Source organism: Mycobacterium sp. VKM Ac-1816D (genome assembly GCF_000416385.1).
GTDB lineage: Bacteria > Actinomycetota > Actinomycetes > Mycobacteriales > Mycobacteriaceae > Mycobacterium > Mycobacterium neoaurum_A.
Map to the genome: position 1 here is coordinate 1 of NZ_AOHQ01000109.1, position 57,671 is coordinate 57,671.

Below are 57,671 nucleotides of genomic sequence, written 5' to 3' on the forward strand. Positions count from 1 at the left end.
GCACCGTGACCCGCATCGCCGTCACCGGCACCGCCCAAGTCGAAGGCGGCGACCTCCTGGTCGTGGTGGGTTCGACGGGTAAGGGTGAAGCGACCGGGGGCTCGCGCTGACACGGATCATCGCCGGAGCCTACGGCGGACGCCGAATCTCGGTGCCCGCCAGTGGAACTCGGCCGACCACCGACCGGGTGCGCGAATCGTTGTTCAGCGTGCTCACAGCTCGGCTGGATTTCGACGGTATCGGGGTGCTGGACCTCTACGCCGGTTCCGGAGCCCTGGGCCTGGAGGCGCTGTCCCGCGGTGCGTCCTCGGCGCTGTTCGTCGAGTCGGATCGGCGGGCCGCCGCGGTGATCGAAGCGAATATCGACGCGCTCGGCGCCCACGGGGCCGTGGTGCGCCGCGCCCCGGTGGACAAGGTCGTCCAATCCTGCGGCCGGCCTGTCGATCTGGTGTTCGCCGACCCGCCCTACGAGGTGAGCACCGCCGCCGTCGAGAAGGTGCTGAGCGCCCTGCACGCCAACGGCTGGGTGCGTGCAGGTGCCGTCGCGGTGATCGAACGGCCCACCGGTGCGGCGGCACTGACCTGGCCGAGCGATTGGGAAGCCGATGACGAGCGTCGCTACGGAGACACCCGGCTGGAGTTCGGCGTCATCGCGTAGCGTCTCGGGTCATGAGTGGCGCCGTATGTCCTGGATCCTTCGACCCCGTCACCCTCGGCCACGTCGACATCTTCGAACGGGCGGCCGCCCAGTTCGACGAGGTCGTGGTGGCGGTGCTGGTGAACCCGAACAAGAAGGGGATGTTCACCGCCGCCGAGCGCATCGAGCTGATCGAAGCGTCCACGACGCACCTGCCCAACCTGCGTGTCGAATCCGGGTCCGGATTGGTGGTCGATTTCGTCAAGGAGCGTGGGCTGACGGCCATCGTCAAGGGACTGCGCTCGAGCACCGACTTCGAATACGAGTTGCAGATGGCGCAGATGAACAAGCACGTCGCCGGGGTCGACACGTTCTTCATCGCGACCACTCCTGCGTACGCCTTCGTATCGTCCTCGCTGGCCAAGGAGGTCGCCGCGCTCGGCGGTGACGTCAGCGACCTGTTGCCCGAACCGGTCAACGTCCGGCTGCGGGACAAGCTCAAGAAGTAGCGTTCCGCGACACACCGGTCGCAAAGCCGAGTCACACGAGTAACACCAGGCACACTGGTCACTAACAACGACGCCTGGAGGGTGCTGCCGTGTACCGAGTTTTTGAGGCCCTTGACGAGCTGAGCGCGATCGTCGAAGAAGCGCGTGGTGTGCCGATGACGGCCGGGTGCATGGTGCCGCGCGGCGACGTGCTGGAACTGCTCGACGACATCAAGGACGCGATCCCCGGCGAGCTCGACGACGCCCAGGATGTGCTCGACGCCCGCGACGGGATGCTCAACGAGGCCCGTGAGCACTCCCAGTCGATGGTCGCCACCGCGACGGCCGAGGCAGACTCGCTGGTCAACCACGCCCGCGGTGAGGCCGACCGACTGCTGGCCGATGCCAAGGCCCAGGCCGACCGGATGGTCGCCGAGGCACGTGCGCACAGCGAGCGGATGGTCGGCGAGGCGCGCGAGGAGGCCGTGCGCATCGCCGCGACCGCCAAACGTGAATACGAGGCCACCACCGGCCGCGCCAAGTCCGAGGCCGACCGCCTGATCGAGAACGGCAACCTGTCCTACGAGAAGGCCGTCCAAGAGGGCATCAAGGAGCAGCAGCGCTTGGTGTCGCAGACCGAGATCGTGCAGACCGCGACCGCCGAGGCGACCCGACTGGTCGACACTGCACATGCCGAGGCCGACCGGCTGCGCGGCGAATGCGATATCTACGTCGACAGCAAGCTGGCCGAGTTCGAGGACTACCTCAACGGCACGCTGCGCTCGGTGAGCCGCGGCCGCCATCAGCTGCGTACCGCGGCCGGTACCCACGACTACGCCACCCGGTAGCCACCCGGTAGCCACCCGCCGAAGGGTGTGTCAGAGCTGCCCGTGCCGGGGTGGCTTGGTGCCCGACAGGGTGTAGCGGCCGATGTGCTGCACCTTCCAACGCGTCGCATCGTGCAGGGTGTGGGTACGTGCATCGCGCCAGTAGCGGGCCAGGTTGGCCGCACCGGACGCGCTGCGGGTCCCGCCGAGTTCGAACAGCGTGCTCGACGCGTCGAGTGACGCACGGGTGGCTGCCACCTTCGCGATCGCGACGGCTACCGAGGCAGTCGCGGAGCTGTCCTCGTCGAGATCGGTAGACGCCGCATCCACCGCGCGAGCGGCCTCGGCCAGCAGCGCCTGAGCGCCACGCACCGTCACGGTCAGCTCACCGGCGATCTGCACGACCGTCGGGTCATCGGCCGCGCTGTCCACCCCGGCCTCGAAATGCGGTCGGGCCTTGGCGGCTTGCCGAACGCCCTCGGCGAGGGCCGCGGTGGCGATGCCGACATCGAGCGCGGCGTGCAGCAACTGTGCGCGCGCACCATAGGTGGCGGGCCGGGAGAAGATCGGGGTGAACGGCACCACCTGCGATGCCGGCACGCGCACCTCGTCGAGGGTGACGGTGCCCGATGCGGTGGTGCGCTGGCCCATCCCATCCCAGTCGTCGACGACCTGCAGGCCCTCGGTGTCGGCGGCGATGAACGCCAACGCCTTCGGCGTGGACGAGGTCGGCGTCTGGCCGGGACTGTCGGGCAATGACGCCCGCACGATCACCCAATCGGCGAACAGCGCGCCGGTCGAGTAGTACTTGCGGCCACTGAGCACATAATCGTCTCCATCGAGGATCAGGGTGGTCGCGTCCACGTCGATCGGATGTGGACCCCTTTCGGACTGGGCGTTGGCGAAAAGCGCTCCAGCGAGCACCTTCTCGTAGAAGAACGCACGCTGGGTATCGCTGCCCTGCAAGCGCAACGCCTCAAGGAAGGTGAAATGCGAGTGCGGGATCTGGGCCAGCGACGGGTCGCCGTGGGCCAACAGCCGGAACACCTCGGCGAGCACCGTGGCCGGGGCGGCGATCCCGCCGTACTCGACCGGCACCGACAACGCCAACAGGCCGGAGTCCTTGAGAGCCTGCACCTGAGCGTGCGGCAACTCCCGGTGAGCGTCCCGGGCCGCGGCCCCCTCGGCGAACGATGCGGACAGTTCGGCGGCCACGGTCAGCGCATGGGCCGGGTCGGTGATGCGGGTGGCCGGTGCGCCGACAATCGAGTGAAGACGTGGAGTCACCACGGGATCATGCCCGCCGCAGCGGTCCGGTGCACCCGTTCGGCTCAGCCGGATTCTAGCGTTGCAGGAAGCGAGCCAGGCTGTCGTCGACCCGGAAGCGTTCGATCATGCTGTCCGGCAACGCGATCAGGGCGCGAAGGATCGGTAGCCGACGTAGAAGGCCAGGGCGCGATCGGGGGTGGAGAACAGGATCCGCGAGCCCTTGGGAAAGAAGATGGCGTCCTTGGGGCCGGCGATCTGCACCTGGCCGGTATCCGGGTTCTCCAGTCGGAATTCGCCCTCCAAGACGACCTTCATCTCGTCGTAGGCGTAGTAATAGTCCAGTGGCGCATCGGTATTGCGTAGTTCGAAGTATCCCGAGCACATCGGCACGCCATCGGGATTGGCGTAGACGTCGTCGATGAATCCTTCGGTTCCGGGGTACTGCTCGTCCGGCATCTGCGGAAGTGTCTGCCAGAAGCCGGACGTCACCTGGAAGATGGGTGGGGCGGTGCTCGTCACTGGACCTCCATCGTGATCTCTCTCATGAAACTCGGTCTGATGAGAGGAAACCACCGGAGGATTGCGGCGAGATTACGCCGACGTTAGGGCTCCCGAACCATGTCTTTCACCGCGCGCCGACAAACGGAATCGCCACACTGGGTGCCTCGTGGGAGCCGGAATTGAACAACCCCCGCCGACGCAGGATCGGCACCACGCCCTCACCGAACCAGAACAGTTCCTCCAGATGCGGGTAGCCGGAGAAGATGAATTCGTCGATGCCGATGGCGGCGTACTCGGCGATGCGCTCGGCCACCTCGGTGTGGCTGCCCACCAGTGCCGTTCCGGCCCCGCCGCGGACCAGGCCCACACCCGACCACAGGTTCGGTGCGATCTCCAGACTCCTTGCATCACTCCAGGTTCCGTTGAACCGATTGCTTTCATGCAAGGCCAGCATCCGCTTCTGGCCCTCGGACTGGCTACGGGCCAAACCGGCCTGCGCGGCCGCCACCGTCTCCTCGTCGAGCGCGGCGATCAGTTTGTCGGCCTGAGCCCACGCCTCCGCGGAGGTGTCGCGGGAGATGGTGTGCAACCGGATGCCGAAGCGAAGCTTGCGGCCCTCCTTCTCGGCCTCGGCGCGAATCCAGGCGATCTTCTCGGCCACCGCGGCCGGTGGCTCACCCCAGGTGAGGTACACATCGGCATGACGCGCGGCGACCGGCCCGGCGGCCTGAGAGCTGCCGCCGAAGTACAACGGCGGGATCGGATTCGGCGGCAGCGCCAGGGCCGCCTCCTCGACATCGATATGGGTGCCCTTGCGGGTGACGGTCTCGCCGGCCCATAGCCGGCGCACCACATCGAGGAACTCGTCGGCCCGGTGGTAGCGCGCGTCCTTGTCCAGGTGGTCGCCGAAGGAACGCTGCTCATGCGCCTCGCCGCCCACCACGACATTGAGCAGAATCCGTCCCGGGGCATGCCGGGCGAAGGTGGCCGCCATCTGAGCCGACAAGGTCGGGCTGACCAAGCCGGGCCGGAACGCGACCAGAAAGGCCAGTGATGTCGTCTCACGGGCCAGTAAAGCGGCGGTGATGAACGCGTCCTCGCACCATGCCCCGGTCGGGATGAGCGCGCCGGTGAAGTCGAAGCGCTCGGCTGCCCGCACGATCGAGGCCAGGTAGTCGATCGAGGCATCTCGATCACCGCTCGCGGACCCGGCCGGGGTGCCATGGCCACCCCCGACGATCAGACGGCTGTCGCCGTAGGTGGGCAGAAACCAGTGCAACTTCACGGTCACAAAATCAGTCCTTACGCAGCCGAGGATCTCGTGCCGTCGAGTATCGACGCCGGGTCGGGGAACCGCGGGCACTCACGCTGTGGTGCGTGGCCGCGCGACCGATCTCACCGGGCACGGCGCGGCCCGAGACATAAAAATCTCGGTGATCCGGGATCGGCCCCCGGTCAGCGGTATGGGCCCCCACGTAGAATCTAGAGCCATGTCCGCCAAGAGTCCGCTCGCGATCGACATCTCGCGCCTGGGTCGTCGACCGGGCTCGCTCATGGAGGTCCACGAGACGGTGCCCGCGCCGTCCCGTATCGGTCTGGACCTGATCCGGATCGAGCAGGGCGCCCCGCTGGAGCTCGATCTACGCATCGAGTCGGTATCCGAAGGTGCCTTGGTGACCGGTACGGCCTCCGCGCCCACCGAGGGTGAATGCGTCCGCTGCCTGGAGCCCGTCACCGGCGATGTGAGCATCGACCTGACCGAACTATTCGCCTACCCGGGCAGCGCGACCGAGGAGACCACCGAGGAAGACGAGGTGGGGCGCGTCGTCGACGACCGGGTGGACATCGAGCAGGCGATCGTCGACGCCGTCGGACTGGTGCTGCCGTTCACCCCGCTGTGCCGTGAGGACTGCGCGGGGCTGTGCCCGGACTGCGGCATCGTGCTCGCCTCGGCTGAGCCCGGACACCAGCACGAGAAGATCGATCCGCGCTGGGCCAAACTCGCCGCACTGCGCGACGAGGCCGGAGACAGCAGTGACAGCTGAGCACGAGGCGCTGAGCGAGGCGCTGGGCGTGCAGCTGCCTGCCGATCTGCTCACCATCGCGCTCACCCATCGCAGCTACTCCTACGAGAACGGCGGCCTGCCCACCAATGAGCGTCTGGAGTTTCTCGGCGACGCGGTGCTCGGCCTGACCATCACCGAAGAGCTCTACCATCGCCATCCCGACCGGCCCGAGGGCGACCTGGCCAAGCTGCGCGCCAGCATCGTCAACACCCAGGCGCTGGCCGATGTGGGACGCAAGCTCGGTCTGGGTGGGCATCTGCTGCTCGGTAAGGGCGAAGAGAGCTCGGGCGGGGCGGACAAGTCAAGCATTCTGGCCGACGGGGTCGAATCACTCTTGGGCGCAATCTATCTCGAATTCGGCACCGTCACCGCGCGCGAGGTGATCCTGCGGTTGTTCAACGAATTGCTCGACACCGCGCCCACGCTGGGCGCGGGCCTGGACTGGAAGTCCAGCCTGCAGGAACTCACGGTGGCGCGCGGTCTCGGACCGCCCACCTACACCGTCACGGCGCAGGGACCCGACCACGACAAGGAATTCACCGCGGTGGTGACCGTGGCCGAGCGCGAGTACGGCCGGGGCATCGGCCGGACGAAGAAGGAAGCCGAGCTCAAAGCGGCGGCTGCGGCATGGAGCACGCTGGACGCCGCGGGAAGCGACGAGACCGACGGTGCCGGAACTTCCTGAGGTCGAGGTGGTGCGGCGCGGACTTGACGCGCACGTGCTGGGCCGGACCATCGCCGACGTTCAGGTGCTGCACCCGCGTGCCGCCCGACGGCATCTTGCCGGGTCTCTCGACCTGACCGCGCGGCTGCGCGGCACGCAGATCACCGGAACCGGACGCCGGGGCAAGTACCTGTGGTTGACGGTGAGCAGTGGTGAGGCCATCGTCGTGCACCTGGGGATGAGCGGGCAGATGCTGATCGGTGCGGTGCCCAACCCCACCCACCTGCGCATCGCCACCACATTCGCCGATGGCAGCTCGATGAACTTCGTCGACCAGCGCACCTTCGGTGGCTGGATGCTGGCCGACCTGGTGACCATCGACGGTAGCGAGATCCCCGAACCCGTCGCGCACATCGCCAGGGATCCGCTGGACCCGGCCTTCGACCGCGATGGCGTCGTGACGGTGTTGCGGCGCAAGCATTCCGAGATCAAGCGCCAGCTGCTCGACCAGACGGTGGTGTCCGGGATCGGCAACATCTACGCCGATGAGGCGCTGTGGCGGGCCAAGGTCAACGGCGCCCGGTTGTCCTCGGCGCTGACGCGCCGGCAGCTCGCCGAGATCCTGGATGCGGCCACCGAGGTGATGACCGGAGCCCTCGGCCAGGGCGGCACGTCGTTCGATTCGTTGTATGTCAACGTCAACGGTGAATCCGGGTACTTCGACCGATCACTGGAGGCCTACGGTCGGGTAGACGAACCGTGCCGGCGCTGCGGTGCGCCGATGCAGCGGGACAAGTTCATGAACCGCTCGTCGTTCTATTGCCCGAAATGCCAACCGCGGCCGCGGGTCCGGCGTACCGCTAGCGCTGGTTGAACTCCACCGCCGCGGACATGCACACCTTCCACTGGCCGTTCTCCTTGCGGAAGTAGGCGGTATCGAACGAGCCGCCGGGCTCCACCGTCGCCGATGCGACGTCACCCTTGACCTTGATGTTGGTTGCCTTCATATCGGTGGTCGGCGCGGTCTGCGGGATCTCGATGCCCTCCAGGATCTGACCGAGCTCGCCGAGAGCGCCGAACATCGCCGCTTCGTTGGCGCAGAAGTACTGTCCCAACTCCGAGAATTTCCCGGTGTTGCCTGCCGCGCTGAAATCCTCGACCAGCTGCGTGATCTCGGCTTCGTCGCTGGAGACCAGGATGTCGCCACCGCCGCGCACCAGGAACACCCCGCCGATCACCAATGCGGCAACCAGCGCGACGCTCAGGACACCGCCGGCAATCCACCATGCGGTCTTGTTCTTCGCACGCGGCAGTGGGGGAGGCGGAGGATAGGGAGACGGGTAGCCCTGCGGCGGAAGGCCATACCCGTAGGGCTGCCCACCGTAGCCCGGATACTCCGGATATTCGAAGGTCGGCGGCTGGGTGTTCGGCGGCCCCGGTGGGCCCCACGGGCCGGGCGGCCCCGGCTGCGGCGGGGGGTATTGCGTCACTGCGATGGCTCCTCAGCTGGTGTCTTTCAACACTAACTCCCCTGGCAACCATGTCGGCGTCCGTACACTCGCCGGCGGATACCAGTCGGATACGAGGAGATCAGGTAGACGATGACCGAATTGTGGGTTGAGCGGACCGGCGTTCGCCGTTACACGGGACGGAGCAGTCGCGGGGCCGAGGTGCTGGTGGGCTCCGAGGACGTCGAGGGTGTGTTCACCCCCGGCGAGTTGCTCAAGATCGCGCTGGCCGCCTGCAGCGGTATGAGCAGTGATCATCCGCTGCGTACCCGCCTCGGTGACGACTATCAGGCCACCATAAAGGTCTCCGGTGCCGCCGACCGTGAGCGTGAGGTCTACCCGCACCTGGAGGAACGCCTCGAAGTCGACCTCTCCAGCCTGACCGAGGACGAACGCGCTCGACTGCTGACGATCGTGCGGCGCTCCATCGACAAGGTGTGCACCGTCGGGAACACCCTGAAGGCGGGCACCGAGGTGACGCTGGCGGTGACCGATGTCGGCCAGTCCTGACGTCCGACTCAACGCCTGGGTGCACGGTCACGTGCAGGGCGTCGGTTTCCGGTGGTGGACGCGCGCGCGGGCACTCGAGCTGGGGTTGACCGGGTACGCGTCCAACCGCCCCGACGGGCGGGTGCACGTGGTCGCCCAGGGCACCCGGGAGGACTGTCAGCGCCTGCTGGACCTGCTGCAGTCCGGCGGCACGCCGGGAACCGTCGACAATGTGGTGGCCGACTGGGCCGAGGTGGGCGACCCGATCACGGGCTTCAGCGAACGTTGATCGCCCCGCCGGTAGGGTAACTCGGCATGCATCTCAAGAGTCTGACGCTGAAGGGTTTCAAGTCCTTCGCTGCGTCGACGACTCTTCGCTTCGAACCGGGCATCACCTGCGTGGTCGGCCCCAACGGCTCGGGTAAATCCAATGTCGTCGACGCCCTGACCTGGGTGATGGGCGAGCAGGGCGCCAAAACGCTGCGCGGCGGCAAGATGGAGGACGTCATCTTCGCCGGGACCTCCTCGCGGGCGCCGCTGGGCCGCGCCGAGGTGACGCTGACCATCGACAACGCCGATAACGCGCTGCCCATCGAATACTCCGAGGTCTCGATCACCCGTCGGATGTTCCGCGACGGCGCCGGCGAGTATGAGATCAACGGCAGTCGCTGCCGGCTCGCCGACGTGCAGGAATTGCTCTCCGACTCCGGTATCGGCCGCGAAATGCACGTCATCGTCGGCCAGGGCAAGCTCTCGGAGATCCTGGAATCGCGGCCGGAGGATCGGCGCGCGTTCATCGAGGAAGCCGCCGGGGTGCTCAAGCACCGCAAACGCAAAGAGAAGGCCGTCCGCAAGCTCGACTCGATGCAGGCCAACCTGGCCCGATTGACCGACCTGACCACCGAGCTCCGCCGCCAACTGAAGCCGCTGGGGCGCCAGGCCGAGATGGCGCGCCGGGCCCAGACCATCCAGGCCGATCTGCGCGACGCCCGGCTGCGACTGGCCGCCGATGACCTGCTGCGCCGCCAGACCGAGTTCAACGACACCAACCAAGCCGAGACCACGCTGCGTCGCGAGCACAACGAGGTGACGTCGCGTCTTGAGGTGGCGACCGTCGAACTGACTGCCCACGAGAGTGCCGTGGCCGAGCTGACCGAGCGGGCCGAGGCTGCCCAGCAGACCTGGTTCCGGTTGTCGGCGCTGGCCGAGCGGGTCAGCGCCACGGTGCGTATTGCCACCGAGCGCACCCAGTTGCTCGACGCCGAGCCCGAGGTCGACTCCGGCCGGGACCCCGATGCGCTGGAGGCCGAGGCCGATCAGATCGCCGAGATGGAGCAGGAGCTGCTGGCCGAGCTGGAAGCGGCGCGGGAGACCCTGGAGTACGCCCGCGCCGAACTCTCCGAGCGGGAGAACCTGGCGGCCGAGGCCGAACGTGCGCATCGGGCGGCGGCGCGCGCCGAGGCCGACCGCCGCGAGGGGCTGGCCCGGCTGGCCGGACAGGTCGACACACTGCGTGCCCGGGTCGAGTCGACCGATGAGACGATCGCGACGTTGGTCGCCCGCATCGAAGAAGCCGCGGCACGCGTGCAGAAGGCGCAGGCCGAGTTCGAGACGGTCCAGGCCCGCGTCGGTGAGCTCGACGAGGGTGAGGTGGGGCTCGACGATCAGCATGATCGGTCGGTCTCCGCGTTGCGTGTTGCCGACGAGCGGGTGGCCGAACTGCAGGCGGCCGAACGCAGTGCCGAGCGTTCCGCAGTGTCGCTGCAGGCCCGCATCGATGCCCTGTCGGTGGGCTTGGAGCGCAAGGACGGCGCGGCCTGGCTGCTCGAAAACCACTCGGATGCAGGCCTGTTCGGTTCGGTCGCGAAGTTGCTTCGGGTACGTGCGGGCTATGAGGTCGCGGTGGCCACGGTGCTGGGCCCTGCCGCGGATGCGCTGGCCGCCGACAACGTCGGCACCGCCCGCGCCGCGGTTGCCGCGCTGAAGGAGGCCGACGGCGGGCGCGCGGCAATCCTGTTGGGAGACTGGCAGGCACACGGCAGCCGAGCTGACGAGGAGCTTCCGGCCGGTGCGCAGTGGGCGCTCGATCTGGTCGAGGCACCGGAACGGTTGCGGGGCGCCACCGCAGCGCTGTTGTCCGGCGTGGTCGTGGTCGACGAGCTTTCCGCGGCACTGGATCTGGTGGCGTCCCGGCCGCACCTGCAGGCGGTCACCCGCGAGGGAGACCTGGTCGGCGCCGGCTGGGTCAGCGGCGGTTCCGATCGCAAGGTGTCCACACTGGAGATCGCCTCCGAGATCGAAAAGGCACGCACCGAACTGGAAGCGGCCGAGCGCCAGGCCGGCGAGCTTGCGGCCGCCCTGGCCGGCGCCAAGGAAGAGCAGGCGGCCCGCCAGGACGCCGCCGAACAGGCACTGGCCGCGCTCAACGAGTCGGATGCGGCGATCTCGTCGGTATATGAGCAGCTGGGCCGCCTGGGGCAGGAATCGCGCAACGCCGACGCCGAGTGGCAGCGGCTGCTCAAGCAACGCGATGAGTTGGAGACCGGTCGCGCCGCCACCGTCGAGGAGCTCACCGAGCTGGAATCCCGACTGCACAACGCGCAGCAGACGCCGATGTTCGAGGTCGACGATTCCGACGAGCGCCAGGAGTTCACCATGGCGGCCGAGGCCGCCCGCGCGACCGAGGTGGAGGCGCGGCTTGCCGTGCGCACCGCCGAGGAACGCGCCAATGCAGTCCGGGGCCGGGCGGATTCGTTGCGTCGATCTGCTGCCGCCGAGCGCGAGTCCCGGTTGCGCGCGGCGCGGGCCAGGGAGGCGCGCGAGCACGCGGCGACGGTGGCCGCGGCTGTCGCCGATGCCGGTCGTACGGTGGCCGCTCGGCTGGCGTCTGCGGTGGCGTTGGCGTCGCGGACCCGCGACCAGCTTGCCGTCGAACGGAGTGCACAGGCCGAGGCGTTGAGCCGGGTGCGCACCGAGGTCACCGAATTGGGCGCGCGGCTGACCGCACTGACCGATTCGCTGCACCGCGATGAGGTCGCCAAGGCCCAAGCGGCGCTGCGCATCGAGCAGCTCGAACAGCAGGCGCTCGAGCAGTTCGGTTTGGCCGCAGCGGATTTGATCGCCGAGTACGGGCCGGATGTGCCCCTGCCGCCGACCGAGCTGGAGATGGCCGAGTACGAGCAGGCACGCGAGCGTGGGGAGCAGGTCACCGCGCCGGCGCCGATGCCGTTCGACCGGCCCACCCAGGAGCGCCGGGCGAAGAAGGCCGAGCGGGAGCTCTCGGAGCTGGGCCGGGTGAATCCGCTTGCGCTGGAGGAGTTCGCGGCGCTGGAAGAGCGCTACAACTTCCTCTCGACGCAGTTGGAGGATGTGAAGGCGGCCCGCAAGGATCTGATGGATGTCATCGCCGATGTCGATGAGCGCATCTTGACGGTGTTCGCCGATGCCTATGCCGATGTGGAGCGTGAGTTCACCCAGGTGTTCGCCTCGCTGTTCCCCGGTGGCGAGGGGCGGCTGCTGCTGACCAACCCCGACGACCTGTTGACCACCGGTATCGAGGTGGAGGCTCGTCCGCCCGGTAAGAAGGTCAAGCGGTTGTCACTGTTGTCCGGTGGTGAGAAGTCGCTGACCGCGGTGGCGATGCTGGTCGCGATCTTCCGGGCCAGGCCGTCGCCGTTCTACATCATGGACGAGGTCGAGGCTGCCCTCGACGATGTGAACCTGCGGCGGTTGCTTGGCCTGTTCGAGCAATTGCGGGAAAAGTCGCAGCTGATCGTGATCACGCATCAGAAGCCGACCATGGAGATCGCCGACGCGCTCTACGGGGTCACCATGCAGGGCGACGGCATAACCCAGGTGATCTCGCAGCGGATGCGTGGTCAGGACCTGGTGGGGACCGGCTGATTTTGGTGTGCGTTTGGGGTCGGGGGCTCCGGTAGGGTTTTTGGGGTTGGAGGTGGCCCGATGGATCTGAAAGTTGACGCCGAACTGCTGAACGCTGCCGGTGAGCGGCTGCTCGCCGCGGCGCAGAGTTTGCCGGATGCGCCCGAGCGGTTCACTCCCTCATTGGGGTCCGATGCACTTTCCCAGGCGTTGGCCGCCGATATCCCGAAGGCCGAAGGGCCCATCATCGAGGGATTGCCCCCGCTGAAGACGGCGGCGACCGGAACGGCCGAGTCGGTGATCGAGGCGGCCCGCCGGTACGGCCAAGGCGATGCGCACCTCAAGAGCAAGATCGAAGAGGCGATCACGCCATCTGCCGGTGCTGCGGGTGCCGGTGGGGCCTCTGGAGCCGGCGCCGGCGGGCAGCTCGGCGGCATGCTCGGAATGCCCATACAGATGGCCCAGCAGGCCGCGCAGATTCCTCAGCAGGTCGGTGGGATGGTGGCGTCGTTGCCTCAGTCGGCCATGCAGGGTGCCCAGCAGGTGGGGGAGCAGGTTCAGCAGATCGTCGAGCAGTTCTCCGACAAGGAATCAAAGGACGGCGAGTCGAAGCCCGAGGAGCGTTCGGAAGCGGGCGAGCGCGGTGAGCGTGCTCCAGTCGACAAGCCGTCGCGTTCGGCTGAAAACAACGCGGCGATCAATCTTTAGGGCGTGCTGTCGTCTGGCTCGGTGACAATGCCTCCGCAAACGTAGTAATACCCGTAGTACTGGTCCTGCCTGTAGTACTACGGGGGTTCAGCTGACCATTGCCGGTAGGGCGTCGGTGGTGAGCACGCTGATGTGTTGCCAGTAGATCCAGTCGGTGATGGCGGCGCGTTGGAGTTCGGGGTCGAGCGCTGTTTGGGCTTTATGCAGGGCGACGGCTTGCAGATGGTCGGCGTAGGTGATCATCGCTTTGAGGTGGGCGCCGGCGCGGTCGGGGTTGGCGCTCAGTAGCGGCTTGCACACTTCGAGCAGCAGGTTGATCCGGTTGTCTGGTGGTGGGGTGGCGTCGGCGGGGGTGGGCGGAAGGAGTTCGGCCAGCCCGGCTGGTCCCACCGTGGCGAGTTTGGTGGCCACGGCTGGGGCGATGACTTCAAGTCGGCTGCGGCCCTGCATCTTCCCGCTTTCTGGCATGTCCTCCGGGGTGAGGATGTCGCGGGCGGCGCCGAGGTCGAAGCCTTTGAGGTTTGCTTCGGTGCCGATGACGGCCTGCAGGGTGACGTTGTGGTGGCGTACCCATTCCTGCAGGGCGAGCAGGGGATAGGTGGCCCAGGTGCCTCGGGTGGAGGCGGGGATGGATTCGTCGGCGGAGACCATCTTGACCTGTGGCGGCAGTTGGACGTGCTCGGGGATGTAGGCGAGCCCGTAGTTGTTGGCGACCAGGATCTGACCGTCACCGGTGACGCCGGCGATCCAGAACAGGCTGGGGTCGGTGATGTCGACGTTGAGCGCGGCGGCGATGTGCCGGGCCAGTTGGCGTGGATTGTTTCCCTTGCGGCGCAGGGCTCCTGCGGTCGCTGCGGCGGCAATGGCATCGCGTTCGGCGCGCGCGGCGGAGATGGGGACCGGCGCGGCCGCGGCGCCCGCGGCGCCTTGGCTGGTCGAGGTCGGTGCGATGGCGGGGCCGGCGGTTCCGGCCGTGGGTGCGACCGGTGCGGCAGGAGCCGGTGTCGACGGGGGTGCCAGTGGCATGGGCGGGGCGCCGGCCGGTGGCGCGGCGGGCGCCGCGGGTGCGGGAGCGCTGGGTGTGACGGGTCCGCTGGTGTGGTTGACTGCGGCGGCCGGCGAGGTGGCACTCGACGTGTCGGGCGGTTGGTAGACCGCGGGTGCCGGTGTTGCCGGTGCCGGGGACGGCTGTCCTAGCGGTGCTTGGGTCAGCGGAGGTTGCGTTGAGCCGGCGGCCTTGGTGATGTCGTTGAAGCCCTTTTGGAAGTCCTGCTGGGGCGTATTGACCGGTGCGGCAACGGATCCCGCGGCATTGCCAGCCGAGGCTGCGGGGGATTGGGATGTTCCGCCGGAAGCTCCACCACCGCCTGAACTGCTCCCGCTGCCCAAGCCGCCGCCTCCGGAAGATGAACCGCCGCCCAGGCCGGGTGATGGTGCCGAGGTCCCCGTTGAGTTGAAGTTCGTCGTCGGTGCGGGATGAGGGCTCGAGCCCACAGCCGCCCCAACTGGCGTTTGCGGACGACCGACTCCTGGCCCGCTCAATGGCGGAGGAGTAGGTGCCGCTCTCGGCTGCTCATCTAGTTTCACCACCGGTGCTGCTGGGGGCGGGGTGTTATCGGAAACAGGGGTACCGGGAGGCGAGACCGGCTCTGGTTCCATATCTAGGTTGAGAGTCGGCGCGGCAGGCGGCGGCGCCTTGCTCTCCCCTGATGCCAGTGTGTCGGGATCGGGGGCACCACTGGTCACATCCCTGCGACCATTGACGAAGTGGACTGGTTCCGGGTCGGGCCTCCCGTTCGGCTGGCTGGTTGGTGCGGGCACGGTGTCGCCGGACCTCGGATCTTCTGGAAACACCATCTCGGGTGGAGTACGCAGGATCCGGTCTAGCGAAGTCTGTAGCTGACCTTCGCTTGGTTGCCACCGATCCAGCCGCGTGGAGATTGCTGTGTTCTCGACGTCGGCCACGTTAGCTTCTCTTGTCAATCGGACTAACTCATCTATACGCTTCTGCCTCACATCGGGCTTAAGGCTTGACGATTCAAGCTCGCTGATCTCGGCCGTGGCCTGGATTACTCTGTTGAAAATCGAAATTTTCGTATTTAAAACTTGTGTGAACGTATTCGTGTACCACGATATCGTGCGCACAAGACTCAGCTGCTGATTTCTCATAGAAGCAACACTCTTCGATGTGGCTTCGGTCGCCGAGTTAGCGCCTGGCCCCGACCAGATGGCCCCCGAGGTGAGCTCAGTGTGCTCGCGTAGCCAATTTTCAGAAGCCTGCGTGAGGCTCCGGAGTGTGTTTATAAGTGCCTGCGCCTTTGCCGCTATTGCTTGTTCATCAACATCGGGCCACCCGCCTGGAGTGATCATTTCATCGGCGTATTTACCTGACGGTTTCGAAAACCCCATAAAATCTAACTTTCAGCGTATTCACATGCATAGTAGATCGCGAAGTTTGCATAATTCGCCACAGAAGATAAATAACTGTCAGCGCTATTATAGCTGTCGATAGAGGCGGCAAATGCGTCCCAATACACCGATGATAAGGACGACAAATCAAAAAGGGTTGGGTTGCCACTCCGCTTGCCAAGTGCAAGTAGGTCTACTGCGTACTTCCGCATAATGTCTGCTGACTGATCCATCACGCGGCGTTGTTCCGCGGTCCACTGACCTGCCGTTAAGTTCGGATCGATGGCTTGCCATTGAGTGACGTCCGAATCAAACTTCCGCGAAACGTCTTTCCAATCCTTGCACACAGCATTTCCGGTGTCGCCAATGAATATTGATGGAGAGTTCACGTCGATTGGTCGATGTTCGACATCGGGAGGACTTGGAGTCGAAACAAAGGGAACTCGCGCTGCGGCAGATCCGTAATCGATCGCCGCGCAAATGGAGACGATAGCTCCAGCCAAGTCTGTGGTCACCACCGCGAGCGCATTGTCGCGCTCGGTATACGTAGGAAGGGAGTCGGCATATGCCCGCCAAAAGGCAATTGCTTGCAAGTACAACTCGCGCATTGCGCGGTGAGGTGTGGCCTTGGCTAGTTCCACGGTTTGGTCGGCAGCTCGCCGCATTGCGTCCGCAACATCTTGGTAAACCGAACGCTGGCTGTCGGTCCACTCTGAGGCCGGGATTGTTATGTCGCGTTCGGTCCAGCCCATTTTTTGCCGCTGCGATAATGAACTGATAATCGGTCGGGAGGGTTCGCACGTAGGGTCTTCTGTGATGACAGACACCGGCCCCGTATCGTTCGCGCTTGCAACGTCGGACTCTGAAGGAGTCGACGAGGTTGCTTGAGTTGTATCGCCACTCCGTGTGAAGAGAAGGGTAGCCCCCACGGATATAGCAACCACAAGCAAGACAGCAATGCCAATTAGCAGCCACTTGATGCTGTTTTTCGGTGGCGGAGGAGGCGGCGCCCAGCTAACTTGCTGTAACTGTCCGTGTCCGTATTGGGGTTTCGGGGGATCATCCTGATGCTGCGAACTCGGCTGTAGCGGATCCCAACCCGGCGGAGGCAGGTTGGTCATCGCAGCCTCCTTTCACTTCCGTGCGCAGTCACCGATCCACCTCAATCTTCGACCATCATCATCGGCGGATGCTATCCACCCTTGACCTACCCGCCACTTTAGTTGATGGAAGAGAGTGCGTGGAGCGCAAGTTTCGCGGTGAAGCTTGCGTACGTGAGCTGTGTTCATCGCGCTGCGGAGAATCCGAGAAAAAGAGTCTTAGGAGTACGGTGTCGGTGAGGTTACGGCCCGATCGGGTTGCGCGCTAAACGATCCGTGGTGTGTGGGGATACTCAGTATTGACGAGCCTCAGTTCCGCTGGGCCGGTGACGTGTCCTGACCATCCCTGGGCGACCTGGAGCGATCTATGGCGAGCGTCTAAAGGCAGGGAGGAGTCAGTTGTTTCATAGTGGAGTGATGATGTCTGGCTGCTCAATGTTCGGGATGATGCCCGTTGGAGCGTGCCGCTGAATCCCCTGGGTCATGTATTTCATGTCGAATCAGCACGTATTTCAAGTCACTTGCCTTTATATCCTTGTGAAGTAGCGGCCACGTTTTCTGAACAAGTGCATCTTGGCTGTTCGGTACGTGCCTACTCAGGCCACCCTGGTTCTGCTGGCTCCACAGGTGGGGGGCTACGAAGTGCGGTACTTGCCGACCTCAACCGCTGTGCTGCGCTAGCTGGGTATCGGTCAAGGCAACGTTGGCGCATCGACTCCTCTACACCACGGGCTTCCGACTCGAGCGTCTTAATCTCTTGGCTGTCAGGCGCAAGGTCCCGGTGATCACTATCAACCCAGGATTTCACGGATTGGAATCCGGTAACAAACCACGGGCCGAACACATCGCCTGTTGGTGCTGGAAGTGGACCTCTTTGTGGCTGCGTAGGAGATTTCGGAGCCCTAGCCGTTGTCGGACCTTCGGTCGAAAACTCGATCCTCCAAACATCCATGTTGGCATTGTCGGCCTTTTGTGCCGTGCTGGACAGTTCAGCTTTAAGCGGGATGAACGATTCGTTGTCGGGCATCTTTCGATAGGCTGAAAATGTTGCATCACAGACGAATGACCTAAAACCATTTGGTATCGGGTCAATCTGTAGAACGTGAAGGTCTTCGTGTCCATACATCTGCTGCTGGTCTTGCTCTGGTCCACCTAAGAACGCGTGTGTCATCCGATTTGCCTGAGGTAGTGCGAGCCATTCGGGCGTCCATGGCTCCACGTATGCGGGCGTGGCACGGTCGTAGCCTGGGTAGCCAGATTTTTGGTTGTTGGTGTAAGAGATGGCCAGCCACGACTCTAGGTACGCACGCAATGGAACAGATTCGCCAGTTGTTAGATCGATCCCAGGCTCGGATGTCCAGCGAAAGCGGAAGTTGTCCATTCGCTCAGGCCAGTTCGGTGTAGTGAGATCCTCTTTTGGCCCTTCTTGTGACGGTGACGTACCGCATGAAGTCAATACAGACACAGCAATGATGGCTGCGAGCGCGGCCTTGCGGGGCGGCTTAAGAACCGGCATTTTTCAGCTCCTCCAGCTCGTCGTCGGAAATTGTGAGTCCTGTTTCGTATGCCGAGGTGTAGAGATTGAATCCCATGTCGTTTCCTTTGGCCAGTTCCGACAGGTACGTGGTCATGGCTGTTGTGGCGCTGGCGTTGTTGTTGAACGGATCGAGGGCCCCGTCACTCATGTATTGGTCGAGTATTGCTAGATCGCCTGCGCCTTTTGCTGCTGCGTATGCGGTCGCAAGGTGTATCACTTCATTGATGTTCTTCGCGGGCAGGTTCGGGTAATCCTCTTTTGGTGGAGCGCCAACGAAAAAATCACGCAATGGATCGCCCGGCAAGGCGTCGTACACGGAGATTACGTCGCCAGCTTTTGGAAATAGACTGACACCGTCGTGAATGGTGTCGTACCAAAGGGCTCGGGACTGCTGTGCTGCGGTCGCTGCGGCCTGCTTGTCTCCGGTCTGATCGTACTGATTCAAGAATTCGCCTTGGTCCATCATTCGTTGTAGATAGCCTGCAGCTTGCAGCGCTCCGGCATCGGGTGCTTGCCCGTTGACGAGAGAGTCGGAGTACTGGCTCACGTAGCCCTTCCACAGGTCTGTTGCCGCGCCGTTGAAGTCCTTGTTAGCGACTGGATCTGAATCGATGACTGCAAATAGTCCCCGCGTCACATCCATGTTGGCATTACCGCCCGGCTTGTTGAGTCCATCAAGTGACTCAAAGCCTTTGGTGTCGTTCACATTCGCATTGAACATGTCGTCGATATACGGGATGTTGGCTTGCGCGAGTGCCTGCGTCAGTGCGGGATTGATCTGGCCGAGCGATTGCTTGTCGTGGATATTAAGTAGCTCTTGGTAGTTCTGACCTGTGTATATGTCGACAGCGTGCATAACTTGGCCTGCGCGCTCGGATGTATCGGCGGCATCGGGGAACAGTGTTCCAGCCGCCAGGCCATCATCGGCCCAGTCGTGTTTAAGTAGGTCGCCAATGAACTCATTGTTGGGAGAGGTGCCTCCCGCTCCGGCAAGCGCCTCATGGACGGCAATTGGATCATGGGAGGCAGCCGATAACATGTCCTGTAGTGCGGGATCCAAGTTCTCATGAGCCCAACCCGTGCTGCCGAAGGTAGGCCAGTCTTTGCTCTCGAAGTTTTCGAGGAGCTCGCGGGACTCGGCGAGCAGCCCGTCGTTTAGAGCGCTTCCCCGTTGTAAACTAGGGTCGCCGTACTCGGCGATGGCGGCAATGTCTCGATATTCATCGAGGTAGTTATAGGGCTTATTTGGGTCGAAAGTGTCGATGACGATGCGTCCGTCAGGAAGCGTCTTTTGTTCGGGCAGTTGCGAATCGATCAAGGGCGCATCAAAGATGCTCTGGATGCTCTGTGGTAGGTTATCTTTTCCGCCGTTCAGCGGAACGTAACCGTGTTCGCCAGGCTTGAGCGTAGTGCTGGCGCCTTCAGTATGCACCTTGTCGCTGCCGACGATATGCAGCGCGTTCGATACTGCTTGCGCTTCGCTGGGCGGAAGTTTTGCGAGTATTGATTTGATCTCAGCTGGGGATTTTCCGTCGAGCGAACTCGACAGTCCATTCAGGTATGCCATCTGATGTGGCGGAATGGTCAAACTACCGTTGTTGAGGTCAGCTTTCTCATCGGCTGAGAGCGAGGCAGCATCTTTGAGGCGCTCTGACTCCTCAGGTGTGAGTTGGCCATCGGCCAGCGATGCTCCGTCGCTGCTGCCTAAGTTGGTGCCTTCGTCGATCTCGCGTTTGAGTCGATCGTTGGCGTTCTCCTCGGTCGCGCCGTCCCCTTCAAGCGCCTCTTCGTTGCTCACCAGCTGCACTTCATCGTCCCGCTGCTCGGGCTTGTCCTCCTTGCCCGCGCCACCGAACTTCTGATCCTGCAACGCATCCCATTCGGTGCCCAGCTTGGTGATGTCACCGGCCACCCGGTTCAATTCGGAATTGGATGTGCTGACGATCCCGGACAGCTCGCCGAGGCCCTTCTGCACGATCGGCAGTATCAACTGCTCGCGATTCTTCCCGGGTGGCACCGATGCCGCGGCGTCGACCACCCACTGGCGCAGATTGTCGAGGTTCTGCCGGCCGGTGGCGACGACGTTGGCCGACTCGTTGACGTGGCTGGCCAACCGCTTGTCCAGTACGGCCAGCTCGCCCAGCACCCGGGCGTGTTCCTTGTTCACCTCGCCGTAGGCGTTGGCGGCCGTGCCTGACCAGGCTGACCCCGGTGCGGCGGTCTGCACCGTGGACTGCAGCTGCTGCAGTTGTGCGCTCTGGTCGAACTGCTCACCGGTCTGGGGGACCCCCGCCCCGAACGTCCGGCGAGCCTTGTCCCACGTCGACAAGAATCCCTCGAGCGCACCCACCTGATCTCCGTCCCCCGATCCAGCCCTTTGAGTCTATTTGCCGGACGATGCCAGAAAGTGCACCTCTTTGGGAGAGGCTTGCCGAACCGTAAAACGGCAAAAGTGACAAAACCGGGACCGCTCCCTCGGTACCCTGCCGCTGTGGAGCTGACCCTGCAACGCATCGGCGCCTGGTGCGGAACCGTCATGATCCTGCTCTACGGCGCCAGCTTTTCCGGTATAGCCCAACTGTTCCCGCCGCTGTCACCGGCCGCGTCCGCCGACCAGATCGCCGCCTTCTTCGTCGACCACAAGCTCTGGATCCGGTTCGGTGTGTCGGGCGCTCTGCTCAGCGCCGTAGTGGCGCTGCCGTTTCTGGCCGCCATCATCTTGCGGATCCGACGCGCTGAGGGCGGCTGGGGGATGCTGTCGATGACCCAGCTGATGGCCGCAACCGTCTTCGTGCCGGCCCTGCTGTTCCCGCAGTTCTTCCTCGGTGTCGCCGCCTTCCGGCCCGAGGAACGGTCCGCCGAACTCACCCAAGCCCTCAACGATGTGTTCTGGCTGTGGTTCATCGGCATCGTCGGCACCATCATCGTCCAGAACCTCACGCTGGCCGCTGCCGCATTCATCGACAAGGGTGACCCGCCGACCTTTCCGCGCTGGTACGGCTACCTCAACCTCTGGGTTGCCACGCTCTCACTACCCGGTTGCGTGGTGGTCGTCTTCAACGATGGCCCGCTGGCCTGGGACGGTGTCTTCGCCTTCTACATTCCCGGCCTGGTCCTGGTGGTGTGGCTGTTCAGCACCACGGCAGTGATGCTGAAATCGATCAGCGCCGAACAGGGCGCGCGGGCCCGCGCGTGAGCGCCATGGCCACGCCAATCGTTAACCGGCGCATCCCCGGTGAAAGCGGCACCTGGGTCTTCCTGTTCGGCGACATGCTCTTGTTCGGCGCCTTCTTCGTCACCTTCCTGGTCGAACGCGCCACGGCGCCGGAGGTGTTCGATGCGGCGCGCACCACCCTGCACATCGGGGTCGGTGTCACCAATACCCTTGTGCTGCTGACCAGTTCGCTCTGCGCGGTGCTGACCATCAACGCGATGCGCGCCAATCAGCACGCCATCGCGACGAGGTCGGCGGCCGCCGCGACGGTGTTGGGTATGACCTTCATCGCGCTCAAGGTCTACGAATACGTCTCGCTGGGTGCCGCGGGACACGGGCCGGGCGCCAACGATTTCTACCTGTACTACTTCATCCTCACCGGCCTGCACCTGTTCCACGTGTGCCTGGGTCTGGGTGCGCTGTCGTTCGTGCTGAGCCAAACCCGCCGACACGACCTGAGCGACACCCGCACCGCGCTGGTCGAAGGGGCAGCGTGCTTCTGGCACCTGGTCGACCTGCTGTGGATCTTCCTCTTCGCCCTGCTCTATCTGGTGAGCTGATGACGGCACTGAAGCTTCTGACGAACCGGGCGGGCGCCAGCTGGCTGTTCCTGGTCGCCGCGACCGTGCTGTCCTGGGCGGTCGGTGCCGTGCACGGCACCGGATCACTGGTGGCGGTGGTGGTGTTGGGTATCGCCGCCATCAAGGTGCGCCTGGTCGGGCTGGACTTCATGGAGTTGCGCCACGCACCGATCGCTCTGCGAGCGGCGTTCGAGGCGTACTGCGTGGGGATGTGGGCGCTGTTGTCGGCGCTCTACCTCTGGCTCTAGACCCGGTCGATCCCACCGGCACGCAACGCGGCCAGGTCGGGTGCGCCGCATCCGTGCAAACACACGCGCAGCTCGGCGATGAAACGTCCCAGCCAATCCTCGACCGCGGCGGCGGACTCGATCGCCGGCACCAACAACGGCTGCGCCACCGCGACCACATCGGCACCCAGCGCGATCGCCTTGGCCGCATCCATGCCCGCGCGGATGCCGCCCGAGGCGACCAGCGGCATCGACGGCAGCGTAGAGCGCACCTCCACCAAGGCCTGCGCGGTCGGAATACCCCACTCGGCCACATCCGGATCGCTCACCGAGCCGTAGCGCACGAACTGTTCGACGCGTGCCCACGATGTCCCGCCGGCGCCGGCCACATCGACGGCGGCCACCCCGATATCGGCCAACCCGCGCGCGGCAACCCCACCGATCCCGTGGCCCACCTCTTTGACCAACACCGGATACCCGACCGACGCGATCACCTGCTGGAGCCGGGCCAGCGACCCGGCGAAATCGGTATCACCCTCGTACTGCATCGCCTCCTGCAGCGGATTGGTGTGCACCGCCAGCGCGTCGGCGCCCACCGATGCCAGCGCATCGCGTAACGACGGCACCACGTCCACACCCACCTGCGCCAGCCCGATATTGCCGATCAGCAGCACATCGGGGGCGATATCGCGCACATGAAAACTGGTGACCGACTCATCGCCGAGCATGATGCGCTGCGAGCCGAGCATCATCCCGACACCGAGTGACTGTGCGGCCGCGGCCAGATGGCGGTTGATGGTGCCCGACAATTCCGAGCCGCCCGTCATGGCGCCGATGAGCACCGGCGCGGCCAGTCGCTTACCGAGGAACTGCGTGCTCAGGTCGATGCGGGCGAGGTCGGTCTGGGTGAGTGCGTTGTAGGGCAACCGGTAGCGCTCCAAACCCGTGCGCACCGTCTGGTACTGGACGGCCTCGGATAGGCAGACGTCGATATGCCGACGCTTGCGCACCTGCATGCGGTCGTCGAAGCCGGGGCCGATGCTCACCGGATCGACATTGCCACATCCGGCCCGACCCGGCGGAGTGCGCCATGAACCCGGCCGTCGGTCCCTGAGACAATGGCCGGGTGTCTGATGCCTTGTGGATCGCGCTCGCGGTCATAGCCGTACTGGTCGTCGTCGCACTGGTCGTCGGACTGGTGCGCTACCGGAAGCGTCGGATCAGTCTCTCCGCTCCCGACACCACCACCGAGATCGACAAGTCGGGTGGTTACAAAGCCTCGACGGGCATCACGTTCAGTTCCTCGACGGCCGCGCCGCCGGTCGAACGGATCGACACCACCGGCCTTCCGGGTGTCGGCGACGACGCGGCAGTGCCGCGGGATGCGCCCAAGCGCACGTTCTCCGAGGTCACGCTGCCCGAGCCGGACGTCGAGACTCCTGTCGAGCCGCCGGTGGAAGAGCCCGCGCCGGTGGAAGAGCCCGCAGCCGAGCCCGAGCCCGCACCGGAACCGGAGCCGGCCGCGGAGGCCGAACCGGCCGCGGTCATCGAACCCATCGCACCCAGCGAGGGCCGCCTCGAGCGACTGCGTGGCCGCCTCGCCAAATCCCAGAGCACGCTGGGTCGCGGCATGCTCGGCCTGCTCGGCGGTGGCGACCTCGACGAGGACTCCTGGGAAGAGATCGAGGACACCCTGCTGATCGCCGACCTCGGCCCCGTCGTCACCCAGAACGTCATCACCGCATTGCGCGCGAAGATGGCCAGCGCGTCGGTGCGCACCGAAGCCGACGCCCGCGCCGTCCTCAAGGACGTCCTGGTCGCCGAACTGCGCCCCGACCTTGACCGGTCCATCCGGGCACTCCCGCACGCCGACAAGCCCTCGGTGCTGCTCGTGGTGGGCGTCAACGGCACCGGCAAGACCACCACGGTCGGCAAGCTGGCCCGTGTCCTCGTCGCCGACGGACGCCGGGTCGTCCTCGGCGCCGCCGACACCTTCCGCGCCGCCGCCGCCGACCAGCTGCAGAGCTGGGCCGCGCGCGTCGGCGCCGATGTCGTGCGCGGGCCCGAGAACGCCGACCCTGCCTCGGTGGCCTTCGACGCCGTCGACAAGGGCATTGCGACCGGCGCCGACGTCGTGGTCGTCGACACCGCGGGCCGGCTGCACACCAAGACCGGTCTGATGGACGAACTCGGCAAGGTCAAGCGCGTGGTGGAGAAGCGGTCCAGGGTCGACGAGGTGCTCCTGGTCCTCGACGCCACCATCGGTCAGAACAGTCTTCCGCAGGCCAAGGTTTTCGCCGAGGTCGTCGACATCACCGGCGTCGTGTTGACCAAGTTGGACGGCACCGCCAAGGGCGGCATCGTGTTCCGCGTTCAGCAGGAACTGGGCGTCCCGGTCAAGCTGGTCGGTCTCGGTGAGGGACCCGACGATCTGGCTCCGTTCGAGCCCTCGGCATTCGTCGACGCGCTGCTCGGATAGCGCGTGCGCAACCCGGAAACACACGTGTAACAGACAACGGGAATCCGTTCACGCACGCGAAACATCGGTGAACCACCGATGAAACGAGGGCAAAAGAGTCTCTTCGGGAGGCCGATTACAGCGGCGCATTTCCCAAGGAGGTTCATACAAAGTGGTTCCTGGCTTGCACGATGTGGCCCTGGCCATACCCGACGAAAATTTCCTGCCGTTCGGCCCCGGAGGTCTGGACTCCGGCAACACGGCATGGGTGCTCGCATCCGCCGCCCTGGTGCTGTTCATGACCCCGGGCCTGGCGTTCTTCTACGGAGGTCTGTCCCGGCAGAAGTCCGTGCTGAACATGATGATGATGTCTTTCGGTTCGCTCGGCTTGGTCAGCGTCATCTACGTGCTGTGGGGCTACTCGATGTCCTTCGCCTCCGCGCACACCGGCGAGACGCCCGGCCTGTTCTTCGATAACCCGTTCTCGCTCTTCGGGGTCAATCAGTTGACCGAGGTGCGCGAGATCAACGGAGCCGAGTCCTACGTGCTCGGCGGCTTCGGCACAGTTCCGGCCATCGTCTGGGTCGCCTTCCAGCTGACCTTCGCCGTCATCACCGTCGCCCTGATCAGTGGCGCGGTCGCCGAGCGCATGAAGTTCGGCACCTGGCTGGCCTTCGGTGGTCTGTGGGTCACCTTCGTGTATTTCCCGCTGTCGCACATGGTCTGGGGCGGCGGTCTGCTCTCCGGTAGCGATCAGGGCCTGGCGGCCAAGCTGTTCGGTGTCGACGAGGAAGGCGCGGCCAACGTCGCACCGATCGACTTCGCCGGTGGCACCGTGGTGCACATCAACGCCGGTATGGCGGCACTGGTGCTCGCCATCCTGCTGGGCAAGCGGACCGGTTTCGGCAAGACCGCATTCCGTCCGCACAACATCCCGTTCGTGATGCTCGGCGCGGCCATCCTGTGGTTCGGCTGGTTCGGCTTCAACGTCGGTTCCGAGGGTGGTGCCGATATGGTTGCCGGCCTCGTGTGGGTCAACACCACCGCCGCCACCGCGGCCGCGATGCTCGGCTGGTTGCTCGTGGAGCGTCTGCGTGACGGGCATGCCACCAGCGTCGGCGCCGCCTCCGGTGTGGTCGCCGGTCTGGTCGCCATCACCCCGGCCTGTGGCAATCTGACCCCGGTTTGGTCGTTGGTCGTCGGTGCGATCGCGGGCATCCTGTCGGCCTTGGCAATCGGCCTGAAGTACAAGTTCGGCTATGACGACTCGCTCGACGTCGTCGGCGTCCACCTGATCGCCGGCCTCTGGGGCACCGTGTCGCTGGGCTTCTTCGCCACCGAAACCGGGCTGTTCGTCGGCGGTGACTACAAGCAGTTGGTGGTCCAGGTCGTGATCGCAGGTGTGGCACTGCTGTTCACCGCGGTGCTGACGACGATCATCGCCTTCGTGGTCAAGCCACTAGGCTGGCGAGTCAGTCAAGAGGAAGAGGCCACCGGCATCGACGAGACCGAGCACGCAGAAACCGCTTATGAACTCGCATGATCGCGAACAATTGACTCCAGTCCTGGAAGGATCGACCATATGAAACTGATCACCGCGATCGTCAAGCCATTCACTCTCGAAGACGTCAAGACCGGCCTGGAGCAGACGGGCATCCTCGGTATGACCGTCAGCGAGGTGCAGGGTTACGGCCGCCAGAAGGGCCACACCGAGGTCTACCGCGGCGCCGAGTACTCGGTGGACTTCGTGCCCAAGGTGCGCGTCGAGGTCGTCGTCGACGACTCGGCCGTGGACAAGGTCGTGGATGTCATCGTCCAGGCCGCCCGTACCGGAAAGATCGGCGACGGCAAGGTGTGGGTGAGCCCGGTGGAAACCGTCGTGCGGGTGCGCACGGGAGAGCGCGGAGTCGACGCCCTCTGATCATCCGGTGATGGAGGTCGTTTCCCGGCCATGTACGCAAGACCGTTCAACGTAGGGCCGGGGGAGGACCGAAATGACTGATCAGACACCAGATCCCGCCGCCGGGGCAGCCCGATGGGAAGCCCCGGCGGCGGGATCGCCGCGTCCGGCCACCGATCTGGCGAAGGCCACCGCACAACTTCTCAACACCGGCGGTAAGCAGTTGGATTCGGCGGGTCTGCGCGACGCGCTGCTCGACCTGCACGAATTCTGGTTGTCCACCAAAGCAACCGAGATCGGCATCACCGCCACCAGCGGATTCGCGATCGTCGCCACCGGGGGACTGGGCCGCGGCGAATTCTTACCCTACTCGGACCTCGACCTCACACTGCTGCACGACAATATGCCCGCCGATGTGGTCAGCAAGGTTGCTGAACTCCTGTGGTACCCGTTGTGGGACGCCAACATTCGCATCGACCACAGCGTCCGGACCGTTCCCGAGGCACTGAAGGTCGCCGGTGAAGACATCGCGGTCGGGATGGCGATGCTCGACGCCCGCCACATCGCCGGTGACGCAGAGCTTTCCGCGCTGCTCACCGGCGGCGCACGCCGGCAGTGGCGGATCGGTATCGCCGGTCGCTTCGAAGAACTCGTCGAACACACCAGGGCGCGCTGGGAGCGCAGCGGTGAGATCGCCCACCGCGCCGAACCCGACCTGAAGAACGGTCGCGGCGGCATCCGCGACGTCCAGCTGCTCAACGCCCTGGCCATCGCCCAGTTGGCCGACGTGTACCCGAGCCGGCTGCTCGCCTCGCCCACCGGAACGCTCGGCGGAGCGCACCTGTCACTGCTCAACGTCCGCACCGAGTTGCACCGCGTCTCCGGGCGTGGACGCGAGCAGGTGCTGGCCCAGTACGCCGACGAGATCGGCGCCGCCCTGCGCATCGGCGACCGGTTCGACCTGGCGCGGGCGATCTCCGATGCCGCCCGCACGATCAGCTACTACGTCGACGCCGGGATCCGAACCGCCGGAAATGCCCTGCCGCGCCGCGGTTTCGCCGCGTTGCGACGCCCGGCGCGGCGTCCCCTCGACGAGGGAGTCATCGAGTTCGCCGGTGAGGTCATCCTGGCTCGGGACGCGCGGCCCGAACGTGACCCCGGCCTGATCCTGCGGGTCGCCGCCGCCTCGGCCATCACCGGGCTGCCCATCGCGGCGCCCACCCTGAGCCGATTGGCCGGTGCGGCACCCGAGCTTCGCACGCCCTGGCCACGGGAGGCGCTCAAAGACCTGCTGGTGCTGCTCTCGGCGGGCCCGACCGCGGTGGCCACCGTCGAGGCCCTCGACCGCACCGGGCTGTGGGGTCGGCTCTTCCCTGAATGGGGTGCCGTCCGCGACCTGCCCCCGCGCGATGTCGTGCACATCTGGACCGTCGACCGTCACCTTGTTGAAACCGTCTCCCGCGCAGCGGCATTGACGACCCGCGTGTCGAGGCCCGATCTGCTGGTGCTCGGCGCGCTGGTGCACGATATCGGCAAGGGCCGCGGCGGGGACCACAGCATCATCGGTGCCGAACTGGCCACCCAGATCGGCACCAGGCTGGGACTGTGGCCCTCCGACGTCGAATTGCTCTCGAAGATGGTGCGCTACCACCTGCTGCTGCCCGACACCGCAACCCGGCGAGACCTGCAGGACCCCAACACCATCGCCTCGGTGGCCGAGGCGCTAGGCGGCGACTCGCAGTTACTGGAGCTGCTGCACGCGCTGGCCGAGGCCGACTCGCTGGCGACCGGACCCGGGGTGTGGGGGGACTGGAAGTCCTCGCTCATCGGTGATCTGGTGCGGCGATGCAGGCTGGTCATGGCCGGTGAACCGCTGCCCACCCCCGATCCGGTGGACCCCCGCTATCTTGAGCTGGCGGCCGATGCCGGGGTGCACGTGGAGATGGTTCCCGGGGAGGGGCCACACATCCACAACGTCACCATGATCGCCCCGGACCGGCGCGGTCTGCTGTCCAAGGCCGCCGGCGTACTGGCGCTCAATGCGCTGCGGGTGCACTCGGCGTCGGTGAACAGCCATGAGGGCGTGGCCATCAACACCTTCGCGGTATCACCGCATTTCGGCACGCCGCCGGCCGCCGAACTGCTGCGCCAACAATTCATCCTCGCTCTCGACGGAGGTCTGGACGTCGCCGACATGCTGGCCCGTCGGGACCTGGAGGCCGCCGCCGGGCAGTCTCGGGCCGGTGAGACGCCGGCTTCGGTGCCGGCCACCAGCGCCACGGCGCCGCCACGCATCCTGTGGTTCACCGGGGACGCCCCCGGTGAACTGGTGCTACAGGTCCGCGCCGGCGACCGGCCCGGGTTGCTGTCGCGGCTGACCGCGGTCATCGAGCGCCGTGGTCTGGACATCACCTGGGCGAAGGTGACGACGCTGGGTTCGGTGGTCATCGATGTGTTCAACATCGTGGTGCCGGCGCTGGGCGAGACGAAACTCGACGAGGTGCGCGCCGAGATGGAACGCGAGCTCTACGCGATGCTGCCGACTCCGCCGCGCAAGGTGTCCGAAGCCAGTTAGCTTGCCGGCGAGACGGTCACCCAGGTGTTGTTGACCGCCGCCGTCCCGGTGTAGGTGTCCACCCGTGTCGGGTCGTGCAACTCGTTGACATTGGCTCCCGGCAAGGTGTTGGCGTGCTGCCATCCCGTGTTGCGATGTCCCCACCCGTGCGGCACCGCGACGGTGCCCGGCCGCATCTCATCGCTGATGTCGACCGGGATCTCGATGCTGCCCACGTCGGAGGCGATACGCACCAGCGCACCCTGAACCAGTCCGCGCGCAGCGGCGTCCTCGGGATGCATGAGCACCGTGCACCTGTTGTTCCCACCGGTCATGGTCGGCGCGTTGTGTAGCCAGGAGTTGTTGCTGCGCAGGTTGCGTCGGCCGATCAGCTGCAGCCGACCGGCACCGGAATCCTCGGCCGCAGCGGCCAATCGGGCGGCCGCGTCGGCGACGAACGCCGCGGGGGCCAGCTGGACCAGACCATCCGCGGTGGCGATGACCTCCCGCAGGCGGGGTTGTAACGGACCGAGGTCGATACCGCCCGGGCTGTCGCGCAGCGCGCGCAGGGTGATCGCCTTGCGGCCGCGGCGCAGCCTGCCGTACGGGCCGGTGGCCAACACCAGGGCCGCGGTGCGCATCGGGTCGACAGCCTTCATCAGCATGGTGCGCAGCGTGGCGGGCATCCGCCGCAGCGGTGCCGGCGCCAGCTCCAGGGCGAGCCGGGTGAGGATCTCCCAATCCTCCATCGCCCCGGCCGGCGGCTCGAAGGTGCGGTGCTGATAGCGGACGTTGTTGCGCACGCTGTAGACGGTGGTGAGCAGGTTGACATCCTCGCGCTCCAACGGCGAGACGGGAGGCAGGATGAAATCGGCGTGCCGACTGGTCTCGGTGACGTACATGTCCACGGCCACATAGAAATCCAGCTGCGCCATCGCCGCGTCCAGGCGTCCCTTCTGTGGGATCGAGGACACCGGATTACCTGCGTAGGTGACCATCGCGCGGATCCGACCGGGACCGTCGGAGAGCATCTCGTCGGCCATCACGACGGCCGGCAGTTCGGATCGGAACGAACGATGCCGTCCCGAGCGGTCGGTGTAGGTGCCGTGTTTGATCGGAAGCCGCTTGGCCAGGCCTGGAACGTCGATGATCGGCGTCGCGAACATGGTGCCGCCGGGGCGGTCCAGGTTCCCTGTCACCGTGTTGATCACCATCACCAGCCAACTGACCAACGTGCCGGTTTCCTGGTGGCAGATACCGATTCGCGCGTAGATGGCCGCCGATTCGGCCGCGGCGTGATCGCGGGCAAGCGCGCGGATCTGCTCGGCCGTGACGCCCGCACGCGGCGCCATGGCCTCCGGGGTGGCTCCGTCGACCAACGCGGTCAGCTCGGTCCAACCGGATGCGATCCGGGCCAGGGCCGCTGTGTCGCAGAGGTTTTCGGTGACAAGTACATGCAGCATGCCCAACAGCAGGAACAGGTCGCCGCCCGGGCGCACCGACACGTGCTGATCGGCCAGCCGGGCGGTCTCGGTGCGTCGCGGGTCGATCACGACGACCGTTCCGCCGCGCTCACGGATGGCCTTGATACGTCGCTTGGCCCCCGGCATGATCGACAACGATCCGTTGGACACCGCGGGGTTGGCGCCGATGACCACCAGTCGGTGACAGCGGTCGATATCGGTCACCGGCATCAGGAAGTTGGAACCGAAGACCTGCCAGGCGGCGTACTCGTGGGGCATCTGGTCGATCGAGGACGCCGTGAAGAAGTTCGGCGTGCGCAGGGCCATCCGCAGCAGCAGTCCGTAGCCGGCGCCGGAACTGTGCGCGGCCGGATTGCCCAGGTACATGCCCAGCGCATGGGAGCCGTGGCGGTCGCGGACCGTGCGGAGCCGACGGCCGATCTCGCGGAAGGCCTCATCCCAGCCGACCGGTTCGAACCGGTCGCCGACGCGGCGCATCGGGGTCCGCAATCGGTCGGGATCGTCGTGCAGTGCGCCCATCGCTGTCGCCTTCGGACAGATGTAGCCCTTGGAGAAGACGTCGGAGGGGTTGCCGGCGATGCGGCTGACGCGACCGTCTGTGACGGTGACGTGGATGCCGCAGTGTGCTTCGCACAGGGTGCACTGGCTGATGTGGGTGGTGCTGTCCGGCTCGGCCGGCGCGGCGCGCTGGGGGAGGGGGAGGTCAACGGTTGTCATGGGGGCCTCCGGCCGTTTCTGTCAGCGGGCGTTGACAGATTAACGCCCGCTGTCGCCCGAGGCCAGAGTGCGCCGTGAGTTCATCATGGCTGACCGTTAGGCTTACCAGGTGTTTGAATCGCTGTCTGACCGGTTGACCGGTGCTCTCCAGGGGCTGCGCGCCCGCGGCCGGCTCACCGACGCCGACATCGACGCCACCGCGCGTGAGATCCGACTTGCCCTGCTCGAGGCCGACGTCTCGCTGCCCGTGGTGCGCGCCTTCGTCGGCCGCATCAAGGATCGCGCGAAGGGCGCGGAGGTTTCCGCGGCGCTGAACCCGGCCCAGCAGGTCGTCAAGATCGTCAACGAGGAGCTCATCGGCATCCTCGGTGGCGAAACCCGCCAGCTCTCCTTCGCCAAGACCCCGCCGACGGTCATCATGCTCGCCGGCCTGCAGGGTTCCGGTAAGACCACGCTGGCCGGAAAGCTCGCCAGATGGCTCAAGGCACAAGGGCACACACCGCTGCTCGTGGCCTGCGATCTGCAGCGCCCCGGCGCCGTGCACCAGCTCCAGATCGTCGGCGAACGCGCGGGTGTCTCGGTGTTCGCGCCGCACCCCGGCGTGTCTCCCGACGGCGTGACCATCGACCAGATGACCACCGGTGACCCGGTGTCGGTCGCGGCCGCCGGTCTGGCCGAGGCCAAGGCCAAGCACTTCGACGTCGTCATCGTCGACACCGCCGGCCGCCTCGGCATCGACGAGGAACTGATGGGCCAGGCCGCCGCGATCCGCGACGCGGTCAACCCCGACGAGACGCTGTTCGTCCTCGACGCCATGATCGGCCAGGACGCCGTCACCACCGCCGAGGCCTTCGGGTCCGGCGTCGGGTTCACCGGTGTCGTGCTGACCAAGCTCGACGGTGACGCCCGCGGCGGTGCGGCGCTGTCGGTCCGGGAGATCACCGGTGTGCCGATCCTGTTCGCCTCCAGCGGCGAGAAGCTGGAGGACTTCGACGTCTTCCATCCCGACCGGATGGCCAGCCGCATCCTCGGCATGGGTGACGTGCTCTCCCTCATCGAGCAGGCCGAGCAGGTCTTCGACGCCGAGCAGGCCGAGGCCACTGCCGCCAAGATCGGTTCCGGCGAGCTGACGCTGGAAGACTTCCTCGAGCAGATGCTGGCCATCCGCAAGATGGGCCCCATCGGCAACCTACTGGGCATGCTGCCGGGCGCCGGGCAGATGAAGGACGCCCTGGCCGCCGTCGATGACAGCCAGCTCGACCGTGTGCAGGCCATCATCCGCGGGATGACCCCCGCCGAGCGGGCCGACCCCAAGATCATCAACGCCTCCCGCCGACTGCGCATCGCCAATGGATCCGGCGTCAGCGTCTCCGAGGTCAACCAGCTTGTCGACCGGTTCTTCGAGGCCCGCAAGATGATGTCGCAGATGGCGGGCCAGATGGGAATGCCGTTCGGGCGCAAGAACGCTCAACGCAAGGCGGCCAAGGGCAAGAACAAGCAGGCCGGCAAGAAGAAGGGCCGCGGCGCCAAGGGACCGACCCAGCCGAAGAACCCGTTGGGTGCCGGTATGCCCGGAGGCTTCCCCGACCTGTCCAACATGCCCAAGGGCCTGGACGAGTTGCCGCCCGGGCTGGCCAACTTCGATCTGTCCAAGCTGAAGTTCCCCGGGCAGAAGTAGTCCGTGCAGCCGCTGCATATCCGGGGCCGAGGGTTACCCGACGGCGAACAGGTGCAGTGGTGGGTGCACGGAGGCGTGCTGTCGGCCGAGCCGATCAGCAACGCGGACACCGTCTTCGGGGCGGATGGGGCCGACGGATGGATCATCCCGGGTCTGGTCGACGCGCACTGTCACGTCGGGCTCGGACCCGGTGGGCCGACGACGGTCGAGGAGGCCGTCGAACAGGCCGAGATCGAACGCGATGCCGGCGCGCTGTTGCTGCGTGACGCCGGCTCGCCGGTGGACACCCGCAGCTTCGACGACCGCGACGACCTGCCGCGCATCATCCGGGCCGGAAAGCACCTGGCCCGGCCGAAGCGCTACATGCCCGGTCTGCCGATCGATATCGAGGACGAATCGCAGCTGCCTGCCTACGTCGCCGAGCAGGCCCGCTGGGGTGACGGCTGGGTCAAGCTGGTCGGGGACTGGATAGATCGGGGCGTCGGAGATCTGGCGCCGCTGTGGTCCGACGACGTGCTGGTCGAGGCGATTGCCGCCGCCCACGCCGAGGGCGCCCGGGTCACCGCGCACGTCTTCGGTGAGGAGGCGCTGCCCGGGCTCATCAAGGCAGGCATCGACTGCATCGAGCACGGCACCGGTATCACCGAGGACACCATCGAGCTGATGCTGGAGCACGGCACGGCGCTGGTCCCGACGCTGATCAACATCGAGAACTTCCCTGGAATCGCCGACAAGGCGGCCAAGTACCCGACCTACGAAAAGCACATGCGCGACCTGTACGCCTCCTGCCACCAACGGGTGGGTGCCGCGCACGAGGCGGGTGTGCCGATCTTTGCCGGTACCGACGCCGGCGGAATGGTCGCCCACGGTCGTATCGGTGACGAGATCGACGCATTGCGCCGGGTCGGGATGACCGCGACGGAGGCTCTCGGCGCGGCGTGCTGGGACGCGCGGGCCTGGTTGGGCCGTCCCGCGCTGGCCCACGGCGCGTCGGCAGACCTGCTGTGTTTCCGCGAGGATCCCCGCGAGGTCGGCGTGACCAACCCCGACCTGGTGCTGCTGCGCGGGCGGATCTGGCGCTAGCCGGTCGGCGCGCAGCCATGCCCGGACGGGTCAGTACACGTCGCGCACGTAGCGGTGACTCTTGATCAGGTCGTTGACGAAGGCATGCGCACCTGCGGCGTCGAGATCGCCGCAGCGGGCGACGATATCGTGTAGCGCCGCGTCGACATCCTTGGCCATCCGGTCGGCGTCACCGCACACGTACACGTACGCACCGTCGGTCAGCCAGCGGTAGAACTCCTCGGCGTTCTCCTGCATCCGTTGCTGCACATAGACTTTGGCCTCCTGATCGCGCGAGAACGCCAGATCCAGCCGGGTCAGGACCCCGGAGTCGGTGAACTCCTGCAACTCCTCGCCGTAGAGGAAATCGGTATCGCGACGACGGTCGCCGAAGAACAACCACGCCGGACCGGTCGACTCGGTCGCGCGGCGCTCCTGCAGGAAGGCACGAAACGGTGCGATGCCGGTGCCCGGGCCGATCATGATGATCGGGACGTCGCCGGCGGGTAGCCGGAAATGGGTGTTGGGACGCAGGTGCACCAGCACGTCCTCGCAGCGATCGGCAAGGAACGTCGACGCCACCCCACCGTGGGCGCGCCCATCGAGGTCGTAACGAACGCTGGCGACCGTCAGGTGCACCGCGGCGGGATGTTCCAACGGGCTGGAGGCGATCGAGTAGTCGCGGAACTGCAGGGGGCGCAGGGTGTCGAGCACCTCGTCGACGTTCAGGTCGGCCAGCGTGACGATATCGAGCACATCCTTGCCGTACAGCCACGAGTTCTCGGTTCCGCCGTGGGTGTCACCGGACTGCAGCGCCGCCGACACCTCGGCATCGGTGGTGCGGCCGGCGGCCAGATTCAGCAGTGCTCGCGAGGGCGTGCGGATCTCGAACTGTTCGGTCAACAGCACGCCGAGCGGCTGCTCGTGTCCGGTGACGGCGTAGTCGGCGCCGACGCCGAACGCGGCCAGCAGCGCCTCGACCAATGCGGGGTCGTTGGTCGCGTGCACCGCCAGCGAATCACCGGCCTGGTAAGCGATTCCGGTTCCGGCCAGGTCGATCTCGTAGTGGCGGACCTCCTTGTCCGACGCGGTCGAATTGAGCCAGCGATTGACGGCCAGCCGCGCGCGCACCGGCACGTTGCGCTCGCGCGGTTCGCCGCGTTCGGGGGCCGGCACCGCCGCGGGCTGCGGTGCCGTTGCGCCCTGTTGTGCGCTCATCACCTTGATGATGTCGGCGGTCCACGCCTTGGCGGGCTCCTCGTAGAACCCGTCGACGTCGACACGGTCGACCATGCGTTGTGCGCCGAGCGCCTCGAGCCGCTCGTCGAGCAGCTTGCCGGCGTTGCAGAAGAATTCGTAGGAGCTGTCACCGAGCGCGAGCACCGCGAAGTGCAGATGCTCCAGCCGGTCGGTGTCGGCGCTGATGGCCTCCCAGAACAGGGTGGCCGAGTCGGGGAACTCGCCCTCGCCGAAGGTCGATACCACCACGACGAAGTGGCTGGCGTCCTGCAGCTGGCCGAGCTCGATCTGGTTGAGCTCCACCGCCTCGGACTCGATGCCGATTTCGGCGATCGACTCGGCGAAGGTCATGGCGGCGTCCTCGGCGTTACCCATATCGGTGCCGAACGCGACGATCAACGAGATATCAGCTTGGCCGGACAAGGAGTCCCCTTCGGTCGTGCGTGGGACGGCTGTCCGACGCTCAAATTAGGGTGACCTTACTTGTTTGGCCGTCGATTGTGCGAGCCACCCCGGTCAGGGTTGGCTGAAACCCCAGTCGAGAAGGCTGATCGCCTGGCCGTACAGATCACCCGAGCCGTACATCTGTACCACCACGAGCCTGCGGTCGCCGCGTTGGGCGGCGCCGACGTAGGTTTTGCGGGCCAGGTTGGTGAAGCCGGTCTTACCGCCCAGATCACCGGGGTAGCGGGTGAGCAGCTCGTTCTGGTTGGCCAAGGTGCGCCCGGGAAACGCCGCCGATCTCGAACCCATGATCTGGGCGATCAGCGGATAGCGCAGCGCGGCGCGGAACATGACGGCCAGATCATGGGGTGTGGTGACCGACTCCCAGCCCGGGCCGTCCAGCCCTGAGGGCGAGGATGCTCGGGTGTTGCGGGCACCGACGCTGGCGGCCTTTCGGTTCATGGCAGCGACCGCGTTGCGCTGGCCGCCCAGCATGTCGGCGAGCATGTTCGCCGAGTCGTTGCCCGACACCATGAGCAGCGCGCTGAGCAACTGGGACACGGTGTAGGGCTGGCCGGGAGTGAGTCCCACGCACGAGCATTCGACCTTGGTGTGCGACGTGTTGGCTCTGGCGAAATTGTCCGGCCGCAGATTGTCGAGCACCGTCATGGCCAACAACACCTTGATGGTGCTTGCCGGGGCGTAGGAACCGTGGGGGTCGTTGGCGGCCAGAACCCGGCCGGTATCCAGATCGGCCAGCAGGTAGGCCTTGGCGGGACCGTTGGTGAACGTCTGGGCGCCAACGGGTTCCACGGCGGGCGCGGCGTGAGCGGGCGCCGCGATGACCGTGCTGAGGGCGAGCGCGGTCGCCGCGAGCAGATGCCGCACCCGCGTGAGCGTACGGTCGGCAGGACTCGAACCGGTCTCCGTCCGGTCTCGACTCCGACGCCGGTCGCCGACTACAAGGCGCCTACTACAAGGCGCCGACGCCGACGGCGCGGTCCTGGGCGAAGCCCCAGTCCAGCAACGCCGACGCCTGATCCCAATAGGTCGGACCGCCCTCGCGGACGAGGCCGAACATCATCGCCACCACCAAACGGCGTCCGTCCCGCTGGGCCGCACCGACGAAGGTCTTTCTCGCCATGTCGGTGAACCCGGTCTTGCCGCCCAGCATGCCGGGGTAACGGGTCAGGAGCTCGTTCTGGTTGACCAGGACCCGGTCGCCGTTGCGACCGGGAAAGACCGCCGTCGGCTGTGCGGTGATCGCCGCGAACGCGGGATTGGCCATCGCGGCCCGGAAGATCACCGCAAGGTCGTGCGGCGAGGACCAGATGTCGATACCCGGCCCGTCCAGCCCTGAGGGGGAGCCCGCTGTGGTGGCGCGGGCACCGATCGCGGCGGCCTTGGCGTTCATCTTCTCCAGCGCCGCCGGCCTGCCACCGAGCATCGTCGCCAGCGTGTTTGCTGCGTCGTTGCCCGACACCAGCAGCAGACCCTCCAACAGCTGACGCACCGTATAGGTCGCGCCGGGGGCCACACCCGCGCAGTTGCACTCCACCTTGGTGTCGGCCTCATCGGCGACCACCGTCGCGTCCAGCGGCAATTCGTCGAGTGCGACCAGGGCCAGCAACACCTTGATCGTGCTCGCCGGTGGGTGGCGCGTGAACTCGTCTCGGGCGGCCAGCACCGCGCCCGAATCCAGATCCGCGACCACCCATGCCTGTGCAGGTCCATCGGGTATCGGCAGCGAACCCACGGGCTGATTCACCCCGATATCGGCACTGGCCGAACCGGCGCCGATGGTCACCAGGAACAGGGCCGACACAAGACCGGCGACAAGCCTTCGCATGGCTTGTGACCCTAACTACCTTTTGCACCCAGAGGTTTGGAAGGTGCGCTCACCGGTAACGTAAGACCAGCGCGAACCAGAGTGGCCATCGACCATCGAGGGGGACGAAAACAATGTGCGGCATCGCCGGCGAGGTTGCTCGCGGCCGGTCGGCAGATCTCGGAGCCATTGCCCGAATGGCAGAAACCATGGTGCCGCGGGGCCCCGACAGCGGAGGTTTCTGGTCCCAGGGCGGTATCGCCCTCGGCCACCGCCGACTGGCGATCATCGACCTGTCCAGCCACGGCCAACAGCCGATGCACGACCCCGAACTCGGGCTCACGGTCGCCTTCAACGGGTGTATCTACAACTACCCGCAGCTGCGTCAGGAACTCCTGGGCAAGGGCTACCGATTCTTCTCCCACAGCGACACCGAGGTCGTGCTCAAGGGTTACCGCGAGTGGGGCGACAGGGTCGTCGACCACCTGTACGGCATGTTCGCCTTCGCGGTCACCGAGGTGGACAGCGGTCGGGTGCTGTTGGCCCGCGACCGGCTCGGCATCAAGCCGCTGTACTACACCGATACCCCCGACGCATTGCGGTTCGCTTCCTCGCTCCCGGCGCTACTGGCCGCCGGTGGGGTCGACACCTCGATCGATCCCGTTGCGCTGCACCACTATTTGAGCTTCCACTCGGTGGTTCCCGCCCCCCACACCATCGTGGCCGGTGTCAAGAAACTGCCGCCGGGCACCATCATGCGGATCGAGCCGGACGGCACCCGCACCCAACACACCTACTGGGAGCCTGTATTCGAGCGGTCGGCCGAGCGTTCGGCATGGTCGGACACCGAATGGGAAGAGGCCATCCTGGCCTCGCTGCGGACCGCCGTCGAGCGCCGGCTCGTCGCCGACGTGCCGGTCGGCTGCCTGCTGTCGGGCGGGTTGGACTCCAGCCTGATCGTCGGACTGTTGGCCGAGGCCGGCCAGCACGGCCTGGCCACCTTCTCCATCGGATTCGAGGCCGCCGGCGGTGAGGAGGGCGACGAGTTCAAGTACTCCGACATCATCGCCCGCCACTACGGCACCGACCACCACCAGATCCGCATCGACACCGCCCGCATGCTGCCCGCGCTGTCAGGAACCATCGCGGCGATGAGTGAGCCGATGATGAGCCACGATTGTGTGGCCTTCTACCTGCTCTCCCAAGAGGTCAGCAAGCATGTCAAGGTGGTGCAGTCCGGGCAGGGCGCCGACGAGATCTTCGCCGGCTACCACTGGTACCCGCCGATGGCCCACGCGCCCGACGGTGATCCGGGCGCCGCGCTGGCCAGCTATCGACAAGCCTTCTTCGACCGCGACCACAACGCACTGAACGCGTTACTGCAACCGAATTGGCGCCTCGACGACGATATCGCCGGCGATTTCGTCCACCGGCACTTCGCCTCACCCGGTGCGGCGACGGCCACCGATCGCGCGCTGCGCCTCGACACGACGGTGATGTTGGTCGACGACCCCGTCAAACGCGTGGACAACATGACCATGGCGTGGGGGCTGGAGGGGCGGGTGCCCTTCCTGGACCACGAACTGGTCGAACTCGCCGCGACCTGCCCGCCGCATCTCAAGACCGCCTACGAGGGCAAGGGCGTGCTGAAAGAGGCAGCCCGCAAGGTCATCCCGCACGAGGTGATCGACCGGCCCAAGGGCTACTTCCCGGTCCCGGCGCTCAAACACCTCGCCGGGCCCTATCTCGACCTCGTGCGCGATGCGCTGCACAGCGACGGCGCCAGGTCCCGCGGCCTGTTCGACAAGACCGAAGTGGACCGACTGCTGGCCGATCCGAACGGTTACCACACCCCGCTTCGGGGTAACCCCCTGTGGCAGCTCGGGCTGCTGGAACTCTGGCTGGCGCACCATGTGGATGGGGTAACGACGAGATGACCCCGGAGAAGGCGACTCCAGAGGGCGACGCCCCGCCGAAACAGGTCATCCAGGACCTCGGTTGGGGCCGACTGGTCTTCGGACAGACCTTCGACGATCCGGGTCAACTCGGCACCGCGCTGCGCGCCGAGGCCAGCGGTCGCCGCGATATCGGCATGTACCTCGAGGCGCCGCACGTGTTCGTGGCCCTCAACCCGCAAGAATTCTTCATCGACCCGAGCTTCACCTATCGCCTGGACCTCACCACGCCACTGGCCTACCGCCCCGAAGACCTGCCCGGCGTGACGGTGCGGCCGGTGCAGTCCATGGCGGACTGCGCCGCCATCAACGAGATCTATCTGCAGTGCCGAATGGTGCCCGCCGACGTCGACCTGATGTGGCACAACAGCCAGTCCGAAGAGCACATGATCTATCTGGTCGCGGTCGACGACCAGAGCGGATCGGTGGTGGGCACCGTCACCGGCATCGATCACGCTCAGTTGTTCGACGATCCGGAGAACGGCTCGAGCCTGTGGTGCCTGGCCGTCAGCCCGACGTTGTGTCGTCCAGGCGCCGGTGGGCTGCTGGTGCGCTCGCTGGTCGAGGAGTTCATCGCCCGCGGGCGAGCCCAGATGGACCTGTCGGTATTGCACGACAACGATGCGGCCATCGCCCTCTACGAGCGGATGGGCTTCCAGCGCGTTCCCGAACTCGGCGTCAAGCGCAAGAACGCGATCAACGAAAAGCTCTTCGCACCCACACAACCCGAGGAAGAGCTCGATCAACTCAATCCGTATGCGCGCATCATCGCCGACGAGGCCATCCTGCGCGGTATCGCCGTCCAGGTCCTCGATGCCCAGGGCGGGTACCTGCAGCTCACGCACGGGGGCACCACCGTCACCACGCGGGAGTCGCTCTCGGAGCTGACCAATGCGGTGGCGATGAGCCGGTGTGACGACAAGCGCATCGCACGCAAAGTGGTCGGCGAGGCCGGAATCGTTGTGCCCCAGGGTGTCACAGCCACCTTCGGGGAGGAGGATCATCGCTTCCTGGCCAAGGTCGGCTCGGTGGTGGTCAAACCAGCCCGCGGTGAGCAAGGCGCCGGTATCACCGTCGGGGTGACCCGCCACGACGAGCTGGACCGCGCGCTGCAGCTGGCGAGCAAGCATTGTCCCGACGTGCTGATCGAGGAACGTTGCGCCGGCGAGGATCTGCGCATCGTGGTGATCAACGGCAAGGTCATCGCGGCGGCGGTCCGCCGCCCGCCGGAAATCATCGGCACCGGCAAGCACACCGTGCGGTCGCTCATCGAAGCCCAGAGTCGGCGCCGGGCGGCGGCCACCCAGGGGGAGTCCCGCATCCCGCTGGACTCGGTGACCGAGGACACCGTGCGCGAAGCCGGCTGGGAGCTGGACGATGTGCTGCCCGCCAACGAGCGTCTGGTCGTGCGGCGCACCGCAAACCTGCACACCGGCGGCACGATCGTCGACGTCACCGATGACCTCAACCCGTTGCTGGCCAAGGTGGCGGTCGACGCCGCCGATGCCATCGGCATCCCGGTGACCGGTATCGACCTGATGGTCCCGTCGGTCGACGGCGAGGAGTACGTTTTCATCGAGGCCAATGAGCGTCCGGGCCTGGCCAACCACGAACCGCGCCCGACGGCGCAGGCTTTCGTGGATCTACTCTTTCCCCGGACCGCGGCGACACCCTGGGCGTGGCAGCCCGATCCTGTCGACCAGGGTTAGCGGTACGTCGGGGACGCCTGGACTGTTCGGGCGTCCCGTAATCAATGCTTGAGAAGGAGGCATGGTGTCCGAACGTGCGGTGATGCCGGAAGAGACCCGGGCGTGGATGATCGACACGCTGTTGGCAATGCTGCAGACGCCCAGTCCGTCGGGTCGCACCGACGCGGTCATGCAGTTGATCGGCGACACACTGAACGAGATCGGCGTGCCGTTCACCCTGACCCGCCGCGGTGCGTTGACGGCGGTGCTGCCCGGTGAATCCAGCACCACCGATCGTGCGGTGGTGGTGCATGCCGACACCATCGGCTGCATGGTGCGCGATCTGAAGGACAACGGCCGCCTGGAGCTGATCCCGGTGGGCACGTTCTCGGCCCGTTTCGCCACGGGCGCCCGGGTGCGGATCTTCACCGACGACGCCGACGAGTTCTTCACCGGAACGGTGATGCCGCTCAAGGCCTCCGGTCACGCGTTCGGCGACGAGATCGACACCCAGCCCACCGAATGGGAACACGTCGAGGTCCGCATCGATCGCAAGGTGACCAATCGGGCCGATCTGGAAAGGCTCGGCTTTCGGGTCGGCGACTTCGTCGCACTGATCGCGGCCCCCGAGCTGACCTCGGACGGCTATATCGTCTCCCGGCATCTGGACGGTAAGGCCGGTGTCGCGGTGGCACTCGCGCTCGCCAAGACCGTCGCCGAGCAGAAGATCGTGCTGCCGCACACGACGACGATCATGGTCACCATCACCGAAGAGGTCGGGCACGGCGCCAGCCATGGTCTGGATCCCGACGTCGCCGAACTGGTGTCGGTCGACAACGCGGTGTGTGCCCCCGGCCAGCATTCCATCGAGGACGGCGTGACCATCCCGATGGCCGATCTGCACGGACCGTTCGACTATCACCTGACGCGCAAGTTGTGCAGGCTGGCCGAGGAACAGCAGATCCCGCATGCGCGCGACGTCTTCCGCTACTACCGCTCCGATGCGGCCGCGGCGATCGAGGCCGGTGCCAACACCCGGGCCGCGTTGGTCGGTTTCGGCTTGGATGGCAGCCACGGCTGGGAGCGCACCCACATCGATTCCCTTGAGGGTGTCTACAACCTGCTGTTCGCCTGGTTGCAGACGCCGCTGACGTTCGCGAAATGGGATGCCAAACCGTCCGGCCAACTGCGCGACTTCCCGTCGTCGAAGCAGCCCGCACCCACCGAACAGTGGGTGCCGCTGTCCCGCGGCGACCACGCCGAACCGGGCGAATGGTCGGGCGAGCACTGGCCTCCCGCGGAAGGTCCCGCCGGCCAGCAGTGATGAATGGTTCAATCGAGTGGTGCTGAGCATCGAAGAGATCTCCGACCGTCTGGAAATACAGCAACTGCTCATCGCCTACTCCACCGCGATCGACTCGCGCCGGTTCGATGATCTCGACCAGGTGTTCACTGCCGACGCCTATATCGACTACCGGGCCATGGGTGGTGTCGACGGCCGCTACCCAGAGGTCAAGGCGTGGTTGTCGGAGGTGCTGCCGAACTTCCCGGCCTATGCGCACATGTTGGGCAACGTCGACGTGCGGATCGCCGGCGACACCGCGATCTCGCGCACGCTGTGCTTCAACCCGATGGTGTTGGGCGGGGAGGGCCAGGTGCTGTTCTGCGGGCTCTGGTACGACGACGAGTTCATCCGTACCGCCGAGGGCTGGCGGATGACCAAGCGCGTCGAGGAGAAGTGCTTCGACCGGGTTGTCTGAGTCGGCCCCGCCGACGCGTCGTCTGAATTTGGGCGTGCCCTGGCTGCTCTGGCAGAATGGGCCGCTGTCCGTTCGCGACCCGTTAGATGCGCCGCGCGGCGGTCACACACGTAAGGCAAAACCGGATCCCGGCATCCCGCCGGAGATCGCCGAATTGCAGCGTGGCAATGCACAGGAGTGATTCATGGCTGTCAAAATCAAGCTCACCCGTATGGGCAAGATCCGCAACCCCCAGTACCGCATCTCCGTCGCCGACGCGCGTAACCGCCGCGACGGCCGCTCGATCGAGGTCATCGGCCGTTACCACCCGAAGGAAGAGCCGAGCCTGATCGAGATCGACTCGGAGCGTGCGCAGTACTGGCTGGGCGTCGGCGCGCAGCCGACCGAGCCCGTCCTCGCGCTGCTGAAGATCACCGGTGACTGGCAGAAGTTCAAGGGCCTGCCGGGCGCCGAGGGCACCTTGAAGGTCAAGGAGCCCAAGCCTTCCAAGCTCGATCTGTTCAACGCCGCACTGGCCGCCGCCGATGACGCGCCGACCGGTCAGGCCGTGACCCAGAAGAAGAAGAAGGCCCCCAAGGCCGACGACGCTGCTGAGGCTCCTGCCGAAGAGGCCGCGGCCGAAGCTCCCGCCGCCGAATGAGTTCCGTCGTCGTCGACGCCGTAGAGCACCTGGTGCGCGGGATCGTCGACAATCCCGACGATGTCCGGGTGGACATGGTCACCAACCGTCGTGGTCGCACGGTCGAGGTGCATGTGCATCCCGACGACCTGGGCAAGGTCATCGGCCGCGGCGGGCGTACCGCCACCGCGCTGCGGACCCTGGTCGCCGGGATCGGCGGGCGCGGGATCCGTGTCGACGTGGTGGACACCGACCAGTAGCGTCATGGAGTTGGTCATCGGGCGGGTCGCCAAGGCACACGGTGTCACCGGCGAGGTCGTCGTGGAGATCCGTACCGACGACCCTGCGCAGCGGTTCGTCCCCGGTGCGCAGTTGCGCGGTCGCGCGGCCCGGGGCGGTCCGGAGCGAAGCTTTGTCATAGAGACGGTGCGCGAGCACGCCGGTCGACTGCTGATGCGGTTGACCGGCGTGTCCGACCGTAATGCGGCCGACGCGTTGCGCGGCACGCTGTTCCTCGTCGACACCGAGCAGCTGCCACCCATCGATGATCCCGACGAGTTCTACGATCACCAGCTCGAGGGGCTGGCCGTGCGCACCGTCGACGGCACGGTGATCGGCACCGTTGCCGAGGTGTTGCACACCGCGGCGGGGGAGCTGTTGTCGATCAAGACCCCGGAGGGCCGTGAGGTGCTGGTCCCGTTCGTCAGCGCCATCGTCACCGCCGTGTCGTTGGCCGACGGCACCGTGGATATCGATCCGCCCGACGGCCTGCTCGATATGGATTGATATGCGGCTGGACGTCGTCACGATCTTCCCCGCCTATCTCAATCCGTTGCACGAAGCCTTGCCCGGCAAGGCAATACAGGCCGGCATCGTCGAGCTCGGGGTACATGACCTGCGACGCTGGACCCACGATGTGCACAGGTCGGTCGACGATTCGCCCTATGGCGGTGGTCCCGGCATGGTGATGAAGGCGCCGGTGTGGGGAGCGGCGCTGGACGAAATCTGCACGCCTGAAACGCTGTTGGTGGTGCCCACCCCTGCCGGACGGCCGTTCACGCAGAGCACCGCGCAACGGTGGAGCGCCGAGCAACATCTGGTGTTCGCGTGCGGGCGCTACGAGGGTATCGATCAGCGGGTGGCCGATGATGCCGCCCGGCGGATGCGGGTCGAAGAGGTGTCGATCGGCGACTATGTGCTCGCCGGCGGCGAATCGGCCGCATTGGTGATGATCGAGGCCGTGGTTCGGCTGATTCCGGAAGTGCTCGGTAATCCCGAGTCGCATCAACAGGATTCGCATTCCGATGGACTGCTCGAGGGGCCCAGCTACACCCGGCCGCCGGTCTGGCGTGAGCTGGAGGTTCCGCCTGTCCTGCTGTCCGGCGACCACGCGAAGATCGCGGCCTGGCGCCACGCCCAGTCGGTGCAACGCACCAGGGAACGCAGACCCGACCTTCTCGACTGATCCGCGGCCGGCGGTGCGCCGCAACCGGTGGCCCGGCCGGTAAGAGGGACAGCCGAACTCGCTTCCCACATGTTCTTGTCGGTGCCGACCGACGGGCAGGAAAGCAGAGCTGAGAAAGCTGAGAGTTCTCTCAACATAGGTTAGGCATACCTATTGTGTTCTCCGTACAGTGCAGCTAACGTTCCGACGCGTCTAGCTGACGCCGCTGTCAAAAAAGGAGAATTCGTGCCAATGTCTCTACCTGCCGACTCATCGGAGCGCAGTTTCGGCTCCCCGAACGAGTCGGCATCGGCTCCCCGTCCTGGCAAACTTTTTGCAGCCAGTGTGGCAATGGCAACCGCAGGTGCCCTGGTCGCTGCCCCGGTGGTGACGGCACCGACAGCGCTGGCGGCCAGCACCCAGGCCCGTCACCAGGCCGTCGAGCTCGCAGCCTTCGAGAACCCGTTCGTGGTGCTGCAGAGCGCATTACAAGCCACCGGCAATAACCTGAACACTCTCGGCGGCAATATCAACACCCAGTGGACCACGCTCGGTGCGACCCTGGGCACACCGGCCGTCCAGGCTGAACTGGCCGATACGGTCCGCAACGTCTTCAACCCCGGTCGCACCATCGGCGCGACCATCGCGGCCCCCGGGAAGTACGGCCCGCGCATCCTGGAAGGCGCAAGCGACATCGGCAGCGCGGCCTTCAACGCGCTGGCAGCACTGGTGGTCAGTCGCCCGTCCTTCGACACCGCCGGCCGACCGATCCTGGATCCGGAGACCGGTGAGCAGGTCATCCGTCCGGCGGTGCTTCCGCTGGTCGCGGGCCTGCTGGCCCAGGGCAAGGTCGTCGAGGCCTTCGGTGAACTGAACTACTGGTTCCTGGTGGACGGGCTGGTGCACCTGCGTGCCGCGTCGCTGGACCTGCTGCGCATCCCTGGCGACTTCCTCGACGATCTGGGCCTGGGCACCCTCGGCCGGATTCTCGGCACGTCGTGGATGACCACGGTCAGGCCCGACGGCGAGCTCGATGGCCCCGGCCTGTTGTCGCGCGGTGTGATCGGCAACTTCGGCAGGGCGATGCTGGCGCCCGCGGTGACGGCGACATTCCAGACCGTCGAGATCGTCCAGGCCACGATGTCGGCGGTGACGAGCGGCAACCTGGTGGATGCTCTCAGTCATCTGGTCAACGCGCCGGTGAAGATCATGAGTGCCTTCGTCAACGGTTACGTGCCGGGCTTCCTCGGCGGTGACGATCCCATCTGGGAGCCGGGCAGCGGTCAGACCTTCCCGGGTCTGCTCTCCCCGCAGGGCACCTTCGACTTCTTCTTCGCGCAGCTGCCGCAGCAGATCGCCCGTGCCCTCAACTTCCCCCGGCCCGAACCGCTGCCCGAGGCGGCGGCAGTGCAGGAAACCGATCCAGCCGCCGGGTTGGTGCTGCAGACGGGTCTGCGGTCCGATGCCGAGGGTCAGTCGCCCGAATCCGCCGAAGCGGCGACCGATCCTGTTGCGGGCGAGCCGGTTTCGGGGGAGTCGACCATCGTCGACGAGGTCACCGACAGCATCGAGGTCGTTGATGAGGTGACCGATGTGACCGACGGCGATGCCGCCGATCTCACCGATGCCGACGGCGGCGCGCAGGCCGGCGACCTGACCGATGGCCTGAAGGACGACGAGGGTTCCGAGGATTCCAAGGACGACCTGAAGAACGAGCTCAAGGACGACCTGAAGAACGAGAAGGACGCCAACGACGCGAACGAGTCCACGGACGCGAAGGACTCCAGCGAGTCCAAGGGTGCCAAGGACTCCAGCGAGTCCAAGGGTGCCAAGGACTCCAGCGACTCCGATCGTGGCGACACCAAGTCGAGCGGATCCGGATCCGACAGCGGAGAGTGACCTCTGACGACATGAGATGAGGGGCCTGTCCTGAAGGCCCCATCCGTGGGGGTGACCGAAAGGTCATCCCCACGGCTCGTCTCGCCCCTAGAGGTGCCCGCCGGGGAAGATCGTGCGGACGGCATCGGTGATGGTTTCGCGCGCCGCGTCGTCGCCGGTGGCCTGCATTGAGCTGATGGCCATCACGAACCGGCGATCGGGGCCGATGACACCGGTGGACAGGTGCATCCAATCGGCGCCGACACAGCACATCCAGCCCTGCTTGACCGCGACCGGTTCGCCGGGGATCCCCTCCGGGATGCCGAAGCGCTGCGGATAGACCCCACCGGGCACCATGCCGTCGGGTGCGGTCGGGGTGGACTGCGACAGGTTGGCGATGATGATGCTCGCCCGCTCCGGCGGAAGCCCGCCCGTGCCGGCGAGCAGCTTGTCGTAATAGCGGACCAGGTCGGTCACCGTGCTCGTCGTGTTGAACCACCGCCCGTTGCCCGGCGCGCTGGTCATCGACAGGCCATACCGCGCGACGACGCGATCGATGATGTCGGTGCCCCCGCTGCGATTCCAGAACACCTCGGCGGCACTGTCATCGGAGGATCGCAACATCACGTCGAGCATCACACGGTCCTCGGGGCTGAGTTCTGCCCGCCCCTCGGACTCCTGGAGCAGCAGATCGTCGGCGATGAACAGTTTCACCACCGAGGCGATCGCGACGGGGTCCGGAGCCCCGTTGGTCACCATCTGGCCGGTATCGCGGTCCAGGATCGCGACCGTCAGGTCGGCGCCGGCCGCGGCGGCATCGGCGCTGGCCTTGTTGACCCGGGCCTGCAGCCCGTCGAAGGTTGCGGCGGGCTGATCGGGTGGAGCTTGGGGGAGCGGTGCCGCCGTCGCCAGTGGGGCGATCACGGTGAGCTGAGGCGCCTCGGGTGATACCGCAGGTGCGCCATACCCCTTGGCCTCGCACCCGGCCACCAGAGCCGTCGTACACGCCGCTGCAAAGACCAGGTGGAAAGCGGTCACCGGCCGCGGCATGGAGTCCTCCAGGTACTCGAGTGGATGGGGATCGCCGGCCACGATGGCTCAGGCATGTCATCTACCCCGGTGACCAGTAGCCTAATCACCGTCGAACACGGCTGCAGCCCGGGCCGACCGGTGTGCGATTTCGCCTGCCGCGCCTCGTCTGGCACAATTGAGCAGTTGCCTGCGCAGGGTCAGTCCCTGCTGCCTGGCACATCCAGTCAGATCCGCCCGAATACGTCGGCTCGGCTGCGCGAACGTTGCGCCGCCCGCGAAGAGCCGCCCACAGCAAGGAAGAGTCACCGATGAACACGCTTGACTTCGTCGACCAGGCGTCGCTGCGCGACGACATCCCGGTATTCGGCCCCGGCGACACCGTCAACGTGCACGTCAAGGTCATCGAGGGTTCCAAGGAACGTATCCAGGTCTTCAAGGGTGTCGTGATCCGGCGCCAGGGCGGCGGCGCCCGCGAGACCTTCACCGTGCGCAAGGAAAGCTATGGCGTCGGCGTCGAGCGCACCTTCCCGGTGCACTCGCCCAACATCGACCACATCGATGTCGCCACCCGTGGTGACGTCCGTCGCGCCAAGCTGTACTACCTGCGCGAGCTGCGTGGCAAGAAGGCCAAGATCAAGGAAAAGCGCTGACGCTGGCCGGTCAGGTCATGACGACACGCCCGCCGGTCCGGCTGCTTTCAGCCATGCTGGCTACCCTGATGCCGTGACCGACGACGCCGAGGAAACCGCCAATCCGGAATCGGGTACCGATACCGACGGCGACGAGCAGCGCAAGCCGAAGAAGGGCGGCGCCTTGCGTGAGGGCGCCATCCTGGTCACCATCGCACTTGTCCTTTATTACGTGATGCTGACCTTCGTGGCCCGTCCGTACCTGATCCCCTCGGAGTCCATGGAGCCCACGCTGCACGGCTGCCCGGGTTGCGTCGGTGACCGCATCATGGTCGACAAGCTCACCTTCCGGTTCACCGAGCCCGAGCCGGGCGATGTCGTCGTCTTCAAGGGTCCGCCGAACTGGAACATCGGCTACAAGTCGATCCGGTCGGACAACACCGCGATCCGCTGGATGCAGAATGCGCTCTCGTTCATCGGCTTCGTACCCCCCGACGAGAACGACCTGGTCAAGCGGGTGATCGCGGTTGGCGGTCAGACCGTGCAGTGCCGCGCGGCCACCGGTCTCACGGTGGACGGCAAGAAACTGGACGAGCCCTATCTGGACCCCACCACGATGAACGCCGACCCGGCGGTCTACCCGTGCCTCGGCAACGAGTTCGGGCCGGTCACTGTGCCCGAGGGCAAATTGTGGGTGATGGGTGACAACCGCACTCATTCGGCGGACTCACGCTCCCGTTGTGCGAACCTGCCGCAGGACGCGCAGCGTGGGCTGATCTGCACCGGTGATCCGGAGGCGGGTACGGTCCCGGTCGCCAACGTCATCGGTAAGGCCCGGTTCATCGCGTGGCCGCCGGGCCGGTGGGGCGGCGTGGACAGCGTGAACCCGCAGGCCGACTAGGAGCCGGTGCTGTGCCGGCGAGTTGGCCGCCCCGAGCCGTGATCCGCAGATCCGGCCTGCGCACCCTGGAATCGGCGCTCTACCGCAGTGGACTGGGCCCGGTGGCCGGCGTCGACGAGGTAGGCCGCGGCGCATGCGCCGGTCCGCTGGTGGTCGCAGCCTGCATTCTGGGACCCAATAAGTTCAAAAGCCTTGCTGCCCTTGATGACTCGAAGAAACTCACCGAAGCCGAGCGGGAACGCCTCTTCCCGCTGATCCGTCGTTACGCGCTGGCCTATCACGTGGTTTTCATACCGTCGGTCGAGGTCGACAGGCGCGGGGTGCACCACGCCAACATCGAGGGCATGCGGCGTGCGGTGGCAGGGTTGCCGCTGCGCCCGGGCTATGTGCTCTCCGACGGCTTTCGTGTCCCCGGGCTGCCGATGCCCTCCCTGCCGGTGATCGGCGGCGATGCGGCGGCCGCCTGCATCGCCGCGGCCAGCGTGCTTGCCAAGGTCAGTCGGGACCGGCTGATGGTCGCGATGGACCGCGAACACCCTGGCTACGGCTTCGCCGAACACAAGGGCTACAGCACACCGGTACACACCGCCGCGCTGGAGACGCTCGGGCCGTGCGCCGAACACCGGTACTCGTTTGCGAACGTCCGGCGAGTCGCGGGCGCGGGAGCGGCGGCGCGCAGCTTTGATGGTGACGCCGGGTGGGGAATGATGGATGCCAACCTAGACGAAGGACAGCAGAGCAGATGAGTGCCGAGGATCTCGAGAAGTACGAAACCGAGATGGAGCTCTCGCTGTACCGCGAGTACAAGGACATCGTCGGGCAGTTCAGCTACGTGGTGGAGACCGAACGACGCTTCTACCTCGCCAACAGCGTCGAGATGGTGCCCCGCAACGCCGACGGCGAGGTCTACTTCGAGCTACGGCTCGCCGACGCCTGGGTGTGGGACATGTATCGCCCGGCGCGCTTCGTCAAGCAGGTCCGGGTCATCACCTTCAAAGATGTCAACATCGAAGAGGTCGAGAAGCCCGAGCTGCGCCTACCCGACTGACTCTCGGGAATATGCGTCCGGCTGCTCGGGTATGTAGTCGGTATGGACAAAACAGCCATCGACGCGATGAACCAGGCCGTCATCGAGGAGTTCCGCACCACCGGCGGCCAGGCGGGCGGGGTTTTCACCGGTAAGCCGTTGATCCTCCTGCACCACATCGGTGCGAAATCGGGCACCGAGCGCATCGCGCCGCTGGTACCTCTCATCGACGACGGCAAGGTCTACATCTTCGCCAGCAAGGGCGGCGCGGACACCGATCCGGACTGGTATCGAAACCTGATGGCTCACCCGCAGGTCACGGTCGAATGCGGCACCGAGACCTACCAGGCCTCGGCACGGGTCCTCGAAGGCGCCGAGCGTGACGAGGTGTACGCCAAACAGGTTGCGCTCCAACCGCAGTTCGGGGAGTACCAGCGCAAGACCGACCGGGTGATCCCGGTGGTGGAGCTGGTGCGGTCCTAACCGCGTAGGTGCGCGTCGAAGAAGGTGAACACCCGCTTCCACGCGTCCTCGGCGACGGCTTCGTTGTAGCCGAAGCCGGTCACCCGCAACAGTGCCTGGGCGGGCAGTTGATTGGCGAAGCTGTGGCCAGCGTCCGGATAGACCTTGATATCGGCGTCGATCTGCTCGGCTCCGACCGCCTTGTTCAGAGCGGCAGGCGCACCGCGGCCCAGCGGATCCTTGGCGCCGAAGCTCGCCACGATGGGACAGGCACCGCGCAGTGTGTCCGCCAGATTCTTCGGTAGCGGTGTCCCGTAGAACGGTGCCGCCGCGCCGAAGCCCTTGGGCGACAGGATCAGCGCGAACTGCCCACCCATGCAGAATCCCGCGATCCCTATCGTGCCGGTGCAGTCGGTTCGCGCGACCAGATAGCGCCGGGCGGCCAGGATGTCGTCGATGGCCGGACCCTGTTTGGTCAGCGCTGCCCGCATCACCGTGGTGATGCAGCGGGCACGGCCGCCGCGGGCGTACAGGTTGGGGGTGATGGCCAGGTAACCGGCGGCCGCGACTCGTTCGGAGACGGCCTCCTTGTCGGGACGGTAGCCGATGGCGTCGTGCACGATCACCACGCCGGGCCACGGTCCGGCACCCGCGGGGATGCCGATCAGTGCGTCGATGGGGCCCTCGGGGGTGTCCAGGGTGATGGTGCTCATCACCCAAACCTAGAGGCCGTAATGTCGCTTGTCGTGTCTGACTGTGTTGACCTGGCACCGGAGGTCGTCGTCGCGTTGCAGCGGATGCGTCAGCGCGACGACGTGCCACTGCGCTGTAACAAGGGCCCCATCCGAGCGGCCGTCGCGGCCGCGGTGCACGCGCTGGCCGCCGACGAACTCGGTGCCAGGGTGCGGCCGTGGGATCTGTCCGCATTGCGGCGGGCGGCGGCCGGCCTGGGTCCGATCGACGGTGCGACGGTGCTCTTCGTCGATGACGGTGTCCTGGTCGCCGAGCTACGCCCGGACGGCCGACGGATCGCCCTGCGCGGTGTCGACGACAGCTGGCGCCTCGTCCGTTTCCTGGCGGCATCCGAGCACCCCGCTGCGGTTCGGTTGTCCACCGAGAGCCGCCGCGAGATCACGTTGGATCGGCTCTCGGTCGAGGGTGTCCTGGCGGCGCTGGGCATCGACAAGCCCGAGGACGTCGAACTGGACGTCGAATCCGCGAAACTCGCTCACGGTGAAACCGAGACCCGCTACCGCTATCTGTTCACCCACCAGGGCCGTTCGGTGCTGGCCGAAGAGGTCACCTGCGCATTCGACGCCGCCGACCCGAGCTCCTGCCGGGTGCGAGGTGTGGTGATCGACAATGGTCGTGGCGCGCTGCTCACCGGTAGCCGGGACCGGGCCGTGCTGATCCGGGGTTGATAGCTTGACCGGATGACTGGCGTGGCGCACGGACCTCTGGCCGGGGTGCGCATCATCGAGATATCGAGTTTCGTGGCGGTGCCGCTGGCGGGTATGACGCTGGCGCAGCTGGGCGCGGAGGTGATCCGGGTCGATCCCGTCGGTGGTGCCGCCGACTACCGGCGCTGGCCCGTCACCGAGGCCGGCGACAGCATCTACTGGGCCGGACTGAACAAGGGCAAGCAGTCCGTTGCGGTCGACATGCGCTCGGTCGAAGGCAGGCAGATCGTCCGCAGGTTGATCGCCGACGCCGGCGTCCTCATCACCAACGTCGCTGGGCGGCAATGGCATTCCTATGACGAGTTGGTTTCCCTGCGTCCCGACCTCATCCACGTCGAGATCTCCGGTCGTGCCGACGGAGGAACCGGTGTCGACTACACGGTCAATGCCGCGGTCGGATTCCCGCTGGTCACCGGGCCCGTCGAGTGCGACGCCCCGGTCAATCACGTGCTGCCGGCTTGGGATGTGTCCTGTGGGCTGTACACCGCGCTGGCAGTGGTGTCGGCGCTGCGGGCACGCGATATCGGCGCAGGCGGTCAGCGCATCACGATACCGCTGGAGAACGTGGCGCTCGCCACGGCGGGCAATCTCGGCTTCCTCACCGAGGTGTTGCTCGGGGCGGGAGAACGCCCTCGCCTCGGGAACTCCCTGTACGGCCAGTACGGTCAGAACTTCACCAGCGGCGACGGCGCCGTATTCATGGTTGTCGCGTTGACCGGCAGGCACTTTCGGGATCTCGCCGACGTCACGGGGACCACCGCGGCGGTCGATGCGCTCGGCGCGGCGTTGGGGGCGGACTTCACCGACGAGGGGCAGCGTTACCGGCATCGTGACGCCCTGACCGGTCTGTTCACCCTGTGGTTCGCCCAGCACAGCGCCGCGGAGGTCACCGCCGCCCTGACACCCACCTCGGTGCTCTGGGAGCGTTACCGTAGCTTCTCCGAGGTCGCCGCCGACCCGCGCGTCACCGACAATCCACTGTTCACCAGCATGGATCAGCCCCGGATCGGCCGGTATCTGGCTCCGGGGCTGCCCATCGCCACCGACGGCAGTTATCCACCGGCGGTACCCGCACCGGCGCTCGGTGACCACACGGCACAGGTGCTCGCGACTCTGGGTCTTTCCGGCACAGAGATCGAGGCACTGGTCGGGTCGGGAGTCGTCGCGTGAGCATACTGACCGACCTGCTGACCGTGCGGCAGACCGGGGTCGACAGCTGGCACGGGTCTGGTGCGGGCCCCGCGGGCAAGCGATCCTTCGGCGGGTTGTTCGCCGCGCAGAGCCTGGCGGCGGCGATCGCCACGGTGCCCGCCGAGAAACGGGTGACCAACATGCACCTGCAGTTCCTGCGCGGCGGGGAGGCCGGTGACGGCGCCGATTACCGCGTCGAGCGGGTCTACGACGGCAGGACGGCCGCGGCGCGCCGGGTCGAGTGCCGTCAGCACGACCGCCTGCTCAACACGGCGACGGTGTCGTTCTCGGCCGAGATGGCCGGGCCTGAGCACGGCACGCACCCGATGCCCACGCATCCGGACGCGTTGGACCGTGACCGATCCCTGGGCCCGGCACCATCGGTGCCGCTGGACGAATTCGAGATCCGGGTCGACGATCAGGGCGACGGACCGGACTTCGTGCGGCGTTTCTGGTGGCGCACCACGGTTGCATTGCCCGCAGATCCGGTGCTGCACACCCTGGTCGCGGTCTACATCACCGACCTCTACGGCGTCGACCCGATCTTCGCCGTGCACGGGCATTCGATGCGCGACCGCACCTACCGCGGTGGCACGACCGACACGTCGATGTGGTTTCACCGGCCCGTCGTGGCCGATCAGTGGAATCTGCTGGAATCCCGGTCCCCGGCGGCGGCCCGGGGGCGCGGCGTCGTCACCGCATCGCTGGTCCGCGCCGACGGCGCCCTCGCCGCCACGATGGTCCAGGAGGGGCTGGCCGCCAACCGCTGACGCAACCGGCGGATCGCCTGGGCCACCCCGACGCCGACCGCCAGTGCGGCCAGCACACCCGCCAACCGGTGCTCACCGAACAGTGGGTAGACCTGGAAATGCGTCAGATAGATGTAGAGCGAGGCATCGGCCAGCACCGCGAGCACGCCCGCGGCCGGTATCGGGCAACGCAGTGACGGCAACCAGATCAGCAATGCCAGACCGCCGAGAACCAACGCCTCCCGGACCGAGTCGTCGAAGTACCCGTACACACCCACGGCGGTCACCGCGGTGACCGCGGCACGTTGCCACCCCGAGGTCGCCTTCGAGACCGCCCACCCGACGGCGAAGAACCAGAAGGCGGCCATGCTGAACCAGGCGGCCTCCCCGGTCACCAGATAGCGCAGGATCAGCCCGGCGACCAGGAACACCGCGGCGAAGCCGAAGCCGTGCGCTCGTTCGATCCGGTCGACCACCGGTAGCGCCAGCGCCAGCGTCAGCAGCACCAGGACCCAGACGAGCACTTCGATGAACCACAACCGGCCCGCGGTCATGCTGTCGAATGGTCCGAGAATCTTGTTGGCCAGCAACAGATTCGTCCAACCATAGTCGTCGCTGAACGACATGGTGATCGCGATCCACAGGATGGTCGGTACGGCGATCCAGCCGATCGTGTTGCGAAGCTGGCGGATCCGCTCCGTGCGGGGGACCCCGGTCAGGCAGAACCGCCCGAAGTTGTAGCCGGCGACACCGAGCAGGATGTGCGCACCACCCCACATCTCGAACAGTTCGGCATGTGATCCGACGATGAGCACGATCGCCACGGCGCGCAGCGCCACGCTGGTATCCATGGTGGCCGTCCACCGGCGGCGCCGCGGTTGCAGCGCTTCCAGTTCGGCCAGCGACAGCTGGGCCCATTGCCGGGGGAGCCTGCCCAGCGCGCGTTCGATGCGCACCGACATGGACACGTAGGTCAGCGAGTTGCCGCCGAGGTCGACGAAACTGGCGTGGGGATCGATGCCTGCGGGGTCGAGGTGAAGGACGTCGGCGAAAATGGCGCGCAACGGGGTGGCGGCGGCGGTCTGCTCGGTGCGCAGCGCCTGCACCGCCGGATAGTCCGGCTTGCCCGAGGACAGCATGGGCAACCGCTCGACCGCGACGACGTCGACCGACCCGGCGGGCAGACCCGTGATTCCGGTGACCGCGCTGCGCACCACCGATGTCGGGGCGGTCGTCGCGACGACCAGAGCCTCGTCGCGGACGGCACACAGCGCGGGAAGCTCACGTTCGCGCAACGCGGCCTCGACCCGTTGTAGGTCGATGCGCAGGCCGAACAGTTTGGCGATGCGATTGGCCCGGCCGACGACCTCGAAGAGACCGTCGGGACCGACACGCGCCAGGTCGCCGGTGCGCAATTCGGTGATGACGCGGCCGGTCGCCAGGTCGGCGCGGTCGTGGGCGTAGCCCATCATCACATTGGGTCCGGTGTAGACGAGCTCACCGATGCGACCCTGGTCGCCGTCGGCGATATCTCCGTCGATGCGCAGATGTCCGCCGGGAATCGCGCGCCCGATCGCCTCGGGGCGCTCGGCGGCGAATTCAGGTGGCAGATAGGCCATTCGGGCGGTGGCCTCGGTGGCGCCGTACATGACGAACAGTTGCCATCCGTTTCGGCGACCGAGCTCGGCGAAGGCGCGCACCCGCCGCGGTGCCAGTGCGCCGCCGGCCTGGGTGACGTAACGCAGGTGCGGCAGCTCCATCGAGTCGAATCCGATGCGGTCCAACAGGTCGAAGGTGTAGGGCACCCCGGCGAACGTCGTGGCCCGATGGGCACGGAACACATCCCAGAACTGTTCGTCGATCACCGACAGCTCGGTCAGCAGCAGGGCCGCACCGCGCAGCAGATGGCTGTGCGCGACCGACAGTCCATAGCAGTAGGACATCGGTAACGTCGTTGCCGCACAATCGGTATCGCGAATGTCGAGGTACTCGGCGATGGAACGGGCATTGGCGATGAGGTTCTCGGCCGACAATCTGACCAGCTTGGGTGAGCCGGTGCTGCCCGAGGTGGACATCAACAGCGCCAGCTCGGGATGCAGCTCACGCTCGGGCGCCCGGCGGGGGTGTGCGCCGAGCGCGTCGATGACGATATCTGGGGCGTAGGTGTCCAGCAGGTCGGTGTGGTCTCCGCCGGGTGGCACCGGCAGCACGACGTGTCCCGCGGCGAGCGCGCCGAGGTACCAGGTGAGCGTGTCGATATCGTTGCGGGTCTCCAGCAGCACGAGCTTGCGGGGACCACCGAGTTCGGTGGCTGCGGCGTCGACGAGACCGGCAAGTGCCCGATAACTGACCGTGGTCTCTGCGGTGTGCACTGCCGGGCGCTCACCGTGACGACGCAGATGGGCGATCAGATCTCTCATGGCAGCATCAGGGCGGTACCCAGGACCGTGAGGCGGACCTTGGTGTCCACCGCGGGCGGGTCGATGCTGTGCTGGCGCACCGTGATCGGAGCGGTCTCGCCGATATCGACGGTGAGCAGTACGTCGTGGCCGAGGAATTCGGTGGCCAGCACCGTGCCGATACCGGGTTCGGGGTGCGGTCCGGCATCGGCGATCGTGGCGGCCACCAATTGCTCCGGACGCAGCAAGACGGTGCCCGAGCGTGCGGCCGGTGTCCCCGACAGCGGTATCCGACCGAGCGCACAGTCGGCCGCTCCATCACGGACGGTCGCCTGCAGGAAAATGCAGTCGCCGAGGAACTCGGCGGTGAACCGATCGGCCGGGGCGCGATAGACCTGTTGTGGCGTGCCGACCCCGGTGAACCGGCCGGCCCTCATGACGGCGACCTGATCGGCCACCGACAACGCCTCGCCCTGGTCGTGTGTGACCAGCAGGGTGGTGATCCCGGCCTCGGTGAGGACCTTGGTGACCGCACGCCGGGTGGCGGCCCGCAGTCCGGTGTCGAGCGCCGAGAACGGCTCGTCGAGCAGCATCAGGGCCGGCTTGCGGGCCAGGGCACGGGCCAGGGCGACGCGCTGCTGCTGACCGCCGGACAGTTCATGGGGCCGGCGCTGCGCGAAAGTCGGCTCCAGTGAGACGGTTTCGAGTAGTTCGGCGACCCTCGACCGAACCTCGGCGCGGCGGGGTGAGCCGTCCAACCCGTAGGCGATGTTCGCTCCGACCGTCAGATGCGGAAAGAGCGCGCCGTCCTGGGCGACGTAACCGACCGAACGGCGATGCGGGGCAACACAGGACTGGGCCGAGGCCACCCGGCGTCCGGCGATGTCGATGGTGCCGGAGTCGGGTTTCTCGAATCCGGCGACCAGGCGCAGCAGGGTGGTCTTACCGCACCCGGAGGCACCGACGACGGCCGTGATGCTGCCGGTGGGCAGCATCAGGTTCACCT

At 66.3% G+C, this 57,671-nt stretch carries 52 protein-coding genes and 1 pseudogene (1 of these 53 running past the window's edge); 37 read left to right on the plus strand and 16 right to left on the minus strand.

The window, feature by feature from the left end; all coding sequences use genetic code 11:
- Window positions 1-106: 106 nt before the first annotated feature.
- The 3 genes from rsmD to sepIVA all read left to right on the plus strand — a co-directional run bounded on the left by rsmD (window position 107) and on the right by sepIVA (window position 1,973).
- The gene (gene rsmD, locus G154_RS02730; protein WP_081649912.1) at window positions 107-658 is read left to right on the plus strand and encodes a 16S rRNA (guanine(966)-N(2))-methyltransferase RsmD; all 552 of its coding nucleotides are present in this window, start codon (window positions 107-109) and stop codon (window positions 656-658) included.
- Window positions 659-669: 11 nt separating this feature from the next.
- Window positions 670-1,146, plus strand: a complete 477-nt coding sequence (gene coaD, locus G154_RS02735; protein WP_019514123.1) for a pantetheine-phosphate adenylyltransferase — start codon at window positions 670-672, stop codon at window positions 1,144-1,146.
- An 89-nt stretch (window positions 1,147-1,235) separates the two neighbouring features.
- Window positions 1,236-1,973 (plus strand): cell division protein SepIVA, encoded by a 738-nt coding sequence (gene sepIVA / locus G154_RS02740; protein ID WP_023985576.1) that lies wholly within the window; start codon window positions 1,236-1,238, stop codon window positions 1,971-1,973.
- 30 nt (window positions 1,974-2,003) lie between these two features.
- Here sepIVA and G154_RS02745 read toward each other — a convergent pair whose 3' ends face one another.
- The 3 genes from G154_RS02745 to G154_RS02755 all read right to left on the minus strand — a co-directional run bounded on the left by G154_RS02745 (window position 2,004) and on the right by G154_RS02755 (window position 5,013).
- Window positions 2,004-3,218 carry an SfnB family sulfur acquisition oxidoreductase gene (locus G154_RS02745; protein ID WP_045546690.1) on the minus strand — a complete coding sequence of 405 codons (1,215 nt, stop codon included), beginning with the start codon at window positions 3,216-3,218 and terminating at the stop codon, window positions 2,004-2,006.
- 147 nt (window positions 3,219-3,365) lie between these two features.
- Window positions 3,366-3,740: an ethanolamine utilization protein gene (locus G154_RS02750; protein ID WP_019514126.1), complete on the minus strand. Its 375-nt coding sequence runs from the start codon at window positions 3,738-3,740 to the stop codon at window positions 3,366-3,368.
- Window positions 3,741-3,846: 106 nt separating this feature from the next.
- Window positions 3,847-5,013: an LLM class flavin-dependent oxidoreductase gene (locus G154_RS02755; RefSeq protein ID WP_019514127.1), complete on the minus strand. Its 1,167-nt coding sequence runs from the start codon at window positions 5,011-5,013 to the stop codon at window positions 3,847-3,849.
- A gap of 199 nt (window positions 5,014-5,212) precedes the next feature.
- Between G154_RS02755 and G154_RS02760 the strand changes: the two genes are divergently transcribed.
- Genes G154_RS02760 through mutM form a run of 3 tightly spaced genes read left to right on the plus strand, consistent with a single transcriptional unit; the run spans window position 5,213 to window position 7,326 of the window.
- Window positions 5,213-5,767: a DUF177 domain-containing protein gene (locus tag G154_RS02760; protein WP_019514128.1), complete on the plus strand. Its 555-nt coding sequence runs from the start codon at window positions 5,213-5,215 to the stop codon at window positions 5,765-5,767.
- Window positions 5,757-6,473, plus strand: coding sequence for a ribonuclease III (rnc, locus tag G154_RS02765; protein ID WP_019514129.1), 717 nt, complete (start codon window positions 5,757-5,759; stop codon window positions 6,471-6,473). The genes G154_RS02760 and rnc overlap by 11 nt, the downstream gene beginning before the upstream one ends.
- Complete coding sequence (gene mutM / locus G154_RS02770) at window positions 6,457-7,326, plus strand: bifunctional DNA-formamidopyrimidine glycosylase/DNA-(apurinic or apyrimidinic site) lyase (RefSeq protein WP_019514130.1); 870 nt, start codon at window positions 6,457-6,459, stop codon at window positions 7,324-7,326. The genes rnc and mutM overlap by 17 nt, the downstream gene beginning before the upstream one ends.
- Here the strand turns inward: mutM and G154_RS02775 are convergent.
- Window positions 7,313-7,942 (minus strand): hypothetical protein, encoded by a 630-nt coding sequence (locus tag G154_RS02775; RefSeq protein WP_019514131.1) that lies wholly within the window; start codon window positions 7,940-7,942, stop codon window positions 7,313-7,315. The two genes, mutM and G154_RS02775, sit on opposite strands and share 14 nt — an antisense overlap.
- Before the next feature lie 111 nt (window positions 7,943-8,053).
- Between G154_RS02775 and G154_RS02780 the strand changes: the two genes are divergently transcribed.
- Genes G154_RS02780 through G154_RS02795 form a run of 4 tightly spaced genes read left to right on the plus strand, consistent with a single transcriptional unit; the run spans window position 8,054 to window position 13,039 of the window.
- Window positions 8,054-8,470 (plus strand): OsmC family protein, encoded by a 417-nt coding sequence (locus tag G154_RS02780; protein WP_019514132.1) that lies wholly within the window; start codon window positions 8,054-8,056, stop codon window positions 8,468-8,470.
- The gene (locus G154_RS02785; RefSeq protein WP_019514133.1) at window positions 8,454-8,738 is read left to right on the plus strand and encodes an acylphosphatase; all 285 of its coding nucleotides are present in this window, start codon (window positions 8,454-8,456) and stop codon (window positions 8,736-8,738) included. The genes G154_RS02780 and G154_RS02785 overlap by 17 nt, the downstream gene beginning before the upstream one ends.
- A 26-nt stretch (window positions 8,739-8,764) precedes the next feature.
- Window positions 8,765-12,352, plus strand: coding sequence for a chromosome segregation protein SMC (smc, locus tag G154_RS02790; protein WP_019514134.1), 3,588 nt, complete (start codon window positions 8,765-8,767; stop codon window positions 12,350-12,352).
- A gap of 60 nt (window positions 12,353-12,412) precedes the next feature.
- Complete coding sequence (locus tag G154_RS02795; RefSeq protein WP_019513374.1) at window positions 12,413-13,039, plus strand: hypothetical protein; 627 nt, start codon at window positions 12,413-12,415, stop codon at window positions 13,037-13,039.
- Between the two features lie 87 nt (window positions 13,040-13,126).
- On the opposite strand, the gene G154_RS02800 is transcribed toward G154_RS02795, so the two are convergent.
- Window positions 13,127-14,065 carry a hypothetical protein gene (locus G154_RS02800; RefSeq protein ID WP_019513375.1) on the minus strand — a complete coding sequence of 313 codons (939 nt, stop codon included), beginning with the start codon at window positions 14,063-14,065 and terminating at the stop codon, window positions 13,127-13,129.
- Between G154_RS02800 and G154_RS27280 the strand changes: the two genes are divergently transcribed.
- A complete protein-coding gene (locus tag G154_RS27280; RefSeq protein WP_023985580.1) occupies window positions 14,064-14,192 on the plus strand; it encodes a hypothetical protein in 129 nt (42 codons plus the stop codon). The genes G154_RS02800 and G154_RS27280 overlap by 2 nt on opposite strands.
- A 1,261-nt stretch (window positions 14,193-15,453) precedes the next feature.
- Here the strand turns inward: G154_RS27280 and G154_RS26290 are convergent.
- A complete protein-coding gene (locus tag G154_RS26290) occupies window positions 15,454-16,569 on the minus strand; it encodes a hypothetical protein (protein ID WP_131701358.1) in 1,116 nt (371 codons plus the stop codon).
- A 1,481-nt stretch (window positions 16,570-18,050) separates the two neighbouring features.
- Complete coding sequence (locus G154_RS26715; RefSeq protein WP_019511297.1) at window positions 18,051-20,435, minus strand: EspA/EspE family type VII secretion system effector; 2,385 nt, start codon at window positions 20,433-20,435, stop codon at window positions 18,051-18,053.
- 186 nt (window positions 20,436-20,621) lie between these two features.
- Here G154_RS26715 and G154_RS02810 point away from each other — a divergent pair, with 186 nt between their 5' ends.
- From G154_RS02810 to G154_RS02820, 3 genes are read left to right on the plus strand one after another with little or no spacing between them, the layout of a single operon-like run.
- Entirely contained in the window at window positions 20,622-21,281 is a 660-nt protein-coding gene (locus G154_RS02810) for a hypothetical protein (RefSeq protein ID WP_023985581.1), read from the plus strand.
- A gap of 5 nt (window positions 21,282-21,286) precedes the next feature.
- Window positions 21,287-21,859 carry a cytochrome c oxidase subunit 3 gene (locus G154_RS02815; RefSeq protein ID WP_031601435.1) on the plus strand — a complete coding sequence of 191 codons (573 nt, stop codon included), beginning with the start codon at window positions 21,287-21,289 and terminating at the stop codon, window positions 21,857-21,859.
- A complete protein-coding gene (locus tag G154_RS02820) occupies window positions 21,859-22,128 on the plus strand; it encodes a cytochrome C oxidase subunit IV family protein (RefSeq protein WP_019511300.1) in 270 nt (89 codons plus the stop codon). Before G154_RS02815 ends, G154_RS02820 begins: the two co-directional genes overlap by 1 nt.
- Here G154_RS02820 and fni read toward each other — a convergent pair.
- Window positions 22,125-23,123, minus strand: a complete 999-nt coding sequence (fni, locus tag G154_RS02825) for a type 2 isopentenyl-diphosphate Delta-isomerase (protein WP_031601436.1) — start codon at window positions 23,121-23,123, stop codon at window positions 22,125-22,127. The two genes, G154_RS02820 and fni, sit on opposite strands and share 4 nt — an antisense overlap.
- Window positions 23,124-23,233: 110 nt before the next feature.
- On the opposite strand from fni, the gene ftsY reads away from it, so the two are divergent.
- The 4 genes from ftsY to G154_RS02845 all read left to right on the plus strand — a co-directional run bounded on the left by ftsY (window position 23,234) and on the right by G154_RS02845 (window position 29,040).
- A complete protein-coding gene (ftsY, locus tag G154_RS02830) occupies window positions 23,234-24,586 on the plus strand; it encodes a signal recognition particle-docking protein FtsY (protein ID WP_019511302.1) in 1,353 nt (450 codons plus the stop codon).
- 172 nt (window positions 24,587-24,758) lie between these two features.
- Window positions 24,759-26,108 carry an ammonium transporter gene (locus G154_RS02835; protein WP_019511303.1) on the plus strand — a complete coding sequence of 450 codons (1,350 nt, stop codon included), beginning with the start codon at window positions 24,759-24,761 and terminating at the stop codon, window positions 26,106-26,108.
- A gap of 39 nt (window positions 26,109-26,147) precedes the next feature.
- Window positions 26,148-26,486: a P-II family nitrogen regulator gene (locus tag G154_RS02840; protein WP_019511304.1), complete on the plus strand. Its 339-nt coding sequence runs from the start codon at window positions 26,148-26,150 to the stop codon at window positions 26,484-26,486.
- A 73-nt stretch (window positions 26,487-26,559) separates the two neighbouring features.
- The gene (locus tag G154_RS02845) at window positions 26,560-29,040 is read left to right on the plus strand and encodes a [protein-PII] uridylyltransferase (RefSeq protein WP_019511305.1); all 2,481 of its coding nucleotides are present in this window, start codon (window positions 26,560-26,562) and stop codon (window positions 29,038-29,040) included.
- Here G154_RS02845 and G154_RS02850 read toward each other — a convergent pair.
- Window positions 29,037-31,220 (minus strand): molybdopterin-dependent oxidoreductase, encoded by a 2,184-nt coding sequence (locus tag G154_RS02850; protein WP_019511306.1) that lies wholly within the window; start codon window positions 31,218-31,220, stop codon window positions 29,037-29,039. The two genes, G154_RS02845 and G154_RS02850, sit on opposite strands and share 4 nt — an antisense overlap.
- A gap of 109 nt (window positions 31,221-31,329) precedes the next feature.
- Between G154_RS02850 and ffh the strand changes: the two genes are divergently transcribed.
- Window positions 31,330-32,898 (plus strand): signal recognition particle protein, encoded by a 1,569-nt coding sequence (gene ffh, locus G154_RS02855; RefSeq protein WP_019511307.1) that lies wholly within the window; start codon window positions 31,330-31,332, stop codon window positions 32,896-32,898.
- A gap of 3 nt (window positions 32,899-32,901) precedes the next feature.
- Window positions 32,902-33,981: an amidohydrolase family protein gene (locus tag G154_RS02860; protein WP_019511308.1), complete on the plus strand. Its 1,080-nt coding sequence runs from the start codon at window positions 32,902-32,904 to the stop codon at window positions 33,979-33,981.
- Window positions 33,982-34,011: 30 nt separating this feature from the next.
- Here the strand turns inward: G154_RS02860 and G154_RS02865 are convergent, their stop codons facing one another.
- The 3 genes from G154_RS02865 to G154_RS02875 form a co-directional block, all read right to left on the minus strand.
- Window positions 34,012-35,622 (minus strand): sulfite reductase flavoprotein subunit alpha, encoded by a 1,611-nt coding sequence (locus G154_RS02865; RefSeq protein WP_023985582.1) that lies wholly within the window; start codon window positions 35,620-35,622, stop codon window positions 34,012-34,014.
- A 93-nt stretch (window positions 35,623-35,715) separates the two neighbouring features.
- Complete coding sequence (locus G154_RS02870; RefSeq protein WP_019511310.1) at window positions 35,716-36,531, minus strand: D-alanyl-D-alanine carboxypeptidase family protein; 816 nt, start codon at window positions 36,529-36,531, stop codon at window positions 35,716-35,718.
- 85 nt (window positions 36,532-36,616) lie between these two features.
- Complete coding sequence (locus G154_RS02875; protein ID WP_023985583.1) at window positions 36,617-37,492, minus strand: D-alanyl-D-alanine carboxypeptidase family protein; 876 nt, start codon at window positions 37,490-37,492, stop codon at window positions 36,617-36,619.
- A 113-nt stretch (window positions 37,493-37,605) separates the two neighbouring features.
- Between G154_RS02875 and G154_RS02880 the strand changes: the two genes are divergently transcribed.
- The 9 genes from G154_RS02880 (at window position 37,606) to G154_RS02920 (ending at window position 46,836) form a co-directional block, all read left to right on the plus strand.
- Entirely contained in the window at window positions 37,606-39,408 is a 1,803-nt protein-coding gene (locus tag G154_RS02880) for an N-acetylglutaminylglutamine amidotransferase (protein ID WP_019511312.1), read from the plus strand.
- Window positions 39,405-41,135, plus strand: a complete 1,731-nt coding sequence (gene ngg, locus G154_RS02885; RefSeq protein ID WP_019511313.1) for an N-acetylglutaminylglutamine synthetase — start codon at window positions 39,405-39,407, stop codon at window positions 41,133-41,135. The genes G154_RS02880 and ngg overlap by 4 nt, the downstream gene beginning before the upstream one ends.
- An 82-nt stretch (window positions 41,136-41,217) precedes the next feature.
- Window positions 41,218-42,438 carry an osmoprotectant NAGGN system M42 family peptidase gene (locus G154_RS02890; protein WP_110807403.1) on the plus strand — a complete coding sequence of 407 codons (1,221 nt, stop codon included), beginning with the start codon at window positions 41,218-41,220 and terminating at the stop codon, window positions 42,436-42,438.
- Between the two features lie 19 nt (window positions 42,439-42,457).
- The gene (locus G154_RS02895) at window positions 42,458-42,874 is read left to right on the plus strand and encodes a nuclear transport factor 2 family protein (protein WP_023985585.1); all 417 of its coding nucleotides are present in this window, start codon (window positions 42,458-42,460) and stop codon (window positions 42,872-42,874) included.
- Window positions 42,875-43,058: 184 nt separating this feature from the next.
- Complete coding sequence (gene rpsP / locus G154_RS02900) at window positions 43,059-43,514, plus strand: 30S ribosomal protein S16 (RefSeq protein ID WP_019511316.1); 456 nt, start codon at window positions 43,059-43,061, stop codon at window positions 43,512-43,514.
- The gene (locus G154_RS02905) at window positions 43,511-43,753 is read left to right on the plus strand and encodes an RNA-binding protein (RefSeq protein ID WP_003928628.1); all 243 of its coding nucleotides are present in this window, start codon (window positions 43,511-43,513) and stop codon (window positions 43,751-43,753) included. The genes rpsP and G154_RS02905 overlap by 4 nt, the downstream gene beginning before the upstream one ends.
- A 4-nt stretch (window positions 43,754-43,757) precedes the next feature.
- Window positions 43,758-44,279, plus strand: a complete 522-nt coding sequence (gene rimM / locus G154_RS02910; RefSeq protein WP_019511317.1) for a ribosome maturation factor RimM — start codon at window positions 43,758-43,760, stop codon at window positions 44,277-44,279.
- A gap of 1 nt (window position 44,280) precedes the next feature.
- Window positions 44,281-44,958, plus strand: coding sequence for a tRNA (guanosine(37)-N1)-methyltransferase TrmD (gene trmD, locus G154_RS02915; protein ID WP_019511318.1), 678 nt, complete (start codon window positions 44,281-44,283; stop codon window positions 44,956-44,958).
- A gap of 330 nt (window positions 44,959-45,288) precedes the next feature.
- Complete coding sequence (locus G154_RS02920; protein WP_019511319.1) at window positions 45,289-46,836, plus strand: hypothetical protein; 1,548 nt, start codon at window positions 45,289-45,291, stop codon at window positions 46,834-46,836.
- Between the two features lie 87 nt (window positions 46,837-46,923).
- Here the strand turns inward: G154_RS02920 and G154_RS02925 are convergent, their stop codons facing one another.
- On the minus strand, window positions 46,924-47,865 hold the full coding sequence (locus tag G154_RS02925) for an LppW family protein (protein ID WP_023985586.1): 942 nt from the start codon (window positions 47,863-47,865) through the stop codon (window positions 46,924-46,926).
- 290 nt (window positions 47,866-48,155) lie between these two features.
- Here G154_RS02925 and rplS point away from each other — a divergent pair, with 290 nt between their 5' ends.
- The 5 genes from rplS to G154_RS02950 all read left to right on the plus strand — a co-directional run bounded on the left by rplS (window position 48,156) and on the right by G154_RS02950 (window position 50,887).
- On the plus strand, window positions 48,156-48,497 hold the full coding sequence (gene rplS, locus G154_RS02930) for a 50S ribosomal protein L19 (protein ID WP_019511321.1): 342 nt from the start codon (window positions 48,156-48,158) through the stop codon (window positions 48,495-48,497).
- Between the two features lie 73 nt (window positions 48,498-48,570).
- Window positions 48,571-49,377 carry a signal peptidase I gene (lepB, locus tag G154_RS02935; RefSeq protein WP_019511322.1) on the plus strand — a complete coding sequence of 269 codons (807 nt, stop codon included), beginning with the start codon at window positions 48,571-48,573 and terminating at the stop codon, window positions 49,375-49,377.
- Between the two features lie 11 nt (window positions 49,378-49,388).
- Complete coding sequence (locus tag G154_RS02940) at window positions 49,389-50,123, plus strand: ribonuclease HII (RefSeq protein ID WP_023985587.1); 735 nt, start codon at window positions 49,389-49,391, stop codon at window positions 50,121-50,123.
- Window positions 50,120-50,425 carry a DUF2469 domain-containing protein gene (locus tag G154_RS02945; RefSeq protein WP_019511324.1) on the plus strand — a complete coding sequence of 102 codons (306 nt, stop codon included), beginning with the start codon at window positions 50,120-50,122 and terminating at the stop codon, window positions 50,423-50,425. Before G154_RS02940 ends, G154_RS02945 begins: the two co-directional genes overlap by 4 nt.
- A 42-nt stretch (window positions 50,426-50,467) precedes the next feature.
- Window positions 50,468-50,887: a nitroreductase family deazaflavin-dependent oxidoreductase gene (locus G154_RS02950; protein ID WP_019511325.1), complete on the plus strand. Its 420-nt coding sequence runs from the start codon at window positions 50,468-50,470 to the stop codon at window positions 50,885-50,887.
- Here G154_RS02950 and G154_RS02955 read toward each other — a convergent pair.
- Window positions 50,884-51,579 carry a dienelactone hydrolase family protein gene (locus G154_RS02955; protein ID WP_019511326.1) on the minus strand — a complete coding sequence of 232 codons (696 nt, stop codon included), beginning with the start codon at window positions 51,577-51,579 and terminating at the stop codon, window positions 50,884-50,886. The two genes, G154_RS02950 and G154_RS02955, sit on opposite strands and share 4 nt — an antisense overlap.
- A gap of 33 nt (window positions 51,580-51,612) precedes the next feature.
- Here G154_RS02955 and G154_RS02960 point away from each other — a divergent pair, with 33 nt between their 5' ends.
- Genes G154_RS02960 through G154_RS25810 form a run of 3 tightly spaced genes read left to right on the plus strand, consistent with a single transcriptional unit; the run spans window position 51,613 to window position 54,287 of the window.
- Window positions 51,613-52,287 (plus strand): hypothetical protein, encoded by a 675-nt coding sequence (locus G154_RS02960; RefSeq protein WP_131701359.1) that lies wholly within the window; start codon window positions 51,613-51,615, stop codon window positions 52,285-52,287.
- A 12-nt stretch (window positions 52,288-52,299) separates the two neighbouring features.
- On the plus strand, window positions 52,300-53,496 hold the full coding sequence (locus tag G154_RS02965) for a CoA transferase (RefSeq protein ID WP_023985588.1): 1,197 nt from the start codon (window positions 52,300-52,302) through the stop codon (window positions 53,494-53,496).
- Window positions 53,493-54,287, plus strand: a complete 795-nt coding sequence (locus G154_RS25810) for an acyl-CoA thioesterase II (RefSeq protein WP_031601438.1) — start codon at window positions 53,493-53,495, stop codon at window positions 54,285-54,287. Before G154_RS02965 ends, G154_RS25810 begins: the two co-directional genes overlap by 4 nt.
- Here the strand turns inward: G154_RS25810 and G154_RS02970 are convergent.
- Window positions 54,278-56,686: pseudogene (locus G154_RS02970) on the minus strand (AMP-binding protein); the annotation flags it as partial. The gene G154_RS25810 and the pseudogene G154_RS02970 overlap by 10 nt on opposite strands.
- Window positions 56,683-57,671, minus strand: partial view of an ABC transporter ATP-binding protein gene (locus G154_RS02975; RefSeq protein WP_019511329.1) — the 3' portion only. The gene runs 64 nt beyond the window's last position; the window shows 989 of its 1,053 coding nt (coding positions 65-1,053); its start codon lies off the right edge, out of view; the stop codon is at window positions 56,683-56,685. The gene G154_RS02975 and the pseudogene G154_RS02970, both read right to left, overlap by 4 nt.

Excerpts from the sequence above, each read along its gene's own strand:
- G154_RS02760 (WP_019514128.1), top strand. The coding sequence starts at position 5,213 with ATGTCCGCCAAGAGTCCGCTCGCGATCGACATCTCGCGCCTGGGTCGT.
- G154_RS26290 (WP_131701358.1), bottom strand. The coding sequence starts at position 16,569 with ATGACCAACCTGCCTCCGCCGGGTTGGGATCCGCTACAGCCGAGTTCG.
- G154_RS02945 (WP_019511324.1), top strand. The coding sequence starts at position 50,120 with ATGAGTGCCGAGGATCTCGAGAAGTACGAAACCGAGATGGAGCTCTCG.
- G154_RS02845 (WP_019511305.1), top strand. The coding sequence starts at position 26,560 with ATGACTGATCAGACACCAGATCCCGCCGCCGGGGCAGCCCGATGGGAA.
- G154_RS02965 (WP_023985588.1), top strand. The coding sequence starts at position 52,300 with ATGACTGGCGTGGCGCACGGACCTCTGGCCGGGGTGCGCATCATCGAG.
- G154_RS02925 (WP_023985586.1), bottom strand. The coding sequence starts at position 47,865 with ATGCCGCGGCCGGTGACCGCTTTCCACCTGGTCTTTGCAGCGGCGTGT.
- G154_RS02780 (WP_019514132.1), top strand. The coding sequence starts at position 8,054 with ATGACCGAATTGTGGGTTGAGCGGACCGGCGTTCGCCGTTACACGGGA.
- G154_RS02820 (WP_019511300.1), top strand. The coding sequence starts at position 21,859 with ATGACGGCACTGAAGCTTCTGACGAACCGGGCGGGCGCCAGCTGGCTG.
- G154_RS02850 (WP_019511306.1), bottom strand. The coding sequence starts at position 31,220 with ATGACAACCGTTGACCTCCCCCTCCCCCAGCGCGCCGCGCCGGCCGAG.
- rimM (WP_019511317.1), top strand. The coding sequence starts at position 43,758 with ATGGAGTTGGTCATCGGGCGGGTCGCCAAGGCACACGGTGTCACCGGC.
- G154_RS02875 (WP_023985583.1), bottom strand. The coding sequence starts at position 37,492 with ATGCGAAGGCTTGTCGCCGGTCTTGTGTCGGCCCTGTTCCTGGTGACC.
- coaD (WP_019514123.1), top strand. The coding sequence starts at position 670 with ATGAGTGGCGCCGTATGTCCTGGATCCTTCGACCCCGTCACCCTCGGC.
- G154_RS02950 (WP_019511325.1), top strand. The coding sequence starts at position 50,468 with ATGGACAAAACAGCCATCGACGCGATGAACCAGGCCGTCATCGAGGAG.
- G154_RS02920 (WP_019511319.1), top strand. The coding sequence starts at position 45,289 with ATGGCAACCGCAGGTGCCCTGGTCGCTGCCCCGGTGGTGACGGCACCG.
- G154_RS02880 (WP_019511312.1), top strand. The coding sequence starts at position 37,606 with ATGTGCGGCATCGCCGGCGAGGTTGCTCGCGGCCGGTCGGCAGATCTC.
- G154_RS27280 (WP_023985580.1), top strand. The coding sequence starts at position 14,064 with ATGGGCGGGGCGCCGGCCGGTGGCGCGGCGGGCGCCGCGGGTGCGGGA.
- G154_RS02795 (WP_019513374.1), top strand. The coding sequence starts at position 12,413 with ATGGATCTGAAAGTTGACGCCGAACTGCTGAACGCTGCCGGTGAGCGG.
- G154_RS02890 (WP_110807403.1), top strand. The coding sequence starts at position 41,218 with ATGCCGGAAGAGACCCGGGCGTGGATGATCGACACGCTGTTGGCAATG.
- rpsP (WP_019511316.1), top strand. The coding sequence starts at position 43,059 with ATGGCTGTCAAAATCAAGCTCACCCGTATGGGCAAGATCCGCAACCCC.
- G154_RS02785 (WP_019514133.1), top strand. The coding sequence starts at position 8,454 with ATGTCGGCCAGTCCTGACGTCCGACTCAACGCCTGGGTGCACGGTCAC.
- ngg (WP_019511313.1), top strand. The coding sequence starts at position 39,405 with ATGACCCCGGAGAAGGCGACTCCAGAGGGCGACGCCCCGCCGAAACAG.
- G154_RS02810 (WP_023985581.1), top strand. The coding sequence starts at position 20,622 with ATGATCCTGCTCTACGGCGCCAGCTTTTCCGGTATAGCCCAACTGTTC.
- fni (WP_031601436.1), bottom strand. The coding sequence starts at position 23,123 with ATGCAGGTGCGCAAGCGTCGGCATATCGACGTCTGCCTATCCGAGGCC.
- G154_RS02840 (WP_019511304.1), top strand. The coding sequence starts at position 26,148 with ATGAAACTGATCACCGCGATCGTCAAGCCATTCACTCTCGAAGACGTC.
- G154_RS02905 (WP_003928628.1), top strand. The coding sequence starts at position 43,511 with ATGAGTTCCGTCGTCGTCGACGCCGTAGAGCACCTGGTGCGCGGGATC.
- smc (WP_019514134.1), top strand. The coding sequence starts at position 8,765 with ATGCATCTCAAGAGTCTGACGCTGAAGGGTTTCAAGTCCTTCGCTGCG.
- G154_RS02955 (WP_019511326.1), bottom strand. The coding sequence starts at position 51,579 with ATGAGCACCATCACCCTGGACACCCCCGAGGGCCCCATCGACGCACTG.
- G154_RS02815 (WP_031601435.1), top strand. The coding sequence starts at position 21,287 with ATGGCCACGCCAATCGTTAACCGGCGCATCCCCGGTGAAAGCGGCACC.
- trmD (WP_019511318.1), top strand. The coding sequence starts at position 44,281 with ATGCGGCTGGACGTCGTCACGATCTTCCCCGCCTATCTCAATCCGTTG.
- rplS (WP_019511321.1), top strand. The coding sequence starts at position 48,156 with ATGAACACGCTTGACTTCGTCGACCAGGCGTCGCTGCGCGACGACATC.
- G154_RS02800 (WP_019513375.1), bottom strand. The coding sequence starts at position 14,065 with ATGCCACTGGCACCCCCGTCGACACCGGCTCCTGCCGCACCGGTCGCA.